The following is a 55,984-nucleotide window of genomic DNA, read 5'->3' as shown; positions in this document are numbered from 1 at the left end:
CCCGCCCAGACCCACCGCGACAGCCGTGGGCACGACGATCAACGCCACGAGGCGCGATCGTACGTGCCAATTGCCCAATCCGAACCTGTTAGAAGCAGGTTTGGGCAGCCGTCGCTTCTGGTGCCCGTGCGGCTCGCGGTCAGCGGAAGCTTCAGCGCTCTGCGTTCTCACTTGCCTCGCAACCTCTCGCCCCGGAGGGGAATTCTCGAAGACCATGCAGGTAAATGCACGTGGGGCAATATGTACAATCGAGATGAGGGCCATTTGAGCACAGGTGCCGGTCTGGACCAACCACCTATAGTGCTCCTCTGAGGCATATATCCCGGATTGTCCAAAAATTGTGACAAAATTGGTAGACCGCCGTTTACCTGCAAAAACGGGCAGCCGAAACGTGTTCCGCAAGCCCCCTTCCGCCCGCGGAACGATCCAGGTCAGCTAGTCCCACCAGTAACAGATGCCCCGGTCGCCACCCTCTTTCCCAAAACGGACAAAGACATCTCACGCCTCTATTTACGATAGAGCGGCAAACGGACATTGCAACCACAAGAGTCATTTTCTTGATAATGACTGCCAATGTGGTGCTACGGTCGTTTCCTGCTTGTTCGTCAGGCACTCAGCCCCGGGGGCAGTTCAGCCACCCGGTCCCCCCGGCTCCACGTCTTGAAGGGAGTCCCTGACATGAGGCTTGGCCGCTCCGCCAAGGCCGCCATCATCGGGTTCGCTGTGACTTTAGGCGCCGTAGCGTGCAGCACCGGCGGCTCAACCACCGCCAGCGCACCACCCTCCGCCTCCGCGAACGGCGGCGGCGGCGCCTTGGAGAAGACGAAGCTCAAGATCGCCACCCTGCCCGCCATCGACAGTGCCGCCATCTACGTCGCCATCGACCAGAAGCTCTTCGAGCAGGAAGGGCTGGACGTCACCCCGCAGGTCGTCCAGGCCGCCCCCGAGGCGATCCCCATGCTGGTCAACGGCGAGATCGACGCCATGTTCGGCAACTACGTGTCGATGTTCCAGGCGCACGACAAGGGGGCGATCAAGATCCACGTGCTCGCCGAGGGCTCGCGGGCCGCCCCCGACTCGCTCAGCATCATGGCGCTGCCCAACTCCCCCATCAAGACGCCGAAGGACCTCGCGGGCAAGACGATCAACGTCAACGTCCTGCACAACTTCCAGGAGCTCGCGCTCACCCAGGTGCTCAAGGCCAACAACATCGACCCCGGCACGATCAAGTACGTCCCCGTGACGTTCCAGAACATCATGGCCTCGTGGAAGAGCGGCCAGATCGACGCCGCCTACCTGGGCGAGCCGCAGGTCACCGCGGCGACCTCGTCGATGGGCGCGCGCAAGATCCTCGACCCGGCCTCCGGGCCGGCGGCGGAGTTCCCGATCTCGGGATACATCAGCACCCAGGACTGGTACGACAAGAACCCGAAGACGGCGGCGGCCTTCCAGCGGGCCATCCACAACGCGGCCAAGCTGATGGAGAACAACCGTGAGGTGGTGGCCAAGGTGCTGCCGAACTTCACGCAGATCGACGCGTCCACGGCGGCGACGGTCACCTTCCCCTACTTCTCCAGCTCCGACAACCCGGTGCGGCTGCAGCGGGTGGCCGACTGGATGTGGGAGGCCAAGTGGCTGGGCAAGGAGATCGACGTCAAGACGTTGATGTCGCCGACGACGTCGGGGTGAGCAGCACTGCGACGGGCGTCGTCCGCCGTCCGACCGGCGCCGCAACGCGGTGGTCGCGCCGGGCGGCGGGGGCGGCCGGCTTCGCCGTCCTCGTCGAGCTGCTGAGCCGGTCGGGGCTGGTGGACGCCGAGGTGCTGCCGCCGGCCACGCGGATCGTCGGGCGCGGCGTGGCGCTGCTCGCCGATCCCGCCTTCCTGACCCACGCCCGCACCAGCCTGCTGGCCTGGGCCCTCGGGCTCGGCCTCGCGGTGCTGGTGGCGGTGCCGCTCGGCCTGCTGCTCGGCAGCGTGCCGGTGATCGACGCCGCCACCCGCTCGGTGGTGGAGTTCCTCCGGCCGATCCCGTCGGTGGCGCTGATCCCGCTGGTCGCCCTCGTGATCGGCACCGGCCTGCAGCTCCGCGTCACGCTCGTGCTCTACGCCGCCATGTGGCCCATCCTCTACAACACCATGTACGGCCTGCGCGGCGTCGACCCCGTCGCCAAGGAGACCCTGCGCTCCTACGGCTTCGGCCCGCTGTCGGTGCTGCTGCGCGTCAGCCTGCCGTCGGCGGCGCCGTTCATCACCACGGGCGTGCGGCTGGCGGCGTCCGTGGCGCTCATCCTGACCGTCAGCACCGAGATCGTGGCCGGGCGCGGGGAGGGCATCGGCGTGTTCATCTTCTTCGCCGGGATCGCGGTGCCGGCCAGGATGACCGACATCCTGGCCGGGGTGTTCTGGGTGGGGCTGTTCGGCGTGCTGGTCAACGCGCTGCTGGTGGCGGCCGAGCAGCGTGCCTTCCGCTGGCACCACGCCCGGCTGACGGAGGGGTCGTGACCGGGGCCGGGCGCGGGCCGTCGGCGCGCGACCGCACGCGTGGCACGGCGTTCCGGGTGGCCGTGCTGGTCGTGCTGGTCATGGCCTGGGAGGCGGGCACGCGACTGGCGGCCAGCTCGTTCTTCCCGCCGCCGACGGCGATCGTGGCCCGGATGCACCAGATGTGGTTCTCCGGCCCGCCCGGCAGCCTGTTCCTGACCGGCGCGGCGGTGGACGACGTCCTGCCGAGCCTGGGCCGGATGGCGGCCGGGTTCGCGGGCGGGGCGGTGGCCGGGGTGGTGCTCGGGCTGGCGTTCGGGCTGTCGGCGCGGGTCTACGACTATCTCGACGGCGTGCTGCAGTTCCTGCGCGCGATCCCGCCGCCCGCCCTGGTCACCGTGTTCCTGGTGGTGTTCGGCTTCGGGCTGCGCATGCAGCTGGCGTTCATCATGTTCAGCGTCGTGTGGCCGGTGCTGCTCAACACCGCCGACGGCGCGCGGGCCGTCGATCCGCTGCACCTGGACACCGGGCGGGTGTTCCGGCTGTCGAGGACCGAACGCCTGCTGTGGGTCGTCCTGCCGTCGGCGCTGCCGAAGATGTTCGCCGGGCTGCGGCTGTCGCTGTCGTTGTCGCTGATCGTCATGGTCTTCGCCGAGCTGCTGCCGGGGGCCTCCAACGGCATCGGGTTCCAGCTCACCACCGCGTACTCCACGTTCGACCTGCCCGCGATGTGGGCCGGGATCGTGCTGCTGGGCGTGCTGGGCTACCTGCTCAACGAGCTGTTCCTGGTGGCCGAGCGGCGGGTGCTGGCCTGGCACCTCGGCGCGCAGCGGCTCACGGAGCAGTGAACGTGCCGGCGGCGACCGGACGGCTGCGCGGCGGCTCGTAGGCGCCCGAGTCGATGCCCCACGACGCGACGGCCAGCGGCATGATCTCCACCCACACGGGCTCGTACCCGGGTTTCAGCCGTTCGCCGCCCTTGGCATGGACCCGCCCGATCCCCTGGACGAGGACGCCGCGCGGCCCGTCCTCGGTGAAGTCGTCCACGACGAGCGACACCTCGGGGTTGTCCCTGACGTCACGGCGGTACCGCCGCGGACGCACACCGCCGGGCAGCAGGCGGGAGCCGACCGCGATCATGCCGCGGTCCGGCTGGAGATGGATGCGCACGGGCACGACGTGCGGCGTTCCCCCGGCTCCCGCCGTGGCGAGCCGCGCCAGGTCGTGCTCTAGCAGGTAGGCGAACTCCCCGTCACTGAATCCGCGCATCACACACCTCACACCCAGATAGGAACGAGGTTAGTGGGATAAGTCTGGTCTTCGGCCTGCAAAGGACGAGAAACTTATCGTCATGTTCCCCGTCAGGGACACGTGGGACCGGATCGAGACCACTGGGGGCGACGTGAGGACGATGGTCGTGGGCGCCGGGATCGGCGGGCTCACCACCGCGCTCAGCCTGGCGGCGGCCGGGCTGGAGTGCGTGGTCGTGGAGGCGGCCGCCACGCTGAGGCCGCTCGGCGTCGGGATCAACCTGCAACCGCACGCCGTACGGGAGCTGACCGAGCTGGGGCTGGCCGGCGAGCTGGCCGCGCTGGGCGTGGAGACGACCTTCATGACCTTCGCCGACCGGCACGGCAACGTGATCCTGGCGCTGCCGCGCGGGCGCTCGGCCGGCTACCGCTGGCCGCAGTACAGCATCCACCGGGGCGAGCTGCAGATGGCGTTGCTGGCCGCGGTCGAGGAACGGGCCGGCCCGGTGCGGACGGGCGTCCGCCTGGAGGGCTTCGAGCAGGACGGCGAGGAGGTCCTCGTCCGGCTCCGGCAGGGCGGCGAGCTCGTGGAGGAACGCGTGGACGTGCTCGTCGGCGCGGACGGCGTGCAGTCCACGGTACGGGCGCTGCTGCACCCGTCGGGCGACCCGCTGCTGTGGGCGGGCATCAGGATGTGGCGCGGGGTGGCCGAGGCCGACCCCGTCCTGGACGGCGCCACCGTGCTGGTGGGCGGCTCCAACCGGGCCGGGAAGTTCGTCACCTACCACGTCTCGGCCAGGAACCCCCGGCTGGTCAACTGGGTGGCCGAGGTCAAGGTGGCCGAGCCGGGCGTCGCCGCGGAGGCCGACTGGTCGCGCGCGGGCCGGCTGGAGGAGGTGGCCGCGCACTTCGCGGACTGGCGGTACCGGCCGGCCGACGTCCAGGGGTTGCTCGCGGCCTCCCCGCGCATCCTGGAGTACCCGATGGTGGACCGGGACCCGCTGCCCGTCTGGGGAGAGGGCCGGGTGACGTTGCTGGGCGACGCCGCGCACCCGATGTACCCGATCGGCTCGAACGGCGGCTCGCAGGCGGTGCTCGACGCGCGGGTGCTGGCCCGGTGCCTGGCGACCTCCGGCGACCCGGTCACGGCGCTCAAGGCGTACGAGGAGGAACGGCGTCCGCCCACGTCGGCGCTGGTGGTGGCGCATCGGGCGCTGCCCATCGAGGATACGATCGGGCTGGTGACCGAGCGCGCGCCCGACGGGTTCGCCGACATCGCCGACGTGCTGACGGAGGCCGAGCTGGCCGCCATGGCCGGGGCGCAGCGGCGCATCTCCGACGCCGACGTCCGGGCGCTGAACGAGCGGGAGTCATGGAGCGTACGCATCCCATGACAGCCGTGAAGACTCAAGGGTAAGATCCGACACCGTAGAGCCATACCGACATTTCCGGCTTCCCGAGTCGGTCCTCCGCTCGCGGCCTCGCCCCCTAGGACATCCATGCTCGAGATAGAGAACCTCTCCCACGTGTACGGCGGCGGTGGCCCCAACGCTCACCACGCCATCGAAGGGCTGAACCTGAGCGTCGCCGCGGGCGAGCTGCTGTGCATCGTCGGGCCGTCGGGGGCCGGGAAGTCGACCCTGCTGCGATCCATCGCCGGGCTGATCAGGCCGACGGGCGGGGAGGTCAGGGTCGAGGGCGAGCTGGTGCGGCAGACCCCCGACAACCTGGCGGTGGTCTTCCAGGACTACAGCCGGTCGCTGTTCCCGTGGATGTCGGTGGCCGACAACGTGGCCCTGCCGCTGCGCCGCAGGGGCATGGACAAGCAGCAGCGCCGCGAGGCCGCCCAGGAGGCGCTGGAGTCGGTCGGGCTCCAGGGCGCCGAGAAGAAGTACCCGTTCCAGCTCTCGGGCGGCATGCAGCAGCGGGTGGCGATCGCGCGGGCGCTGGCCTACCGGCCCTCGCTCATGCTCATGGACGAGCCGTTCGGCTCGGTCGACGCCCAGACCCGCGAAGACCTGGAAGACCTCGTGCTGAAGGTGCGCGGCCACCACCAGATGACGATCGTGCTCATCACCCACGACATCGACGAGAGCGTCTACGTCGGCGACCGCGTCGTGGTGTTGTCGAAGGCGCCCGCGCACGTGGTCGGCGACCTCAAGGTCGACCTGCCCGAGCCGCGCGACCAGATCACCACCCGCGAGCACCCCGACTTCGTGCACCTTCGCGCCGAGGTCGGCCGTCTGGTGCGCGGCCACGCCGCCACCGTCTGACGCGCGGGCGGGCGCCCGGCCTCAGCCACGGGTGCGGCGGACGCGGCCGCCGTCACGTCGACGGGCGCGCGCGGATCGGGATGCGCGCGCCCGGTGCGCGTCCGGCTATACCGGTGTGTGGGAGTGGCGGGTGAGCGCGTGCTCCACCAGCGTGATCAGGGTGGATTTCACCATGTCGCGCTGGCGGGCGTCGAGGCGGACGATCGGGATGTGACCGCCGACGGACAGGGCCTCGCGGATCTCGTCCTCCGCGTGGGCGAACTGGCCGTCCCAGCCGTTGATGCCGATGACGAAGGGCAGCTTGGCCTCTTCGAAGTAGTCGATGGCGGGGAAGCTGTCCGCGAGACGGCGCGTGTCCACCAGGACGACGGCGCCGATCGCGCCGCGCACGAGGTCGTCCCACATGAACCAGAACCGGTGCTGTCCGGGGGTGCCGAACAGGTAGAGGATCAGGTCGCGATCCAGCGACACACGTCCGAAGTCCATCGCCACGGTGGTGGTCGTCTTGTTCGGCGTGAGCGAGACGTCGTCGACGTGGGCCGAGGCGTCCGTCATGACCGCTTCCGTGGTGAGCGGCAGGATCTCCGAGACCGCTCCTACGAACGTCGTCTTCCCCACGCCGAAGCCACCGGCCACGACGATCTTCGTCGAGGTCAGACCGGGGCTAGAGCCTGCGAAGTCCACTGAGCACCCTTTCGAGCAAGTTGAGGTCCGGCTTTCCCGCGTCCAGCGCAGGCTGGTGCACGCGGATCAGGCCCTCCGACGCCATGTCGGCGATCAGCACCCGGACCACACCAAGGGGCTGGCGTAAAAGGGCGGAGATCTCGGCAACCGACCGGACGTTCCGGGTCAGCTGAATGATCGCCTGATACTCCGGACTCAGTAGGGAAATGTCTTGGTATTCCGACGTCACGGAGGACACCAAAGCCTCCATGGCGAACTTCATCCGCGGCGCGGTGCGCCCCCCGGTCACGGCATAAGGCCGTACCAGGGAGCTCGGCTTCTGCGGACGAGGGGCCGCCGGATGCGGCGGAGTGCTATCACCAGCCCAACCCTGACCTGACACCATGATCTCCTGTCACCGCCCGCTAGCGGGGGCGGGCCGCTTGCAGCTCAGCGCGTACGGCCGGGGTGAGCACCTGACCGGCCCGCTCGACCAGCAGCGTCATCTGGTACGCCACGAGGCCCATGTCACAGTCGGGAGCCGCCAGGACGGCCAGACAGGACCCGTCGCTGATGGACATGATCATCAACAGCCCGCGCTGCATCTCGATGACGGTCTGGGTGACCATGCCGCCCTCGAAGACCCGCGCGGCGCCCTGCGTCAAACTGATCACGCCCGAGGCGACCGCGGCGAGCTGGTCGGCCCGGTCCTTGGGGAAACCCTCCGAGAAGGCCAGCGGCAGGCCGTCGGACGACACCACGACGGTGTGCGCGACGCCCGGCACGTTGTTCACGAAGTCGGTGATCAGCCAGCTGATGCCACGCGCTCCCTGGCTCATCTCTCTCATTTGTCCTCCTCATTCTCTTCGCCGCGGGTGAACGCGCGGCCTTGCCGCACTCCCTGCTGGAAGCTGGAGAGCCTGCTGCGCAACCGCTCGGGCGAGATCTGCGGCGGTGGTGACGTGGGCTGCGGCTCGGCGAGACTGGCCGTACCGGGCACGAGGTTGGCCTTCGGCACCCGGCGCGGCAGGCCCGAGGACGTCGTGCCGGCCTGGGCAGGCTGCGCGGCGGCCTGGGCCGCCTGGAAACCGGAGTCGGCGGGCGAGGACCACGTCGCGCCGGCGCCCGACTGGCCGGGCTTGCGCTGCGGCAGCCCGGAGCGGCCCACCGCCGGGGCGGCGGGCGGCGCGGCGGGCGGCGCGGCCGCCGGAGGGTCGGCGGGCACGGCCGGGTGCACGGCGGTGATCTCGTGCTCCTGCTCCTGCTGGCGCAGCTGCTCGGGGTCGGGCCTGCGGAACCAGTCCGAGCCGACGGACGAGAAGATCGGCAGGAACTCCTCGCTCTGCTCCTCCAGGGGCGAGGTGCGCACCACGGGGAGCGGGCCGGTCAGGTCCTGGGAGGAGTAGTCACCCTGGCCGAACGGGCCGTAGGCGCCCGGACGGCTCTGCTCGAACTGGTCGGCGGGCTTGGGCTCCTCCGCGCCGAACCCCGGAAGGTCGCCGAACGCCGCCCGGTAGGGCTCCTCGCCGAACGCCGAGGGGGCCGGCCGGTCGACCGACTCGAACAGGGACCGTCGCGGCGGCTCGTCGCCGAAGGCCGACTGGCCGAGCGAGGTGTCGCCGAAGGACGGCGAGCCGAAGGAGGACCAGCGGGGCTCCTCCGTCCCGCTCTGCGGCGGCTCGGTGGCGAAGGACGGCCAGCGGGGCTCGTCGTCCTGCAGCGGCGGCGGCTGCTCGGCGAAGGAGGGCCAGCGCTGCTCGCCCCACGGGGACTGGGCCTGCGGCTGCGGCTCGGGCGGGGCCGCGGGCGGCTCGTCGGCGAAGAACGGCTTGGGCGCGTCGCCGTAGGACGGCTTCGGCTCCTCGCCGAAGAACGGCTTGGGCTCGTCGACGAAGGACGGCTTGGGCTCCTCGGCGAACGACGGCCAGCGCGGCTCGTCCCGGGCCGGCTCCTCGCCGAAGGATCCCCAGCGGGTCTCCTCCTGGGCCGACTCGTCGGCGAAGGACGGCCAGTTGCCGGTGCCCGGCGCGGGCAGCGAGCCCGGCCACTGCGTGTCCAGCACCCGGTCGGCCGCGTCCGGCGCGGAGACGTGGCCGCCGTTCTGGGCGGCTTCGGCGGGCGGAGGGGCGACGCCGAACTGGCTCGGGTCGAACGTGGTGAACGCCTCGTACTGGCTGCCGGCCTGCTGCGGCATGCCGGCGCCGCTGCTGATGAGCATGTCGGGCATCATCACCAGCGCGCTCAGGCCGCCGGTCTCCCGCATGCTGAGCTGGACGCGGATGCCGTGGCGCAGCGCCAGGCGGCCGACCACGAACAGGCCCATGCGCCGGGAGACGCCGACGTCCACGACGGGCGGGTTGGCCAGGCGCCAGTTGGCCTCGGCGAGCTCCTCGGGGCTCATGCCGATGCCCAGGTCGTTGATGGAGATCATGACGCCGCCGTCGGCGGCCACGCTGGAGACCTCGACCTTGCTCTCGCGCGGCGAGAAGGAGATCGCGTTCTCGATCAGCTCGGCGAGCAGGTGGACGGCGTCGGTGACGGCCGGGCCCACGATCAGCGTGCCGGACGGGATCTTAATCTGGACCCGCTCGTAGTTCTCGACCTCGGACAGCGAGGCGCGGGCGATGTCGACCAGCGGCACCGGCTCGCTCCACTTGCGCGCGGCCTCCTGGCCGGCGAGGACCAGGAGGTTCTCGCTGTTGCGGCGCATGCGGGTGGCCAGGTGGTCGAGGCGGAACAGGTTCGCGAGCCGCTGCTCGTCCTCCTCGCCCTGCTCCAGGCCCTCGATGAGCTGGAGCTGCCGTTCGACCAGCGTCTGGCTGCGGCGGGAGAGGTTGACGAACATGGCGTTGACGTTGGCGCGCAGCTTGGCCTCGTCGCCGGCCAGCCGGAGCGCCTCGCGGTGGACCTCGTCGAAGGCCCGCGCCACTTCACCGATCTCGTCACGGGTGTTGACGCCGACCGACGGCACTTCGGGCACCTGCGCGCCCTCGCCCGACTCGCGCAGGATGCGGACGGTCTCCGGCAGCCGGGTGGTGGCCACCTGGAGCGCCTCGGCGCGCAGCCGGCGCAGCGGGCGGACCAGCGAACCGGCCACCCGGGTGGTGATGATCAGGACGAGCAGCAGCAGGACGAGGATGGTCGCGCCGCTGATGATGGCGTTGCGCTGCTCGGTGTCGCTCAGCTCGCGGGCCCTGGTCACGATCTTGGTGGCCAGCGCGTCCTCGACCTTGCGCATGGTGTTGCCGGCCAGGGTGGTGCTGTCGTACCAGCGGCTCAGGTCGCGGGCGGAGGTGACGTCGAGGTCCCGGATCCGGTTGTACTCGCGGACCTGGGCCAGGGCGCGCTGCCGCATGGCGTCGGCGCGGTCGATGTCCGGGCCGCGCATGCCCTTCTGGTACGCCCTCAGGTCCGCCGGGTCGGCCTCCCGCTCGAAGGCGGTCAGCTCGGCCTGCTGGCGGCTCCACGAGCCGAGGAACTCCGACAGGTCGTCGTAGTCCAGCTCACGCTCAATGAGCGCGATCATGAGAATGGCCTGCTGCCTGGAGACTTCTTCCTTGACCCGCTCCAGCGAGCCGAGGGCGGCCACGTCACCCTGGAGGTCGTCGTCGTTCACGCCGTCGCCCAGGTCGCCCTGGATCGCGGAGAAGACGCCGATCATCGTGGTGTACGTGGTGATCGCGGCTCGCGGGGGCACGCCCTCGGCCACCATCGACGTGCGGAGGCTGTCGAGGCCGGTGAGCCACCGGCGCATGTTGTCCACACCGTCGCGGATACGGGTCGAGTGCGCGGCGTCGATGGCGTTCGCCGAGGCCAGCACCTTCTTCTTGGCCGCGTCGACGGCCGCGCGCTGGGTCTTGAGCTGGACGAAGCGCCCCGCCTTCGACTGGTCGGTGACGTACCACGCGGTGAGCGTGCGCTCCTTGGCCAGCTCGTGGTTGAGCCCGCCGATGCGCTGCACCAGCTCGGCGACCTGGGTCAGCCGGCGGTACTCGGAGCTCGTCCCGATGGCGTTGGCGAGCTGCACGCCCGCGAGGAGCACACCCACGATGGTGGGGATGAGGATCAGCGCGATCAACCTCGAGCGCACACGCCAGTTCCCCAGCCGGAACCTTCCGCCTGTGTACTCCCCTGACCTCGTGTGCCTGGGGTTTTCCGTCCTCACTGACTCTCGCTACCTCTCGCCGGTACGTGCTCGAAAGAAATCAGACACGCGTGTGGCGCATGGGATTCTGTCCGGCTGGGTAATTGGAACACAGTCCGTACCAGACGGCCAACCGTACATTTCCCACTAAATGCACCCAAAGCGGCACTTTGGGCGTCATATCGCCGTACACGTTTTCAGGCGGGCCGGAACGAATCCCGCTCCACGGGTGCCGCGTGCTTGACCATCAGGTGACGCGTCACCGAATACTCCTGCACCGCCTCCTGGCTCATGTCCTTGCCGAACCCGCTGCCCTTCACGCCGCCGTGCGGCGCCTCGCTGGCGATCGGCAGATGATCGTTCACCCAGGTCACGCCCACGTCGAGCCGGTGGGACACACGCATCGCCCGCGCGACGTCGCGCGACCACACCGACGAGGCGAGCCCGTAGGGGGTGTCGTTGGCCAGCCGGACGGCCTCGTCCTCGCCGTCGAACGGCAGCGCCACAAGGACCGGTCCGAAAAGTTCACCTTGGACGATCTCGCTGTCCTGTGCGACATCGGTCACAAGCGTCGGCGGGTAGAAGAACCCGGGCCCCTCGACGGGCGCGCCGCCGTGCACGATCCGTCCGCCCGAGCGCGACACGAAGCCGTGCACGCGCTCGCGGTGGGCGGCCGAGATCAGCGGGCCGATGTCCGTCGCCGGGTCCCAGGGGTCGCCCACGGTGATCTCGGCGAGCGTCGCCCGGATGGCCTCCACGGCGTCGTCGTAGATCTCGCGCGCGACGTAGACGCGGGTGGCCGCGGTGCAGTCCTGGCCGGTGTTGTACGTGGCGCCCATGGCCACGCCGCGGGCCATCTCAGCCAGGTCGGCGTCCTGGAAGACCAGGGCGGGCGCCTTGCCGCCGAGTTCGAGGTGCACCCGCTTGAGCGTGGCCGCCGCGCCGGTCATGACCGCCCGGCCGGTGCCGGTCGAGCCGGTGACGCTGACCATGTCCACGCCCGGGTCGGTGACCAGCGCCTGGCCGACCTCGGCGTCGCCGGTGACCGCCTGGACGAGCCCTTCCGGCGCGCCCGCCTTGGCGAACAGCTCGGCCAGTCGCAGCGTCGTGCGCGGCGTCTGCGGCGCCGGCTTGATGACCACGGCGTTCCCGGCGGCCACGGCCGGGCCGACCTTCCACACCGCCATGACGAACGGGAAGTTCCACGGCGCGATCGACCCCACCACCCCGACCGGACGGCGCAGCAGCACCGAGGTGTAACCGGCGCTGAACACCCCGGCGCCCGACCCTTCGAGCGAACGGGCGGCGCCGGCGAAGAAGCGCAGGTTGTCGACGGCGAAGGGCAGCTCGCCGTCCCTGAACACGGCCGCCGGCTTGCCGGTCTCCTCCACCTCCAGCCGGGTCAGCTCCTCGGCGTCGGCCTCCACCAGGTCGGCCAGGCGCAGCAGCAGCCGCTGACGCTCGGCGGGGGTGGTCTGCGCCCACTCCTCGAACGCGCCCCGGGCGGTCCGGACGGCCGCCGCCACGTCGGCCACCGGTGTGTCCGGGATCTCGGCGCACGGGAGGCCGGTGGCGGGGTTGATCAGTTCACGCATGGAAAGTCCTCGAAATCCCTACTGGCCGAGCTGTTCGATCAGGTCGGCGGCCTTGCGCAGGCCGTCGCGGCGGCGGATCTCCTCGCCCGCCGCGGCGAGCCTCGCGCGCATCTCGGTGTCGCCGAGCAGGCGCTCCACGGCGCCGGTCAGCTCCTCGTCGGTGAAGGTGTAGGTCGAGAGCCTGACACCGTAGCCCAGCTCGTCCACCCGCTGGGCGTTGTCGTACTGGTCCCAGAACAGCGGCAGCACGATCATCGGCTTGCCGAAGTGCGCCGCCTCGGTGGTGGTGTTGTTGCCGCCGTGCGTGATGACCAGGTCGCACAGCGGGATGATCTTCGTCTGCGGCAGGAACTCGGCGCCGTACATGTTGTCGGCGAGCTTGATCTCCTCGTGCAGCGGGCCCTTGGAGACGATGTACTGGTGCCGCGTGCCGGCCAGGATGTCGATCACACGCTGCATCAGCTCCACGTCGGAGGAGCCGAGCGAGCCGAGCGAGAAGTAGATCAGCGAGCCGTCGTTGCGCTGGAAGGGCAGCGTGAAGTCCTCGTCGGTCTCGCGCACCGAGGAGTCGAGCCGGTGCCAGCTCGGGCCGAGCGGGCGGGCGTCGGTGTAGTCGAGGATCTCGGGGAAGACGTAGAGGTTCAGGTCGCCCTCGTGAATGAAGTCCAGGTCGGGCAGCGGGGCGGTGCCCTGCTCGACGCACCACTCGTTGAAGGCCGTCCAGATCTCGCGGTGGGTGCGGTCGTACTCGGCGCGGAAGGCGCCCCAGTCGGAGCGGTCGCCCGCGGGCAGGCCGGAGAAGACCGGCGCGACGTTCTCGCCGCGCACCTCCAGCGGGTTGCAGGAGACGATCCGGACGAACTTCTTGCCCGCCGTGAGCAGCGCCGGGAACGTGATCACGTTGTCCTCGACGATCACGTCCGGGTTCACGCGCTCGATGATGGCCTTGAGCTGCGGCTCGCAGTACTTGGCGCCGTCGATGAGGGAGTCCCAGATGGGCTTGGTGACGGTGTCGAGCTGCTCCAGCGTGCTCTTGCGGTACTCCGGCGCGGTCTCGCGGATGAAGTCCTTCCAGAACTGGCCGGCGTCCTGCTCCTCGGCGTTCTCGGGCGGCGGGGCCAGGTCGACGAGGTCCTCCTCGAAACCGAGCGCTTCGAGCTTGCCCTTCCAGGACGACTCCGCGGCGAAGACGACGCGGTGCCCGCGACGGCGGAGAATGTCGCCGACGCCGATGCAGTTGTTCGTGGGGCCGTACGCGCTCTCTGGCATGAACAGGATGGTGAGGGACATCGTGAACTCCGGGGGAACTCGTCAAATTGAAGAGGAATTCAAATACTCATCTAGCGTGAAGCGCAAGTTAAGTGCACTATGGTCACGGCCGATCTGAATGGTGACCAAACGCACGGGGGGTGGTGGTCGTGGCCCAGCGCAAAAGCCGTAGTGACCGGCGCATCGACTTGATCGAGGCCGCGCGCCGAGCCATCATCCGCCACGGGATCGACGGTGTACAGCTCTCGCACGTCGCCGAGGAGGCCGGTCTGACCTCCGGAGCCGTGCTCTACCACTACCCCGACCTGGGCGAACTGCTGGTCGAGTCGCAGCACGCGGGCATGGAGCGGTTCTACGAGCTGCGCATGCGCCGCCTGGCCGACTTCACCGACCCGGTCGAGAAGCTGGTCGTCACGATCCGGTCGGGGTTGCCGACCGGGCCGCTCGACCCCGACGTCCGCCTGCTCAACGAGCTGGGCGGCGCCGCGGGCCGCAACCGGGTCTACGGCGTGCTGCTCACCTCGCTGTACGACCGCCAGGTGTCGATGTACCAGGCGATCCTGGACACCGGGGCAGCGCTCGGGGTCTTCCGGCTGACGGCCGACTCCGTGACCATCGCGCGCAACCTGGTGGCCCTGGAGGACGCCTACGGCTACCGCATCACCGCCAGGCACCCGCTGATCGGCCCCGACGAGGCGGCCGAGCTGATCCTGTCGTACGCGCGGGCGGCGACGGGCAACGACCTGGCTCATTGATCGACCGCCATGATGACGGCGTCCTGGGCCTCCCAGCGCACCTTCACCTTGGCGCCCGGCTGCACCGTGCTCGCCCCCTGCACCGCGGCGAGCACGGGCTTGGCCCGTCCCGGCACGTCCACCGAGATGTGCGAGACACCGCCGTAGAAGCTCACGTCCAGGACGCTGCCCTTCAGGCCCCTCGCCGCGCTCTCGTCGGCCAGCTCGATCTTCTCGGGCCGCACCGCGAGCAGCGCCTTGCTGTCGGCGGCCAGGTCTTCGAGCGGCGTGCCGGCCAGCATGCCGAACTCCTCGCTCTTGATCCCGTCCAGGCCGGTGCAGACGCCCTCGAAGAGGTTGTTCGCCCCGACGAAGTCGGCCACGAACGGCGAGCGCGGGCGCTCGTACAGGGCCACGGGGGCGTCCACCTGGCGCACGCTGCCGCTGTCGAAGACCGCGATGCGGTCGGCCAGCGACATGGCCTCCTCCTGGTCGTGCGTGACGACCACGAAGGTGATGCCGACCTCGCTCTGCAGCCGCTTGAGCTCCAGCTGCATGTCCGCGCGGACCTTCTTGTCCAGGGCCGACAGCGGCTCGTCGAGCAGCAGCAGCCGCGGCCGCTTGACGATGGAACGGGCCAGCGCGACCCGCTGCCGCTGGCCGCCGGACAGCTGCGCGGGCTTGCGCGAGGCGTGCGCCGACAGGCCCACCGTCTCCAGCACCTCGCCGACCCGCTGCTTGACCTCCTGCCGGGGCAGCTTCTCCCGCTCCAGGCCGTAGGCCACGTTCTTGGCCACGGTCATGTGCGGGAACAGCGCGTACGACTGGAACATGAGGCTGATCGGCCGCCGGTTGGGCTGCTTGGACAGCAGGTCCTCGCCGTCGAGCGTGACCGTGCCGGCGTCCGGCGACTCGAACCCGGCGATGATGCGCAGCAGCGTGGTCTTGCCGCAGCCGGAGGGCCCGAGCAGGGCGAAGAACTCGCCCTGCTCGATCTCCAGCGAGACGCCGTCGAGCGCGGTGACGTCACCGAACCTGCGGGTGACCCCGTCAATCCTGAGCACGTGATTTCCCGATCTTGGTCATCCGCTGCCCGGCAATCACCGCCGTGAAGCTCACGAGGAGCAGGATCGCGGCCAGCGCGTTGATCTTCGGGGTCACCCCGAAACGAACCATTGAGTAGATGACGATCGGCAGCGTCGGCTCGGCGTTGCCGATCGTGAAGAAGGCGATCACGAACTCGTCCAGCGACAGCGTGAACGCCAGCAGCGCCCCGGCGACGATCCCGGGCACCAGCTGTGGCAGCGTGACCTTCATGAACGTGACCACCGGCCCGGCCCCCAGGTCGCGCGAGGCCTCCTCCAGCGAGGTGTCGGCGTTGGTGAGCCGGGTGCGCACCACCGCCGCGACGAACGCCATCGAGAACACGGCGTGCGCGATGGTCACCGTGGGCAGGCCGAGCGCGAACTGGGCGTCCCACTGGGCCAGGAAGGTGTTGATCAGGGCGTACAGGACCAGCAGCCCGATCCCGAGCACCAGGTCGGGCAGCACGGCCGGCATGAGCGAGATCGCGTCGAGGAGCTTCGACTTGGTGTACCGGGCCAGGCCGACGGCCAGCAGCGTGCCGAGCACGGTGGCGATCGCCGTCGAGCCGAGGGCCACGATCAGCGTGTTGACCAGGCCCTCCCGGATCTTCTCGTCGGCGGCCAGCTCGCCGTACCACTTGAGGCTGAAGCCCTCGTAGGTGTAGGCCGACTTGCCGGAGTTGAAGGACATGACGACCAGGACGATGATCGGCACGTACAGGAAGGCGTAGGTCGCCCAGAAGGGCACGTACAGCAGCTTGGGTCTACGCACGGCGGGCCGCCCACGCCTGCACCAGCAGCAGCAGGATCAGCACCGCGATCAGCGCGAGCACCAGCGCCGAGCCGAACGGCCAGTCGCGCGCGACCAGGAACTGGTTGCGGATCAGGTTCCCCACCATGATGGACTTGTTGCCGCCGAGCATCTCGGGGATGACGAAGTTGCCGAAGCTCGGCACGAACACGAACATCGCCCCGGTCAGCGCGCCGGGCAGGGTGAGCGGCAGCGTCACCTTCCGGAACGTGGTGAACGCCGAGGCCCCGAGGTTCGCCGACGCCTCGCGCAGCTGCGGGTCGAGCTTCTCGATCGAGGAGTACAACGGCAGCACCATGAGCGGCAGGTACGAGTAGAGCAGCCCGGTGACGATCGCGCCCTGGGTGTACAGCAGCTCCATCTCCTTGCCCAGCAGGTTGCTGAGCAGTCCCTGGCTGCTGAGCATGATGATCCACGCGTAGACGCGGATGATGAAGTTCGTCCAGAAGGGCAGCACGACCGCCACCAGGGCGATCGTCTTCCACTTCGACGGGAGCTGGGCGATCAGGTACGCCGTCGGGTAGCCGAGCAGCAACGCGATCACCGTGGCGATCGTCGCCATCTTCAGCGAGTCGCCGACGACGTTCAGGTAGAGGGAGTCGAACAGACGCTGGAAGTTCTCCAGCGTGAACTCGTAGACGATGCCCCCGAAGCGCCCCCGCTGGAAGACGGTGTAGCTGAGCACCAGCGCCAGCGGCACGAGAAGGAGCACGACCAGGTACGTCAGACCTGGCGAAAGGAAAACGAACGCGCCCAGCCGGCGACCCCGCGTGCGGGACACCGGCCGGGCCTTGACCTCGGATCTCACTGCACCAACGACTATCCGGCCGTGACTTCCTGCGACAGGCGGCTGAACTTGGTCGACGCCTGTCCCAGGTCGATGATCGACTCACCGTTGAGCAGTTCCGCCGGCTTGATGTCCAGCAGCGAGCCCTTGGGGATGGTCACCTTGTCCATGGCGGCCTTGTTGGGGACCTTGTAGTTGATGTTCTCGGCCGCCCAGCGGTGGATCTCCGGGTCGAGGATCATGTTGATGAAGGCGTGGGCCGCCTCCTTGTTCTTGGAGGACTTCATGATCACCATGGTGTCCACCCAGAGGTCGCTGCCCTCCTTCGGCACCACGAACTTGATGTTCTGCTTCTCGTCCGTGGTCGGGCACCAGCCGTCCCACGCCTCGACCATGATGGCCTCGCCGGACTTCAGCCGGTCGCCGAAGGTGGTGTCGTCGTAGCGCAGCAGGTGCGGCTTCTGCGAGACCAGGAGCTCCTTGGCCTTGGCGATCTCCTCGTCCTTCTCGGTGTTGACCGAGTAGCCGAGCGCCTTGAGCGCGGGCAGGACCAGCCAGCGCTCGGTGGTCATCATGGTGACCTTCTTCTCGGCCCAGGAGGCGGGCTTGAGGATGTCGTTCCAGCTCGTCGGCGGCGTCTTCACCAGGTCGCTGCGGTAGCAGATGCCGGTGGTGCCCCAGGTGTAGGGCACCGAGTACTTGTTGCCCTTGTCGTAGGAGAGCTGGGTGGCCTCGGGGTAGAGATTGGCCAGGTTGGGGATCAGCTCGGCGTGGATGGGCTCCAGCAGGCCCTGGGCGTTGAGCGCCTGGGCGTACTGGCCGGACACGAAGGCCACGTCGATGCCGCTGTCGCCGGAGGCGGTCAGCTTGGCCATCGCCAGCTCGTTCGTGTCGTGGTTGGTGATCCCCATCTCCTTGACCTTGAGCTGCTGCTTGACCTTCTCGGGCAGCTCCTCCGGGGTGTAGCCCGGCCAGACGGTCACCTGGAGCGACTGCTTGGTCAGGTCGGCGTTGGGCTGGAGCTGTTCGGCCTTTGCCGCGGTCGTGCCGTCTGAGCTGCTCGACGACCCACCGCCGCACGCCGCGACGGCTAGCGCGAGGCCGGCCACCGCCACGGCGGCCGGAAGACGACGGGTGAACCGGTTACGGGACACGGCCGCTACTCCTTCTGGTGCTGAGGATTGAGGGGTCGCGCGACCTTACTGGACACGGCAGACCAGAGCAGGAGTGTTGCAGCAGAAATCAACATGAGCAAGACTTTTCCCGACATTGCTACCAGGAAGTTTGATCAGAGTGTTGAATCGAGATTCAATAACGGAGTCGCCTCATCCCGGTCCGTGAGGGACCTCTCACCTCGCGTACGGACCGCCTTTGGGCCGCGCTCTTCGCGCCATCTCTCCCAGCCGTAATCTATCGGCTCGGGAGCGCGCGAACCCTGGCGGGTGCTCAGGAAACGGGTGAAGGATCAGGATCCGCTCAGAGCGGGATGCCGGTCGTCGCCACACCGTGCGGACCCCGCCGGAAGAGGGCTCGCCCGGGGGGTCAGGGGCCGCCGGAGGCAGCACCGGGAGCAGGGCCGTACGCTCCTGGGCGGCGCAGATGCTTTTCCCCTAATGCGATGACGGGCCCCGAAGAGGGCGAAGTTGCAGCGGTAATCAACATGAGCGAGACTTCCTTCCACACGTCGATCGGGAACCATGGTCAATCTGTTGAACTGGGATTCAATTGCGCCCCGGCTCGCCGCCCTCGCGGCGGAGCCCGTCTCCGACCGGGATCACGGCCTGTCCACGAGCCTGCTGCGGGCGCTGGCGCACGACCCGCCGCACCCGTTCGCCGTCCGCCGGTTCCTTGACCTTCCCGCCCTCGCGGCGACAGCCGACGAGCGCGGGTTCGGGCCGCACGTCGACCAGACCAACCACTCGGTCGTGGTGGACGAGCGGATGGTGGTGAAGTGGCTGGCCCCGCCGGTCCCGCTCCCCCACCCGACGCCCGAGATCTTCGCCCACCTCGTCGAGGTCGGCTTCACCGGCACCGCGCCCCCGTACCTGGCCCTGACCCGCGCGTCGGACGCCGGCGAGGAGCTGCTCGCGCTGGTGACGGGCTACCTGCCCGAGGCGCGCGACGGCTGGGAGTGGTGCGTGGACGAGGCCGAGTCGGGCGGCACGGAGTTCGCCCCCGAGCTCGGCCGGCTGGCCGCCGACCTGCACGTCGCGCTGTCCACCCTGCCCGGCGGCTCGTCCGCGCGGCAGGCGGACCCGGCGGCGCGGGCCGCGGACGCGCTGGCCGAGGCGCTCGCCCTCACCGGCGGCGCCGACGGCGAGTGGCTGGCCGCGCGGGCCGGCGCCCTGGCCGGCGAGCTGGAGCCGCTGCGCGCGGGCTTCGCGGGCCCGGTGATCAGGATCCACGGCGACCTGCACGTGGGCCAGGTCCTGCGGTGGCGCGACGGCTACGCCGTGATCGACTTCGACGGCAACCCGACCGTGGCCGACACCGTCGTGCGCCAGCCGGCCGCCAGGGACGTCGCCCAGCTCACCACGAGCCTGGAGCACGTGGCCCAGGTCGCCGTCAAGCGCCGGGGCGCCCCGCCCGCCCACGCCGCGGCCTGGGCGGCGCGGGCCCGCGCCGGCCTGCTGGCCGCCTACCGTGACCGCCTGTCCGGCCTGGGCCGGTCCGACCTCCTGGACGAGACCCTGATCCGCCCGTTCGAGGTCGAGCAGGAGTGCCGCGAGCTGATCTACGCCGCCCGCCACCTGCCCCGCTGGCGCTACGCCCCCATGGGCGTGCTGCGCACCTGGTACCCCGAGGAGAACCTGCCGTGAATCCCGAGCTCTACCTGGCCGACCTGGAGGCCAAGCCCGCCGCCCTGGCCGCCCTCGCCGACGGGCTGCGAGCGGCCGACCCCTTCGCCGGGCTGCCCGAGGGCGTGCGCCGGGTGCTGTTCCTCGGCATGGGCAGCTCCCGGTACGCCGCCGGGGTGGCGGCCCTGCGCCTGCGCGCGGCCGGCGTGGACGCCTACGCCGACTACGCCTCGGCCGCGGCGACCTACCCGGCCGGGCCGGACACGCTGGTCGTGCCGATCTCGGCCACCGGCGGCAGCCGCGAGACCCTCGACGCCCTCGCCCGCTACGCCGGGGGCCCGTCGTACGTGGCCGCGATCACCAACGTGCCCGGCTCGCCCGTCACCGAGGCGGCCGACCTGGTCGTCCCCATGGGCGCGGGCGAGGAGCGCGGCGGCGTGGCCTGCCGGACGTTCCAGCACACGCTGGCCCTGCTGCTGGCGCTCGAAGCCCGGCTCACCGGGGCGGGAGGCGACCTGCCCGCGCTGCTCACCCGGGCCGCCGAGGCCACCCGCGACCTCCTGGACCGCCGGGACGAATGGCTCCCGCTGACCATGGAGCTCCTGGACGGACCCGACGGCGTCCACACGATCGCCCCCGTCGAGCGGCTCTCGTCGGCCGAGCAGTCGGCGCTGATGTTCCGCGAGGGCCCGCGCCGCGCGGCCGACGCCTGCGAGGCGGGCGACTGGTCGCACGTGGACGTCTACCTCACCAAGACCCTCGACTACCGGGCGCTGCTCTTCCCCGGCTCCCGCTACGACGAGCAGGCCATGGACTGGGTGCGCCGGCGCGGCTCCACGGTGATCTCCGTGGGCGGCGAGGTGAAGGACGCCGCGGCGGCGATCCGCTACGCGCACGACGACGACCCCGACGTGGCGCTGCTCACCGAGACGCTGGTGGCCGAGCTGGTGGCCGCGTACTGGTGGAACGCTCAGTAGGGGCGGGCGCCGATCACGTGCTCGACCAGGGTGATCAGGGTGTTCTTGACCGACTGGCGGGCACGCGCGTCCGTGCGCACGATCGGCACCTGCGGTGAGAGCGTGAGCGCCTCGCGCACCTCGCTCTCCACGTGCGGGAACCGCCCGTCCCAGCCGTTCAGGCCGACGACGAACGGCAGCCCGGCCTCCTCGAAGTAGTCGACGGCGGGGAAGCTGTCGGCCAGGCGGCGGGTGTCCACCAGCACGACGGCGCCGATGGCGCCGCGGACCAGGTCGTCCCACATGAACCAGAACCGGTGCTGGCCGGGCGTGCCGAACAGGTAGAGGATCAGGTCGCGTTCGAGCGAGACGCGGCCGAAGTCCATCGCGACCGTGGTGGTGGACTTGCCCGGTGTGTGCGCGAGGTCGTCGATGCCGGCCGAGGCGTCCGTCAGCACGGCCTCGGTCGTCAGCGGCACGATCTCCGACACCGCGCCGACGAAGGTGGTCTTCCCCACGCCGAACCCGCCCGCCACGACGATCTTCGTCGAGGTGAGCGCTGGGCTAGAGCCGGCGTAGTCCACTCAGGACCCTTTCGAGCAGCCTGCGGTCCGGCAGCCCGGCCTCCAGCTGCGGCTGGTAGACCTTGACCAGCCCGTCGGCCTCCATGTCGGCGACCAGCACCCGCGCGACGCCGAGCGGCACGGCCAGCAGCGCGGAGATCTCGGCCATCGAGCGCACCTGGCGGCACAGCTCGCTGATCGCGCGGTACTCGCGGGTATAGGTCATGCCGAGCCGGGCCGAGGTCGCCGACGAGACCAGCGCCTCCATGGCCAGGCCGGTGCGCGGCGCCGTCCTGCCGCCGGTGACGGCGTACATGCGCACCAGCGAACTGCGCTGGGGCTCCGGTTCCCCGTCATGCCATGATGCCAACGTCCACTCCCATCACCAGGGGCGCGCGGATGACAACTCCGCCCGTACGGCAGGGGTCAGCACCTGCCCCGTGCGTTCCACCAGAATCGTCATCTGGTACGCCACCAGGCCCATGTCACAGTCCGGCGCGGCCAGCACCGCCAGGCACGAACCGTCGCTGATCGACATCACCAGCATCAGCCCGCGTTCCATCTCCACCAGGGTCTGGGTGACGCCGCCGCCCTCGAAGACCCGCGCCGACCCCTGCGTGAGGCTGACCAGCCCGGCCGCGATGGCGGCGAGCTGGTCGGCGCGGTCCTTGGGGAAGCCGCGGGAGAAGGCCATCGGCAGGCCGTCGGCGGAGACGACCACGGCGTGGGCCACGCCGGGCACCTCCTCGACGAACGCGCTCACCAGCCAGTTGATGTCCCTGGCCCCCTGGCTCAGTTCCTTCATCAGTCCTCCTCTAGCTCGGCTCGGCCCTTGCGCACGCCCTGCTGGTAGCTGGCCAGCCGGCTGCGCAGCCGGTCGGGGGACGGCGGCGGAACCGGCGCGGGCGGCGGCTGGGGAACCGCGGTACCCGGTACCAGATTCGCTCGCGGCGTGCGCTTGGGCAGGCCGGAGTTCGTGGTGCCGCCTCTGGCGGGCTCGGCGGTCGTGTTCGCCGCCTGCCAGCCCTGGTCGGCGGGCGATGACCAGGCCGGGTCCCGCCGGTCGGCGGTCGGCGCGGCCTTGCTGAACCAGCCGCTCTCCTCGACCGAGGCGAAGATCGGCAGGAACTCGTTCCCGGCCGCCGGCTCGGCCCCGGCCGGCTCGGGCCCCGTGGCGAACGACGGGTACGACGCGCCGGACGCGGACGGCTCCGGCTGCGGCGGCTCGACCGACTGCGAGGAGGACGAGGTGAACCACGACGAATCGGACGCGGACGGCATGGGGTCGAACGACGGGTGCCCGTAGGCGGGCATCGGGGCCGTGGGCGGCGCGTACGGCTCGGCGTTCGGGAAGGGCTCGGCACTGTGGAAGGGCTCGGCGCTCTGGAAGGGCTCAGCACTTCGGAAAGGCTCGGCGCTTCGGAAAGGCTCGGCGTTCTGGAAGGGCTCGGCGCGTGCCTGGTCCGGGCGGCCCATGGCGGTCATGGCCGGGGCGTGCGCGGCCGCGGCCATCGAGCCGTGCAGGTGCCCGGCCACCGAGCCGGGGACGGCGGCGAGCAGCATCTCCGGGATCAGCACCATCGCGGTCAGCCCTCCGATGTCCTGGCGGCGGAGCTGCACCTTGATGCTGTGCCGCAGCGCGAGCCGCCCGACCACGAACAGGCCCATCCGCCGCGACACGGACACGTCCACGACCGGCGGGTTGGCCAGCCGCCAGTTGGCCTCGGCCAGCTCCTCGGGGGTCATGCCGATGCCGTTGTCGGTCACCGAGACCATCAGCCCGCCGCCGTCGATGCGGCTGCTGGAGATGATCACCTTGGTGTCCTTGGAGGAGAACGAGACCGAGTTCTCGACCAGCTCGGCCAGCAGGTGCACCACGTCGGTGACGGCCTGCCCGGCGATGGCGACGTCCGACTGCGCCTGGACGCTGACCCGGTCGTAGCTCTCGACCTCGCCGAGCGCCGCGCGCACGATGTCCATGAGCTCGACCGGCTCGCTCCACTTGCGGGCGGCCTCCTGACCGGCCAGGACCAGCAGGTTCTCGCTGTTGCGGCGCATGCGGGTGGCCAAGTGGTCGAGCTTGAACAGGTCACCGAGGCGCTCGTCGTCGCGCTCGCCGCGCTCCAGGCGCTCGATCAGGGTGAGCTGCCGTTCGACCAGGGTCTGGCTGCGCCGCGACAGGTTGACGAACATGGCGTTGACGTTGGAGCGCAGCCGCGCCTCGTCGCCGGCCAGCCGGACGGCCTCGCGGTGCACCTCGTCGAAGGCGCGGGCGACCTCGCCGACCTCGTCCTTGGAGAAGATGCCGATGGGCGGCACCTCGGCGTCGACCGCGCCGTCGCGCGACTCGCGCAGGTGCTGGACGAAGTCCGGCAGGCGGCGCCCGGCGATCTCCAGCGCCTCGCCGCGCAGCCTGCGCAGCGGCCGGACCAGCGACCGGGCCACGCCGGTGGTGATCAGCAGGACGGCGACCAGCAGCGCGAGCACCGCGCCCGCGATGACCAGCGCCCGCCGCTGCTCCTCGGCGCTGAGCGTGCCGCTGCGCGCCACGATCCCGGCGGCCTGGCGCTGCTCGACCTTGCGCATGGAGTCCACGACGACGTTGGAGGCGTCGAACCACTCCTTGGCGTCGTCGCGCTTGGCCAGGTCCAGCCCGCGCAGCGGCAGCGAGGCCGAGGCCCTGATGAGCACCAGCTCGCGCAGGAACAACATGCGGTCGGCGCTGCGGCCGTTGACGGTCTCGTCGAAGAAGCGGCGCTCGTCGGCGGTGGCCTCGGAAGCGAAGCCCCTGCGGTCGGCGGTCTCGGCGGACAGCTCGCCGAGGAAGCGTTTGAGCTGGTCCTGGCCGAAGGCGCCCTCGACGAGGACGGTGGTGAGCAGCGCCTGCTGGTAGGAGACGCTCTCCTTCGCCCTGGCCAGGCCGTCCAGCATGCGGGTCTGGCGGAACAGCTCGTCGTCGGAGCTGCCCTTGATCAGTTCGGTGTGGATGGAGAGAAGTTCGCCGATCACCGTCGTGTAGAGGTCGACCGCGGGGCCGGGCAGCAGGTCGGCGTCCATCGCCTGTTCGCGCAGCGAGGTCAGGTCGTCCAGGCGGCTGAGCATGTTCTCGATCTGGTCGGCGGTACGGCCCTCGACGTCGGCCAGGATCTGCTGGGCGGTGCCGCGTACCTCCCTGATGGCGACGTCCACCTGGTCCATCTGGGACCGGACGCCGCCGAGCCCGTTCACGGGCCGGTTCCTGGCGATGTACCAGGCGGTCTTGGCCCGCTCACCGGCGAGCTGGTGGGTCAGGTCGCCCACCTGCTCCGACAGCACGGCTAATCGGTTCGTCCGGTCGTAGTCGGCGGCGGCGCCCGTCGAGGACAGCACCTGGACGCCGCCCAGCAGCACGGCGGCGGCGGTCGGCACCAGGATGAGGGCGACCAGGCGCGCACGTACGCGCCAATTGCGCAGGCGCCAGTTGCCTTCGACGGCCTGTCGCTCGCCCAGCTGTGTTGTCACCGAACGCACCTCGCCCGAATCGGCGTATTTGTCAGGGCTGTGGCCCTTGAGAGAAATCAGCAAGTGCGGGTAATTGGAACACATCCTAAGCGGAGGTGGCCAGCCGCACATATCGGTGCGAAATTCAACTTCTGTGCCCAGTGGGACGAAAGCTGGAGCCCCATCTCGCCGTCTGTCCAACCAGAAATAACCCTCTATACATTCATATGTCCGGGTATGGGCGTTTAGCGCGTTCCAGGCGCATAACACGGGAGGAGCAGCCAGGTCTCTCCCAGGTCACAGCGTTGAGATTTGCGTTATTCACCGCATATGTTGAGCCCCGGCAATCGAGGAGGCGAGGGTGCGGGATTCTCCCGACAGCGCGGCTATCAGCGTCGAAGGGCTTTGGAAGATCTTCGGATCCAGGGCGCAAAAGGTGCTGGACAGCGAGGACAGACACCTCGACCCCGCCGCTCTGCGAGAGAAGACCGGTTGCACCGCCGCCGTCCGTGACGTGAGCTTCGAGGTGCGCCCCGGCGAGGTCTTCGTCGTCATGGGCCTGTCGGGAAGCGGCAAGTCCACCCTCGTACGCTGCCTGACCAGGCTCGTCGAGCCCACCGCCGGCCGCGTCAGCATCGGCGGCGAGGACGTCGGCCGCGCCTCCCCCGCCAAGCTGCGCGAGCTGCGCCGCCACCGGGTCAGCATGGTCTTCCAGCACTTCGGCCTGCTGCCGCACCGCAAGGTCATCGACAACGTCGCCTACGGCCTGGAGATCCAGGGCACCCCCAAGGCCGCCAGGCACGCGCGGGCCGCCGAGATCCTCACCCTCGTCGGCCTCGACGGGTACGCCGGCGCCTACCCCGACCAGCTCTCCGGCGGCATGCAGCAACGCGTCGGCCTGGCCCGCGCGCTGGCCGTCGATCCCCAGGTCATGCTGTTCGACGAGCCGTTCAGTGCGCTCGACCCGCTGATCCGGCGTGACATGCAGACCGAGGTGATCCGGCTCCACCGCGAGGTCGGCAAGACGATGGTGTTCATCACCCACGACCTGTCCGAGGCGCTCAAGCTGGGCGAGCGCATCGCCATCATGCGGGCCGGCTCGATCGTGCAGCTCGGCACGGCCGAGGAGCTGGTGGGCGCGCCGGCCGACGACTACGTGGCCGACTTCGTCCGCGACGTGCCACGCAGCCATGTGCTGACGCTGCGCTGGATCCGCCGCGCGCCCGAGCCCGGCGAGCCGCTGGACGGCCCCCAGCTCCCCGCCACCACCCTGGTCAAGGACGCCATCGCCGCGGCCTCGGCCTCCTCCCGCCCGATCCGGGTGATGGACGGCGACGAGCTGACCGGCGTCGTGGACCGCGTGGACCTGCTGTCCTTCCTCGCCGGCGCGGACGCCGCGGTGAGGGCAGGCGCGTGAGCACCACCGCGGTCAGCGCCCCCACCAGGCTCAAGATCCCCAGATGGGCCGGTCCCGCCGGGGTCGCGGTCCTGTTCGCCGTGGCGTACCTGGTCTTCCGCGGCACCGGCACGTTGCCGCACGACAAGGAGGCGCCGCAGTTCCTGGCGGTCACCGAGCTGCGCGAATGGATCGACGACCACCGGAACGAGAGCCCGCTCTTCCTGTACTTCCTCAACTACATCCGGCTGTTCGTCGACGGCGTCTACACCTTCTTCCAGACCGTGCTCACCGCCCTGAACTGGCCCGGTCTCATCGGCGTCCTGGCCGCGCTGGCCTGGCTGGCCGGCGGCCGGCGCATCGCGCTGCTCGCGGCGGCGGGTGTGGGCGCGTTCGGGGTGCTCGGCCTGTGGCAGTCGAGCGTGGACACGCTGGCGCTGGTCGCGGCCTCGGTGCTGCTGTCGCTGGCGGTCGGCGTGCCGCTCGGCGTCTGGGCCGGGCTGTCGGCACGGGTGCGCCGGGTGCTGACGCCGGTGCTCGACGTCATGCAGATCATGCCGACGTTCGCCTACCTGGCGCCGCTCGTGCTGTTCTTCCACATCGGCGCGCCGGCCGGGGCGATCGCGACCATGATCTACTCGATCCCGCCCGCCATCCGGATCACGGCGCTGGCCGTCGAGGGGGTCTCCGCCACGGCGGTCGAGGCGTCGGCGTCGCTCGGCGCGACCCGCCGTCAGACGCTGTTCAAGGTGCACCTGCCGCTGGCCCGCCCGACGATGGCGCTGGCGGTGAACCAGACCATCATGATGGCGCTGTCCATGGTCGTGATCGCCAACCTGATCTCGGCCCCCGGCCTCGGCGGCGACATCATCCGCGGCCTGTCGCGGGCCCAGGTCGGCATCATGCTCCCGGCGGGCCTGGCCATCGTGGTCATGGCCGTCGTGCTCGACCGCATGCTCATGTCGGTGGCCCGCCGCGAGGCACACGCGGCGCTCGGCCGGCCGGACCTGGTGGTCGCGGCGGCGCTGGCGGGCGTGGGAGTGGCGGCCGGGCTCGCGCTGCCGGCGGGCTGGCCCGACGGCCTGACGGTCACCTTCGCCGGCGCGGTGAACGACGCCGTCCGCTGGGCGGAGACGACCTGGTACCCGGTCACGACGTTCGTCAAGGATCTGACCTCGGCCTTCCTGCTCAACCCGCTGGAGGGCCTGCTCACCTCCGCCCCGTGGTGGCTGGTCGCCCTCGCGGTGCTGGCCCTGGCCTGGCGGGTGAGCGGGGTACGCCCGGCGCTGACCGCGCTCGGCTGCCTGCTGGCGATCGCGCTGCTCGGCGTGTGGGAGCACGCCATGCAGACGATGACCACGGTCGCGGTGGCGGTGTTCGTCACCCTGGTCGTCGGCCTGCTGCTGGGGGTGGCCGCGGCCCGCTCGCCACGCTACTCGGCCGTTCAGCGCCCGCTGCTGGACGCCGCCCAGACCATGCCCGCGTTCGTCTACCTGCTGCCGGCGCTGGCCCTGTTCGAGACGACCCGGTTCACCGCGATCTTCGCCTCGGTCATCTACGCGGTGCCGCCCGTGGTGCGCCTGGTCGAGGACGGCATCAGAGGGGTGCCCGGCACGGTCGTCGAGGCGGCCGCGTCGGCCGGCTCGACCCCGGGCCAGCTCCTGTGGAAGGTGCAGCTCCCGATGGCGCGGCGGGCCATCCTGCTCGCCGCCAACCAGGGCATCGTGATGACGCTGGCCATGGTCGTCGTCGGCGGCCTGGTCGGGGCGGGCGCGCTCGGCTACGACGTGGTCGTCGGCTTCTCCCAGCGCACGGATTTCGGCATGGGCTTCGTGGCGGGCATCGCGACCGTCCTGCTCGGAGTCATGCTCGACCGCATCACGCAGGGCGCCGACAGGCGCCCTTCCCCCCGAAAGAGGAAGCGCACATGAAGATTCGCCTGCTCGCAGGCCTGCTCGTTGTCGGCCTCACCGCCGTGGGTTGCGGCGGTGGCGCCAAGGTGGAGACCTCCCCCAGCTCCGCCGCCCCGTCGGCCGGCGCCGCCTCCGGCGCGGCGACGACGGGCACCGTCAAGATCGCGATCAACCCGTGGGTCGGCTACGAGGCCAGCGCGAACGTCGTCGCCTACCTGCTCAAGAACGAGCTCAAGTACGACGTGCAGCTGCCCGAGATCAAGGAGCAGGTCGCCTGGGAGGGCTTCGAGACGGGCGACGTGGACGTCATCATCGAGAACTGGGGTCATCCGGACCTGAAGAAGAAGTTCATCGACGAGAAGAAGGTCGCGCTCTCGGCGGGCTCCACCGGCAACAAGGGCGTCATCGGCTGGTACGTGCCCAAGTGGATGGCCGACAAGTACCCGGACATCACCGACTACAAGAACCTGAACAAGTACGCCGACCTGTTCAAGACGTCGGAGTCCGGCGGCAAGGGCCAGCTCCTCGACGGCGACCCGAGCTACGTCACCAATGACGAGGCCCTGGTCAAGAACCTGAAGCTGAACTTCAAGGTGGTGACCGGCGGCAGCGAGGCGGCCCTGCTCAAGGCGGCCGAGCAGGCGCAGGCGCAGAAGAAGGCGCTGCTGTTCTACTTCTGGACGCCCCACTGGCTGTTCGACAAGGTCGAGCTGACCCGGGTGAACCTGCCCCCGTACACCGAGGGCTGCGACGCCGACGCCAAGAAGGTCGCCTGCGACTACGCCGAGCTCGACCTCGACAAGATCGTCAGCAAGAAGTTCGCCGACACCGGCGGCAAGGCGTACGAGCTGGTCAAGAACTTCAGCTGGACCAACGAGGACCAGAACGCGGTCGCCAACGACATGACCAACAACGGCCTGACCGGCGAGCAGGCCGCCAAGAAGTGGGTCGAGGCCAACACCGCCAAGTGGCAGGCCTGGCTCCCCAAGTGACCCCTCTTGACCGCGTCTTCTCCGGCCGCCCGCCGGCGGGGCCGGCGAAGACGCGGTCGCGGAGACCTCTCATGCGAACCAAGAAGCTGGCCGGGCCGCTGCTCGCGGCCCTGCTCCTGACGTCCTGCTCCGGCGGCGCCCCCGAGACCGGGGTCGCGGCCAAGGGCACGGTCAACATCGACGTGCACGCCTGGGTCGGGTACGAGGCCCAGGCCGCCGTCCTGGCCTACCTGCTGGAGCACGAGCTGGGCTACAAGGTCAACACGCGCAAGAACAACGAGAGCGATTCCTGGCGCGATTTCGAATCCGGCAAGGTCGACGTGATCGTCGAGAACTGGGGACACAACGACCTGAAGAAGGAGTACATCGAGCAGAAGAAGGTGGCGCTGTCGGCGGGCCTCACCGGCAACAAAGGCGTGATCGGTTGGTACGTCCCCGAGTGGATGACCAAGAAATATCCCGACATAACCGACTACCGGAACCTGAACAAGTACGCACACCTATTCCGGACCTCCAAAACCGGAAATTTGGGTCAGGTACTCGACGGGGACCCGACATTCGTCACCAACGACGAGGTTCTCATCAAGAACCTCGGCCTCGATTACAAGGTCGTCTACTCCGGCAGCGAGGACGCGCTGATCAAGGCCGCGCAGTCGGCGGCCCGCACTCGCACGCCCCTGCTCATGTATTTCTACGAGCCGCAATGGCTGTTCACCAAGGTCAAACTGGTCAAGGTCAACCTGCCCCCGTACGCGGTCGGGTGCGACGACGTGCCCGCCAAGGTCGCCTGCGACTACCCGCCGTACCTGCTGGACAAGATCGTCAGCAGGCGGTTCGCCGAGCGCGGCGGGAAGGCGTACGAGCTGGTGCGCAACTTCACCTGGACCAACGACCACCAGAACGCCGTGGCCGCCGAGATGATCAACGGGAAGAAGTCCGCCGAGCAGGCCGCCCGGCAGTGGGTGGAGGAGAACAAGATCGTGTGGAAGGACTGGATCCCGCGTTGAGCTTCGACTTCGTCATCGTGGGCGGCGGCTCGGCCGGCTGCGCCCTGGCCAACCGGCTGAGCGCCGACCCGTCGGTGTCCGTGCTGGTGCTGGAGGCGGGCCGGCCGGACTACCTCTGGGACGTCTTCATCCACATGCCGGCCGCGCTGATGTTCCCCATCGGCAGCCGGTTCTACGACTGGAAGTACGAGTCCGAGCCAGAGCCGCACATGAACGGCCGGCGCATCTACCACGCGCGCGGCAAGGTCCTGGGCGGCTCCAGCAGCATCAACGGGATGATCTTCCAGCGTGGCAACCCGCTCGACTACGAGCGCTGGGCCGCCGATCCCGGCATGGAGAACTGGGACTACGCCCACTGCCTGCCCTACTTCAGGCGCATGGAGAACTGCCTGGCCGACCCCGGCTCGCCCTTCCGGGGCGGCGACGGCCCGCTGAAGCTGGAGCGCGGCCCGGCCCGCGGCCCGCTGTTCGAGGCGTTCTTCGAGGCCGTCCAGCAGGCCGGCCATCCGCTCACCGACGACGTGAACGGCTACCGCCAGGAGGGCTTCGCCGCCTTCGACCGCAACGTCCACCGGGGCCGCCGGCTCAGCGCGGCCCGCGCCTACCTGCATCCGGTGCGCCGCCGTCCCAACCTCACGGTCAGGACGCGGGCCCACGTGGAGAAGGTGCTCTTCGAGGGGACGCGGGCGGTGGGCGTCCAGTGCGGCGGCGAGCGCATCGAGGCGCGCGAGGTCGTGCTGTGCGGCGGCGCGATCAACACCCCGCAGCTCCTCCAGCTCTCCGGGGTCGGGCCGAAGGCGCTCCTGGAGTCCGTGGGCGTCCAGGTGGTCCACGACCTGCCGGGCGTCGGCGAGAACCTCCAGGACCACCTGGAGGTCTACGTCCAGCACGCCTGCACGCAACCGGTCTCGCAGCAGCCGTCGCTGGCGATGTGGCGGCGGCCGTTCATCGGCGCCGACTGGCTGTTCCTGCGGCGCGGCCCCGGCGCCACGAACCACTTCGAGGCGGGCGGGTTCATCCGCTCGAACGACGACGTCGCGTACCCGAACCTGATGTTCCACTTCCTGCCGATCGCCGTGCGCTACGACGGCTCGGCCCCGGCCGGCGGCCACGGCTACCAGGTGCACATCGGCCCGATGTACTCCGACGCCCGCGGCTCGGTGCGGATCCGGTCGGCCGACCCCCGCGACAAGCCCGCGCTGCGCTTCAACTACCTCTCGACCGAGCAGGACCGCCGCGAGTGGGTGGAGGCCGTCAGGCACGCCCGCGCCATCCTGTCCCAGCCCGCCTGGGCCGGCCTGGACGGCGGCGAGCTCTCCCCCGGCCCGGACGTACGGACCGACGAGGAGATCCTGGCCTGGGTGGCCAAGGACGGCGAGACCGCCCTCCACCCGTCGTGCACCTGCAAGATGGGCGTGGACGACCTGGCCGTGGTCGACCCCGGGTCCATGCGCGTGCACGGCCTGGACGGCCTGCGCGTCGTGGACGCCTCCGCCATGCCGTACGTCACCAACGGCAACATCTACGCCCCGGTCATGATGCTCGCCGAGAAGTCCGCCGACCTGATCCTCGGCAACACCCCCCTCGCCCCCGACACGACGGCCTTCCACCGCCACGCCTGAGCCGGTCTCACCGGTCCAGGCGCTGGTACAGGCGGACGGACAGCACGAAGAAGACGACGGTGATCGCCACCGGCCACAGCACCGCCATCGGCACGGCGTGCTGGGCCACCCACGAGCCGCCGCCCCAGCCCGGGTTGCCGAACAGCTGCCTGGCGGCGGCGACCGTGGAGGAGAGCGGGTTCCACTCCGAGATCGCGCCCAGCCAGCCGGGCATGGTGCCGGGCGCGACGAAGGCGTTGGACAGGAACCCGATCGGGAACTCCAGCGTCTGGATCGCGACCACCGCGCCCGGCTCGCGGGTGAGCAGGCCGAGGTACATGCCCGCCCACAGCAGGGCGAAGCGCAGGAGCAGCAGCAGGCCGATCGCGCCCAGCGCGCCCCCGGCCGACGCGGGCCGCCAGCCCACCGCCAGGCCGCACAGCAGCAGCCCGCCCAGGATCAGGACCGAGTTGAGCAGGTCGGCCACGGCCCGCCCGATCAGCACGGCCGAGGGCGCCATGGGCATCGACCGGAAACGGTCGGTGACGCCCTTGGAGACGTCCGAGGACACGGCCATCATGGTGGAGCTCAGGCCGAAGAGCATCGTCATGCCGTACATGCCGGGCATGAGGAAGGCGAAGTAGTCGGCCCCCGCGGGCACCTCGACCGCGCCGCCGAACAGGTAGCCGAAGGCCAGGGTGATCACCACGGGGAAGATCACCCCGAAGACCACCGTCATGGGCTGGTTGGCCCAGTGGATCAGGTCGCGGCGGGCGACGGTCCAGCCGTCGGCCAGCGCCCATCTGAGTGCGGTCATCGATCGCCTCCCGCGGTCGTCAGGTTCAGGAAGACCTCGTCGAGGGTCGGACGGCGCAGTGCGACGTCGGCGGCCTCGATGCCGGCCGCCGCCAGCGCGGGCAGGATCCGGGTGAGCGCGCTCACGCGGTCGGCCACGGGGGCGCTGACGTGCCGGGTGTCCCGGTCGATCTCGACGGGGCCCGCGGACGCCCCCGAGAGGATCGCTGCCGCCTCGTCGAGCCGCGCCGGGTCGTTGATCATCACGTCGAGCCGGTCGCCGCCGAGCTTGGACTTCAGCTCCTCCGGCGTGCCCTCGGCCACCAGCCGGCCGGAGTCGATCACCGCGACGCGGTCGGCGAGCTGGTCGGCCTCCTCCAGGTACTGGGTGGTCAGCAGCACGGTCGTGCCGCCCGCGACCAGCTCGCGCACCGCGTTCCAGATCCCGGCGCGGCTGCGCGGGTCGAGACCGGTGGTGGGCTCGTCGAGGAAGAGCACGGGCGGCGCCAGGATCATGCTCGCGGCCAGGTCGAGCCGGCGGCGCAGGCCGCCGGACAGCTCCTTGGCCGGGCCGTCGTGCCCGGTCAGGCCGAAGCGCTCCAGCAGCTCGGCGGCCCGGGCGCGGGCGGCCGACGCGCTCAGGTGGTAGAGGCGGCCGAACAGCTCCAGGTTCTGCCTGCCGGTCAGGATCTCGTCCACGGCCGTCTGCTGGCCGACCAGGCCGATGGCGGCGCGGACCCGGCGGGGCTCGGCCGTCACGTCGAACCCGGCCACCTCCGCCCGGCCGGCCGAGGGGCGAAGGAGCGTGGTGAGGATGCGGACGGCGGTGGTCTTCCCGGCGCCGTTGGGCCCGAGCAGGCCGTAGACGGTGCCCGCGGGCACGTCGAGATCGATGCCGTCCAGCGCCGTCTTCGAGCCGTACGTCTTGCGCAGGCCCTGGGCGAGCACTGCGGACATGGCCACCTCCCGGATCGAATCGTACGGCGTACCGTACAACATACGATCAACGCCCGCAACCGTACGGTGTACCGTACGAGGGTGACTGTTGAGTACCCGGGCAAAGGCGACCCGGCCCGCAGCCTCGCGCTGCTGTGGCGGACGAGCGAACGGGCCAGCCGCAAGGGCAAGCCGGAGCTGAGCGTCGAGCGCGTCGTCCGCGCCGCCATCGACGTGGCCGACGCCGAGGGGCTGGCCGCGCTGTCCATGCGCCGGGTGGCGGAGAAGCTGGGCGTGGGCACGATGTCGCTCTACACCTACGTGCCGGGCAAGCCCGAGCTGCTCGACGTCATGCTCGACACCGTCTACGGCGAGACCGCCCGCCCCGAGGACGTGCCGGGCGGCTGGCGGGCCCGGCTGGAGCTGATCGCCCGCGAGAACTTCGCCCTCTACCTGCGCCACCCATGGCTGCTCCAGGTGGCGGCGAGCCGCCCGGTCCTCGGCCCCAACGTCACCGCCAAGTACGACTACGAGCTGCGCGCCGTCGACGGCATCGGCCTGACCGACCTGGAGATGGACTCGGTGATCACGCTGGTCACCGGTTTCGTGCACGGCACCGCCAGGGGCGCGGTGGAGGCGGCCCAGGCCGAGAGCCGGACCGGCATGACGGACATGCAGTGGTGGGCCGCGCACGCGCCCTTCCTCAGCCGGATCTCCGACCCCGCCATGTTCCCCACGGCCTCGCGCGTCGGCCAGGCCGCCGGGGAGGCGCTGCAGGCCGCCTACAGCCCGGAGCACGCCTTCGAGTTCGGCCTCCAGCGCGTGCTCGACGGCGTCGAGGTGCTGGTCAACAGCCGGTCAGCGGGCTGACAACGCCTGCTCGTAGGCCAGCAGGGTGCGCACGAACGTCTGCCGCTCCTGCGGGGTCAGCGGATCGAGCGCGGCCCGCCAGGCCGTGGCGCCGTAGCCGAGCCATTCGGTGATCGCCTCCTGGTGGGCCGCGGCGATGCTGACGATCGTGCGGCGCCGGTCGGCGTCGTCCTCGCGGCGTTCCAGCACGCCCTTCCTGCTCAGCTCGCCCACCATCAGGCTCACCGTGGCCGGCGCCACCTCCAGGCGTCCGGCCAGCTCGTTGACCGTCGTAGGGCCGTCGAACAGCAGGTAGGCCAGCAACGACAGGTGCCGGGGGGCCAGCGACAACGACTGCAGCGCCTCGGGCACCTTGAGCCGCTTGACCCGGCCCACCATGCGCGGCATCAGGAGCAGCAGCGTCCTGATGCCTTCGTCCACGCTCAAGCCGTCGGTTGACATCGCCAATACCTTGCTGTCTAAATTAGCTTTGTTCGCAAAGCTAATTGGTCGTCGTCTGGGCAAAGGATAGTGACATGGACGAGCGGGTGCGGGCCTTCGGGGACGAGCTGGTCAAGGTGCACGACTGGTTCAGGGGCGAGCTGGCGGCACTGCGCGCTGGCGAGGCGGTCACCGACGACCTGCGGGCACACTGCCTGACCTTCTGCGACGCGCTGAGCTTCCACCACTCCGGCGAGGACCGGGTGGCGTTCCCGCATCTGGAGGGCACGCGCCCGGAGCTGAAGGAGGCACTCGACCGGCTGCGCCGCGAGCACGAGGTGATCGCTGCGCTGGTCGAGGAGCTGCGCGCGGCGAGCGACCCGGCGGCGATCGAACGCGTCGCCGCCGAGCTGGAGAGCCACTTCGACTATGAGGAGCGGGCGCTGGTGCCCGTGCTCAACTCGCTGGAGAGCGCCCCGTGGGCGGTCGGCGGCTAGCGGACGGGGGCCGCGCGCAGCCGTACGACGTGCTCGACCAGCGAGATCAGCGTCGTCTTGACCGACTCGCGGTTGCGCGCGTCGGTGCGCACGATCGGCACGTGCGAGCCCAGCGCGAGCGCCTCGCGCACCTCGTCGTCGGTGTGCGGGAACTGCCCGTCCCAGCCGTTGATGCCCACCACGAACGGCAGCTTGGCCTCTTCGAAGTAGTCGATGGCGGGGAAGCTGTCGGCCAGGCGGCGGGTGTCGAGCAGCACGACCGCGCCGATGGCGCCGCGGACCAGGTCGTCCCACATGAACCAGAACCGGTGCTGGCCGGGCGTGCCGAACAGGTACAGGATCAGGTCGCGGTCGAGCGAGAGCCGGCCGAAGTCCATGGCGACGGTCGTGGTCTGCTTGTTCGGCGTCAACCCGAGGTCGTCGATGCCCGCGGACGCGTCGGTCATCACCGCTTCCGTGGTGAGCGGGAGGATCTCGGACACCGCCCCCACGAACGTCGTCTTGCCGACGCCGAACCCACCAGCGACGACGATCTTCGTCGAAGTGAGCCCGGGGCTAGAGCCTGCGAAGTCCACTGAGCACCCTTTCGAGCATGTTGAGGTCTGGCTGTCCCTGGCTGAGGCGTGGCTGGTGCAGGCGGACGAGACCTTCGTCTGACATGTCCGCCACAAGCACCCTCGCCACGCCCAGCGGGACGCGGAGCAGGGCCGAGATCTCGGCGACCGACCGGAACGTCCTGCAGAGCTGCATGATGGCCTCCTGCTCGGGGGTGAGCATGGCCATCTCGTCGTCCGGGATCGACATCGACGAGATCAGCGTCTCCATCGCGAGGTGATACCGCGGCTCGGAACGGCCGCCGGTCACCGCGTAAGGACGGAACAGGGGCTCGTCGTCCCCGGTCCCGTCACTGCCGTACACGGCCCTCTCCCATCAGTTCCATCACATCACCGGGTCCTGGAGGCCTGGAGCTCGGCGCGCAGGGCCGGCGTGAGCGCCTGTCCCGCCCTGTCTACCAGCAGCGTCATCTGGTACGCCACCAGCCCCATGTCACAATCAGGACCCGCCAGCACCGTGAGCACGGAGCCGTCGCTGATCGCCATGACCAGGAGCAGCCCGCGCTGCATCTCGACGACGGTCTGCGACACCGCGCCGCCCTCGAACACCCTGGACGCGCCCACCGTCAGGCTCAGCAGACCGGCGGAGACCGCTGCGAGCTGGTCGGCCCGGTCCGGCGGGAAACCCTCGGAGGCGGCCAGGCACAGGCCGTCCGCCGAGACGACCACGGCGTGCGCGACCCCCGGAGTGTTGCGCACGAAGTCGGTGATCAGCCAGTCGAAGCGGTTGGCTTCATGGCTCAGCGTTGTCACGCATCCTCCCCAGCGGGACGCTTACTCACTCTGTTCCTCCTGTCCACGTACTTCCTGGCGGCCCCGTTGCACACCCTTCTGGTAGCTGGCCATGCGGCTGCGCATCCGGTCGGCTGAGACCGGTGGCGCCGGCGGCGGCGACTGCTGAGCCTGCTGCTGAGCGGGCTGGCTGGCCGTGCCGGGGACCAGATTGGCCTTGGGGGTGCGCTTGGGGAGCCCCGCGGCGGTCACGCCGCCGAGGCTGGGCTCGCTGGCTTTGGCCGCCGCACGCCAACCGGCGTCCGCGGCCGTCTGCCACGCTTCCTCCCCAGAGGGTACGGCTTGCGCGGGCCTCGCCTCACCGCCGTTCTCGCCGGACGAGGGCGCCTCGGGCGCCGACTCCCCCGGCGGCCTGCGGAACCACGCGGACTCCACCGACGCGAAGATCGGCAGAAACTCCTCCTGCTCCGGCTCCATCGGCGAGACGTCCACCGAGGGCGCCGGATCGGGACGGCGTACGTCGTTCGTCCCGTAGTTCGTCGCGTACGGCGGCGGTGTCGGGAACGTCCCGCCGCTCGCCGGGTACGACGGGAACGAGCCGGTGCCCGACGACAACGACGGGTAGGCCCCGGAGTCGAACGAGGACGGCTGCCGCCGGTAGGAACCGCCGTCGGTGTCGGCCGTGAAGCCGTTGACCGGGCGGCCCGGGTCGGAGTTGAACGCCCCGAGCCCGTGCCTGGGCGCCGGCGGCGGCGGGTTGTCGAAGGACGGCGGCCCGGCGGGGGCGCTGTCGAAGGCCCCCGAGGGCGCCGAGGGGCCGGTGCCGAACCTGGCCGGGTCACCCGGAGCCGGCCTGGCCCCGTTCGCCTCGACCGAGTCGAAGCTGCCGAACGACCGGAACGAGCCGTTCGGCGTGGGCGGCGGCACGGTCCCGCCGCCGAACGCCGGGCGCTGCGGCAGCGGCTGCTGCATGTTGTCGGCGATCAGCGTGGGCGGCAGCAGCACCATGGCGATCAGGCCGGCGCCCTCGCCCTTGCGCAGCTGCACCCGGATGCCGTGGCGCAGCGCCAGCCGGCCGACCACGAATAGGCCCATGCGGCGGGAGACCGACACGTCCACGACCGGCGGCTCGGCCAGGCGGCGGTTGGCCTCGGCCAGCTCCTCCTCGGTCATGCTGATGCCGGAGTCGCTCACCGACAGCAGCGCGCCGCCGCCCTCGATGAGGCTGCTGGAGACCAGGACGTGGGAGTTGCTCGGGGAGAACTGGATGGCGTTCTCGACCAGCTCGGCCACCAGGTGGACGAGGTCGTTGGCGGCGCTGCCCTGCACGGACGTGGCCCGGTGGACCTTCACCTGGACGCGCTCGTAACCCTCGACCTCCGACAGCGCGGCGCGCACGACGTCGACCAGCTTGGCCGGCTGGCTGCGCCGGCGGGTGGCCTCGTGGCCGGCGAGGACCAGCAGGTTCTCGGAGTTGCGGCGCATGCGGGTGGCCAGGTGGTCGAGCTTGAACAGGTCGGCCAGCCGGCCGCCGTCCTGCTCGCCCTTCTCCAGGCCGTCGATCAGCGAGATCTGCCGCTCGACCAGCGTCTGGGTGCGGCGCGAGAGGTTGACGAACATCGAGCTGATGTTGCTGCGGAGGTCGGCCTCCTCGCCGGCCAGGCGCACGGCCTGGCGGTGGACCTGGTCGAAGGCCCGCGCGACCTCGCCGATCTCGTCCTGGCCCTCGACCTCGATCGGGCGCACCTCGGTGCTGGCCTCGCCCGAGACGCGGAGCTGGCGGACCACGTCGGGGAGCCGGAAGCCGGCGATCTCCAGGGCCTCCGTGCGCAGCCGGCGCAGCGGGCCCACCATCGAACGGGCGATGGCCACGGTGAGCAGCAGCACGATCAGCAGCAGCGCCAGGATCAGCACGCCGGCGATGATGGCGTTGCGGATCTCGGACTCGCGCAGCTCCTGGCTGCGCAGGTTCACCTTGTCGGCGAGGTCCTTCTCGATCTCGTGCAGGACGCCGATCGCGACCTTGTTGTCGTTGAACCACTGCTCGCGGGCGTTGGACCGGGAGGAGATCAGGTTGTCGGCGATCCGCACGCCCGGGGCCCGGCCGCTGGCCAGGGTGACCGCGCGGGCCTTGGTGAGCTGGACGTTGACGTACTCGTTCTTGCCGGTCAGCAGCTTGGACAGCTGCAGGCCGATCTCGACGCCGGCCTCGGCGCCCACGGTGGTGATGTCGCTCTGCTCGCGGGCGTTGGAGGCGATGAACCGCTCGACCTCCTTGGCGTCGACGCGCTCGACGTTGTAGGAGTTCTTCAGCAGCTGCACGCGCTGGCGGGACATCTCCTCCTTGGCCTGCGCGAGCGCGCTCAGGGCGCGGAAGTGGCCGATGATCTGGGAGTCGTCCGACAGCAGCGAGAGCTCGTCGTGCAGCTTGAGCAGGGTGTCGGTCAGGAAGTCGTACCGGATGGTGTCGGCCTGGCCCTCGGCGCGGATCTTGGCCAGCCGGTTGAGGTCGTACTTGGCCTGGCCGGCGGCCTTGACGACGCGTTCGCCGTAGGACTCGTCCATGGTGTCGAGGTCCGCGCGGACGCTGGTGACCAGCTTGTCCACCGCGGCCTTGTACTCGCCGAGCTCGCCGGCCTTCGACTTGCGCAACTTGGGATAGGCGCCGATCCAGCCCCCCGTGTCACGCTCCAGGCCGAGTGCCTGGACCAGGTCCCGGATCCGGCCGGCCTGCTCGGCCGCGGTGGCCGTGCGGTCGTAGTCGCCGATGCTCTGGACCGAGCCGACCACACGTGCTCCCCCGAGCACGACGCCGGCGATGGTGGGCACGAGGATGAGCGCCGTAAGACGCCATCTCACGCGCCAGTTCCGCAGGCCGATGCGAGGCAGCGACCGCTTCCCGCGGTCCCGCCTCGCGGCATGGCCGCTGTCGGAGTTCCCCGTGATCACTGCTCTTGCTACCCCTCAATCGTCCCGTTCAACGACGGGTGTTCAAGCCGTCCACAAGGTATCCGCAGCATCCGACTTAACAGGCATTTCGGACACAATCGTTACATATGTGACCGACAGTTGTTCACTGTTGGTTATCGCAGTGCGGCCAGCACCTGATCGTGGACTTGAACTCGCTGCGCGCTGTCGCTGAGGGGGCGACCGGCGCGGTCCACGACATAGAAGACGTCCACCGCCTCCGCGCCGAGAGTCTCCACGCGGGCGGCTCTCACGTCAAGACCGCACTCCCCGAACGCCCGTCCTATGCGCCACAGGAGCCCCGGCCTGTCATGGGCCCTGACTTCCACCACGGTGGCCGTCGCGGAGGCGTCGTCGACCAGTGTCACCCGAGGTGGAGCCACAGGTACCCGCGGCGGCCGCACGGACCGGCTCCGGCGGGCCAGCCGCTGCTCGATGTCAAGACGGCCGGCAAGGACGAGACGGAGGTCGGCCTCCAGGGTGGCGGGGTCGGGCGGCGAGCCGTACTCGGGCACGACGGCGAACTCGATGACCGCCGTGCCGCCCGCCGAGGCGGCCGACGCCGAGCGCACGACCATCCGGTGGGCGGCCAGCACCCCGGCGGCGCTCCACAACAGCCCGGCCCGGTCGGGCGCGACGACGGTGACCGCCCCGCCGTTGACGCGGACCGCGCCGCCGCCGTGCCGGGCCAGCGCCGCCTGCTCGGGCGGGATCGAGGGCGCCCTGGGCGGCGGCGAGCCCGACAACACGGACCTGACGCGGCGGACGAGGTCGGCGACCAGCCCGGCCTTCCAGGCGTTCCAGGCGGCCGGCCCGGTCGCGTTGCCGTCGGCGACGGCCAGCGCGGCCAGCAGGTCGAGCACCTCGCGGGAGCCGACCGTGGCGGCGACCTTCTCGATCGTGACCGGGTCGTCGAGGTCCCTGCGGGTGGCGGTCTCGGGCAGCAGCAGGTGGTGGCGTACGACGGTGGCCAGCGTCTCGACGTCACGGGCGGGCAGCCCCATGCGCCGGGCGATGTCGCGGACCACGACCTCGCCCGTCGCCGAGTGGTCGCCCGGCCAGCCCTTGCCGATGTCGTGCAGGAGCGCGCCGATCAGCAGCAGGTCCGGACGGGAGACCTCGCGGGCGTGGCCGGCGGCGTTCGCGGCGGCCTCGATCAGGTGCCGGTCGACGGTGAAGCGGTGGATGGGGTTGCGCTGCGGACGGTGCCGTACGCGTTCCCAGTCAGGAAGCAGCTTGACAAGGACGCCCGCCTGGTCGAGCTCCTCCCACACCGGCACGGCGGCCCGTCCCGCGCCGAGGATCGACACCAGCGCGTCGCGCGCCTCCTCGGGCCAGGGCACCGGCATCGAAGCCGACTGAGCAGCCAGGACGGACACCGTGGCGGGCGCCAGCGGCAGCCCCGAGTCGGCCGCCGCGGCGGCGGCCCGCAGCACCAGGACGGGGTCCTTGCGCGGGTCGGCGCCCCTGGCCAGCACCACCTCGCCGCCGTGCTCGACCACGCCGTCGGCCAGCGGGCGGCGCCCTCGCGGGACCGGCCCTGACAGCAGCCTGTCAACCGTGCGCCAGGTGGCGTCGAAGGCGTGGGAGACGGTCCGGCCCGCCTCGGCGAGCCGGCGCATGAGGGCCTCGGCGTCCAGCAGGCCGAGCAGCCCGGCCACCGCGTCCTGCTCCTGGAGCACCAGCCGGTCGGCGCCGCGCGCGGTGACGACGTGCAGCGCGTGCCGCACGTCGAGGATGAACTCGTGGGCCTCGCGGGCCCGCGGTCCCGGCGCCGAGGCGACCCACGCCGCCGCCACGGCCTGCATCGCCTGGACGTCGCGCAGCCCGCCACGGCCGTCCTTGAGGTCGGGTTCGAGGAGGAAGGCCAGCTCGCCGCTGACCTGCGCCCGCTGGTCGGCCGACGCGCGCAGCTCGCCCAGCCTGCGCCGCGAGTCGGCCCGCCACTCGGCCAGCACGGCCTCCCTGGCCCTCCTGGTCAGCTCGGGGTCGCCGGCGACGTGCCTGGCCTGGATGAGGCCGAGCACGGCCTTGAGGTCCTGCCTGGCCACGGCCACGGCCTCCGTCACGGTCCGCACGGAGTGGTCGAGGCCGACGGCGGAGTCCCAGATCGGATACCAGATGCGGTCGGCGATCCGCGCCACGTCGGCCCGCCCGTCGTGCAGCAGGACCAGGTCCAGGTCGCTGCCGGGGGCCGGCTCGCCGCGGCCGAGGCTCCCGACGGCGACCAGGGAGACCTGGTCGCCGTCGCTCGCCGTCCTGAAGAGGTCCTTGAGCCAGCGGTCGGTGTCCGCGGTCCGCTCCTTGCGGGCCGCGGCGTACGAGCGCGCCTCTCCTCTCACAGGGCCTCCGGCCCTCGCTCTCCGGTGCGTACGCGCACGGCCGTGTCGACGGGCACGGACCAGACCTTGCCGTCGCCGATCTTGCCGGTGTGCGCCGCCTTGACGATGACGTCGATGACGTCCTCGGCGTCGTCCTCCTCGGTCAGCACCTCCAGGCGCACCTTCGGCACCAGGTCCACCTGGTACTCGGCGCCGCGGTAGACCTCTGTGTGGCCGCGCTGGCGGCCGTAGCCGCTGGCCTCGCTGACCGTCATGCCCTTGATGCCGAACTGCTCCAGCGCCGCCTTGACGTCGTCGAGCTTGAACGGCTTGATGATCGCGGTGATGAGCCTCATGCCTCCACCTTCTTGGGAGCCGGAGCCGGGGTGAGCGGACCGTTCGGGGTGGTCACGCCGGAGGCGTAGACCGTGCCGAGGTCGTACCCGGTCTCGGCGTGCGTGGTGACGTCGATGCCGGTGAGCTCGTCCTCGGCGGAGATGCGGAAGCCCATGGTCCTGTCGATGAGCTTGCCGACGATCCAGGTGGCGGCGAAGGAGTAGCCGCCGACGGCGACCGGGCCGAGCACCTGCAGCCCGAGCTGACCGAGGCCGCCGCCGTAGAACAGGCCCTTGCTCTGCTGGTCGAGGAAGGGGTAGGCGGCCAGGAAGCCGAGCGAGACGGCGCCGATGACGCCGCCGACCAGGTGCACGCCGACCACGTCGAGCGAGTCGTCGAAGCCCAGCCGGTACTTCAGGCCCACGGCGTAGGCGCAGACGGCCCCGGCGGCCAGGCCGATGACCATCGCGGCCCACGGGTCCACGAAGCCGCAGGCCGGCGTGATGGCGACCAGGCCGGCGACCGCGCCGGAGGCGACGCCGAGGCTGGTGGCGTGGCCGTCGCGCATCTTCTCCACGACGAGCCAGGCCCCCGCGGCGACCGCAGTGGCGATCTGGGTGTTCATGAACGCCAGCCCGGCGGTGCCGTCCACGGCCAGCTCCGAGCCGGCGTTGAAGCCGAACCAGCCGAACCACAGCAGGCCCGCGCCGAGCAGGACCAGCGTGAGGTTGTGCGGCCGCATCGGCTCCTTGCGCCAGCCCTGGCGCTTGCCGAGCACGAGGGCCAGGGCCAGCGCCGCGGCGCCGGCGTTGATGTGGACGACGGTGCCGCCGGCGAAGTCCTCGATGCCCATGGTGTTGAGCCAGCCGGTGCCCCACACCCAGTGGGCGACCGGGAAGTAGACGACGGTGGCCCAGACCACGCTGAACAGGATCCACGCACCGAACTTCGCCCGGTCGGCGATCGCGCCGCTGATCAGCGCGACGGTGATGATGGCGAACGTCAGCTGGAAGGCCGAGAAGACCAGGCTCGGCATGCCGGTGCCGTCGTCCTTGGTGGCCGTCTCCACCAGGCTCTGCAGGCCCAGGGCGTCGAAGCCGCCGACGACGTTGTTCAGCAGCGAGCTGCCGTTGTCGGTGAAGGCGAGCGAGTGCCCGAACAGCACCCAGGCCACGGTGACCGTGATGATGGCGCCGAAGGACATCATCATCATGTTCAGGACGCTCTTGGCCCTGGTCATGCCCCCGTAGAAGAACGCGAGACCCGGAGTCATCAGCAACACCAGCGCGGTGGCCGCGAGCATCCAGGCTGTGGTGCCGCTATCGATCTTCACGACGCGACCCTCCTTACATGTGACGTGTTGCCACAGCGTGTTCGGCCGGGGTTTCGTGGCTCGACCTGCAGTGTTTCGCGCCGGTGAATCTCGCCGGCACGGTGTTTCGGGTAGGTTTCGGCCCCTTCACACGCGCCGATCCGGCCATGAGATACTTAGGGTTGCCTAACCTAATAGATCAAGGAATCCCTCATGCGTCTCCGGCTTCTGGCCCTGCTCCCCGTCCTCGCCCTGGCCGCCTGCGGCACCTCCACCGGCACGGAGGACGCCGGCCCCACCCGGACCGTCGAGCACGCCATGGGCGAGACCAAGGTGCCGATGACCCCCAAGCGGGTCGTCGTGCTCGACACCGACAAGCTGGACACGATGGTCTCCCTCGGGCTGGCCCCCGTCGGCGCGGCCCAGGCGGGCGAGAACCAGACCTGGCCGGAGTACCTCGGCTCGGCGTTGTCGGCCACCAAGCCGGTCGGCACGCTCCAGCAGCCCAACATCGAGGCGATCATGGCGCTCAAGCCGGACCTCATCCTCGGCTCGAAGTTCCGCCAGGCCGCCTTCTACGACAAGCTCAGCAAGATCGCGCCGACCGTGTTCACCGAGAAGGTGGGCATCACCTGGAAGGAGAACTTCCTGCTGGACGCCGAGGCCCTGGGCAAGAAGGAGCAGGCGTCCGGGCTGCTGTCGGCGTACGAGCAGCGGGCCAAGGCGCTGGGCGGGAAGTTCTCGAAGCTCTCGGTGAGCATCGTGCGCTTCATGCCCACCGAGATCCGCATGTACGGCCCCGAGTCGTTCAGCGGCATCGTGGTCGGCGACGCCGGCGTCCAGCGGCCCGAGGCCCAGCGCCTGGCCGACCAGGACGACAAGCGCTTCGGCAAGCTGAGCCAGGAGAACATCGCCAAGGCCGACGGCGACGCCGTCTTCTACAGCGCCTACGGCGAGGCCGCCGCCAAGTCGCAGGCCACGGTGACCGGCGGCCCGCTGTGGAAGAACCTGGCCGCGGTGAAGGCCGGCCACGCCCACGACGTGGACGACGAGATCTGGATGACCGGCATCGGCGTCACCGCCGCCGGCAAGATCCTCGACGACCTGGAGAAGTACCTCAGCCCGCTGGCCTGACCCGGTCGCCCCGGGCGATCCGGCCGGGGCGCAACACCCGCGCGTAAACGCCCGCGCACGCCTGGAGCCCGGCCTCCAGCACCTGGACCCGGTTGTGCCGGGCCACCACGCGCAGCGCCTCGGTGTCGCGGCCGAGCGTGCCGTGGGCGAGCGTCGGCACCGCGCAGCGCGGGCTGGCCACGATGACCTGGAGCACGACCTCGTCCCCGACGTGCAGCTCGCGCCCCACCCAGTCGTTCTCTGCGAAGCCCGCCGCCTCCGTCCTGATGATCAGGTTGGGGCGGTAGCGGAGGGCTTCGACGTGCCCCCGCGGGCTGAGCTCGCCGATGCGGTCGATCGTCGAGGTGGAGATCAGGTGCAGCGGCGCGAAGTCGAAGAAGGTGCCCTCCGGCGAGGCCCCGCCGAGCGTGCCCACCGTGTACGGCACCTCCGCCTCGATGCCCTCGGCCAGCACCCGCTCGGGCACCGACCGCTCCAGCTCGGCCCCTTCCGGCGGCACGTCGATCAGCCGCACCTCGCGGCCGAGCAGCTTCGACAGCTCCTCGTCGCCCGGCACGCGGGCGCCTTCGAGGGTCAGCAGGTCGCGCCAGAGCCGCGGGTTCTTGGCGCTGGCGATCTTCCCCGTGGCGACGTCGAGCACCGCCCGGGCCCGGTCGCCGGCCAGGCCGCGCTCGGTCACCTCGCACTCGGCGATCTCCTCGCCCAGCATCGACTTCACCGGATAGCGGCGCAACGTCTCGACATGCATGATCGAGAGCTTAGGCCCGGCCCCAGAAGCGGCGCAGGTGGGGGACCAGCTCGGCGGCCCGCTCGTCGGGGAAGAACAGCCGCCCGCCCTCGATCTCGACGACCTCCTTCACGCCGGGGATCGTGTCGCGCAGCCAGCGGGCCCAGCTCACGTCGAAGAACACGTCGCCGGTGCCCCACACGACCAGCGTCGGCACGGTGAGCACGGTGAGCCGCGGCTCGATGGCGACCATGTCCGCGGCGTCGATCGAGGCCAGCAGGCGTTCGAAGGCGCGGCCGCCGCCCGGCTTGGCCAGGATCGGGCGCAGGTAGGCATCCACCAGCTCGGCGGGGTCGTCGATGCGCTCGTAGCCGGCCCCCAGGGCGGTCCCGGCCAGCAGCTCGGGGTGGTCCAGCACGGCGGCCACCAGCCCGGCCAGCTCGCCCCTCGCGGCCAGCTCCACGGTGTCCTTGAACGCCTCCGGCGGGGTGTTGGTGTGCACGTCGCAGTTGGTGAGGGTGAGCGAGCGCAGCCGTCCGGGGTGGCGTACCGCGAGGACCTGGGCGACGGCGCCGCCGGTGTCGTTGGCCACGAGGTCCACCTCGGCCAGGCCGAGCCCGGCGCACAGCTCCTCCACGACCTCGGCCAGCGCGGGGATGGACAGGTCTTCGCGCGGCTCGCTGCCGCCGTGCGCGGGCAGGTCCAGGGCCACGCAGCGGCGCTCGTCGCGCAGCTCGGCGATGACGTTGCGCCACAGGTACGAGCTGGTGCCCACGCCGTGCACGAACAGGGTCACCGGGCCCTGGCCCACGTCCACGTAGTTGATGCCGTCCATGCCGACTCCCTCTCGATTGCAGACCGACTGTCGGTCTAGAAAATTACCGACCGTTGGTCGGTTTGTCTAGAGTGAGGGCATGAACCTCAAGGCGGAGCGCGGCGCGGCCACCCGCGACAAGGTCCTGGCCATCGCCACGCGGCTGTTCGCCGAGCGGGGCTACGACGACACGTCGATCGAGACCGTGCTCCAGGAGTCAGGGCTGAGCCGCGGGGCCCTCTACCACCACTACGCGGGCAAGGACGCACTGTTCGAGGCGGTGCTGGAGGCCACGGAGTCGGCCATCGGCGTCAAGATCGCCAAGGCGGTGCGCGGCATCGCCGACCCGGCGGCGGCGCTGCTGGCGGGCGCGCTGGCCTGGGTCAGGCTGGCGGGCGATCCGGTGATCCGGCGCATCGTGCTCATCGACGCGCCCGCGGTGCTGGGCTGGGAGAGCTGGCGGGCGATGGAGGAGCGGTACTCGTTCGGCATGCTGAAGGCGGCCCTGCAGGCGACCGGCGCGGTCCCCGACGACTACGTCGACCTGCACGCCCACATGCTGCTGGCCGCCGTCAACGAGAGCGCCCTGCTGGTCGCCAGGGGCGGCGACACGGCGACGGCGGAGGCCGCCGTGGAGGAGTTCCTGCGCCGCGTCCTCAGGCCGTAGAAGGCGCTCGGAGCCCGGAAACGGCCCCGGAAACGGCCCCGGAAACGGCCCCGGAAACGGCGCCGCCGCCCGGAAGGCCGGGCGGCGGGGCCGAGACGTGGAGAAAGGTCAGGCGGCGGCGTTGGCCATGCGGCGCAGCCGGGCCAGGGCGTCCCGCTCGATGCGGCGGGCGCGGTCGCGGCCGATGCCGTAGCGCTCCCCCACCTCGGTCAGCGTGTGCTCGCGCCCGTCGACCAGCCCGTAGCGCCAGCGCAGCATCTCGCTGGTGTCGCCCTCCAGGCCGGTGAGCCACTGGTCGAGCCGCTCGCGCTCGAGGATGTCGATGGCCTGCTGCTCGGGGTCGGCCCACGTCTCGTCGGCGATCATGTCACCGAGCTCGGTCTCGTCCTCGTCACCCACGCCGAGCTGCAACGACACCGGGTCGGAGGCCCAGCGGCGCAGCTCGCGCACCCGCTCGATCGGCAGGTCGAGAATCTCGGCGAGGTCGCCGTCGGTCGGCTCGGTGTCGTACTCGGCCAGCATGTCGCGGCGCACCCGCATCAGCCGGGTCATCTGCTCGCCGGCGTGCGTCGGCAGCCGGACCGGACGGGCCTGCTCGTGGATGGCCCGTCCGACCGACTGCCTGATCCACCATGTCGCGTAGGTGGAGAACTTGTACCCCCGGCGGTAGTCGAACTTCTCGACCGCTCGAACCAGGCCCAGGTTCCCCTCCTGGACCAGGTCGATGAGCGGCATCCCCCGGCCCGAGTACTTCCGGGCCACTGCCACCACCAGGCGCAGGTTGGCCTGGATGAACTCGTCCTTCGCGCGCTGGCCGGAGACGGCCAGGCGCTCCAGCTCCTCGTCGGCCGCGTCCCCGATGCGCGGCTCGGAGCCTCCGCCGTCAAGGAGCTGCTCGGCGAACAGGCCCGCCTCGATCCGCTTGGCGAGCTCCACCTCTTCCTCCGCCGTGAGCAGCGGGACCCGGCCGATCTCGGCCAGATACGTCCCCAGCAGGTCGCGATCAGCGACGTGCTGCTCCTGCGTGCGACTCCCCGTAGGCCTTGCCATCCCCTGGCACCTCGTTCCGCAGCTGCGTCCTATATCCGGCCAACGTCCGGCCGGAAGCAAAGATTCCCTAAACAGCTACGTCAGAGGGAGGGTCTTGGACGTCCTCCTAAAGGAGGAGACCGGCCTGAAACACCTGGTGGACAAGGGGAACACCGGGCCGGTACGCCAGGTGGACGTAGGAGGGGGCGTCGAGCACGACCAGGTCCGCCCTGGCCCCTTGCCGCAGCCACCCTACGTCCGTGCGGCGCAGCGCGCGGGCCCCGCCGTACGTGGCCGCGCGCACCGCCTCCAGCGGCGTCATCCCCATCTCGCGCACCGCCAGCGCCACGCAGAACGGCATGGACGAGGTGAACGACGAGCCCGGGTTGCAGTCGGTGGCCAGCGCGACCGTGACGCCCGCGTCGAGGAGCCGCCGGGCGTCGGGATAGGGCGAGCGCGTGGAGAACTCGGCCCCCGGCAGCAGCGTCGCCACCGTCCCGCTCGCGGCGAGGGCGTCGACGTCGGCCGCCGACAGGTGGGTGCAGTGGTCGGCCGAGGCCGCGCCCAGCTCGCAGGCGATGCGCACGCCGGGCCCCTCGGTGAGCTGGTTGGCGTGCACCCGGGGCTGGAGCCCGGCCTTGATCCCGGCGTTCAGGATCTCCCTGGTCTGGTCGCCGTCGAACGCGCCGCGCTCGCAGAAGACGTCGACCCATTTGGCGTAGGGGGCGCAGGCGTCGAGCATCTCGCCCGTCACCAGCCGGACGTAGTCGTCGGCGTCGGCGCCCTCGGGGACGACGTGCGCGCCCAGGTAGGTCGTTTCGTCGGTGAGGGTGGTGGCGATCTCCAGGGAGCGGCGCTCGTGCTCGGCGGAGAGCCCGTAGCCGCTCTTGATCTCCACGGTGGTGGTGCCCTGCGCGAGCATCTCCGCCACCAGGGCGCGGGCGTGCGTGGCCAGGTCGGCGTCGCTCGCCGCGCGGGTGGCGGCGACGGTCGTCCTGATGCCCCCGCCGGTGTACGGCTGCCCCGACATGCGGGCCTGGAACTCGGCCGTACGGTCGCCGGCGAACACCAGGTGGGCGTGGCTGTCCACGAACCCCGGCAGCACGGCCCGGCCGCCGGCGGGCACGCGCTCGTCGGCGTCGGGCGCCTGGGCGGCGGGACCGACCCAGGCCACCAGGCCGTCCTCGACGACCAGCGCCGCGTCGGTGATCTCCTCGCGCTCGGGGTCGCCGGTGTAGAGCAGCCCGATCCCGTCGATCAGCGTGGTGGTCATCGCACCTTTCCTATCGCCTCGGAGAGCATGTGCCCGACGTCGCCCAGCTCGTGGCGGCCCTGCGCGACCACCCGGCGGCCGCCGGAGACCACCGAGTGCACGTCGGAGGCCGTGGCCGCGAACACCACGGCCTCCAGGCCGCCGATGCCCGCCGTGCGCACCGAGTCGAGGCGGACCGACACCAGGTCGGCCCACGCCCCGGGGATGAGCCGGCCGGCGTCGGCGAAGCCGAGCGAGGTGTGCCCGGCGCCGGTGGCGGCGGTGAGCAGGTCGGCGGCGCTCCAGTGGCCGCGCCGCTCGCTGGTCAGCCGCTCGTCGAGCTCGACCGCGCGGGCCTCCTCGAACAGGTCGATCACGGCGTGGCCGTCGGAGCCCAGCGTGATCGGGGTGCCGCGGTCGGCCGCCGCCCTGGCCGGGCCGACGCCGTCGGCGAGGTCGCGCTCGGTGGTGGGGCACATGCAGATGTACGTGCCCGACTGGCCGAGCAGCTCCACGTCGGAGTCGGTCAGATGGGTGGCGTGCACCGCGGTCGAGCGCGGGCCCAGCACGCCGCGCTCGTGCAGGATCTGGACCGGCGTGGCGGCGTACGTCTCGGCGCAGGCGGCGTTCTCGGCGCGCTGCTCGGAGACGTGCGCGTGCAGCGGGGCGGCGTGCCGGTGGGAGAACTCGGCCACCACCGGCATCTGGTCCGGCGGCACCGCGCGCACGGAGTGGACGGCGGCCCCGATCTCCACGTCGTGCTGCCCCTCGTAGGCGGCGGCCAGCTCGTCGGCCCTGGCCGCCCAGCCGTCGACGCTGCCGTCGCTGAAGCGCAGCTGGGTGCCCGACAGCGGCACGCCGATGCCGCCGGACAGGTAGCAGGTGTCGAGCAGCGTGATGCGCAGCCCGGCCTCGCGCGCGGCCTGGACGAGCGCGTGGCTCATCACGTTCCGGTCCTCGTACGGGCGGCCGCCGGGGCCGTGGTGCAGGTAGTGGAACTCGCCCACGCAGGTCACCCCGGCCAGCGCCATCTCGGCGTAGACGGCCCTGGCGAGCTGGAAGTAGGTGTCGGGGTCGAGCTTGCCCGCCACCTCGTACATCTGGTCGCGCCAGGTCCAGAAGTCGCCCTTGCCGCGCTGGGTGGCGCCGCGCAGGGCCCGGTGGAAGGCGTGGGAATGGGCGTTGGCCAGGCCGGGGATGGTCAGGCCGGGCAGCCGCTCGGCCGAGCCGGGCTCGCCCCGCCCGATCCGGGCGATCCGGGCGCCCTCGACCTCGATGAGGACGCCGTGGGCGACCCCGTCGGGCAACCAGGCCTGCTCGCACCAGTAGGTCAGCGACACAGATCCTCCAGCACGTCCGCGAGCGCCACCACTCCCGCATGGCAGTCTGCCTGGTCGGCGTGCTCCTCGGGGGAATGGGACACGCCGGTGGGGTTGCGTACGAACAACATCGCGCTCGGGACGCCCGCCGTGGCCAGGATTCCGGCGTCGTGGCCCGCTCCGGTCGGCAGGATCGGCGCGGGCGTGTCGCCGCCCGCCACGCGGGCCAGCCGGTCCCTCAGCACCGCGCCGAAGGCGACCTCGGGCGTCCACGACTCCTCGCGCACGTCCGCGCCGGCCGCCGCGGACAGCTCCTCGACCAGGGCGCGGACCGCGGGCTCCGCCGGGCCTCGGGCGTCCAGCCAGGCCGTGACCAGGCCGGGGACGGCGTTGGCGTTGCCGGGCGAGACGCGGGTCTTGCCGACCGTGGCCACCACGTCGTGCCGCTCGGCGGCCTCGCGGGCGGCCAGCACCAGGCGGGCGAAGGGCAGCATCGGGTCGTCGCGGTCGGCCAGCCGGGTGGTGCCCGCGTGGTCGGCCCTGCCGTGGAAGTCGAACCGCCACCGGCCGTGCGGCCAGATCGCGCTGGCCACGCCCACCGGGCGGCCCTCGTGCACCAGGCCGCGGCCCTGCTCGACGTGGAGCTCGACGAACGTGCCGACGGTGGCCAGGGTCTCGGCGTCGCGGCCCACGGTCTCCGGCTTGCGGCCGGCCCGCGCCATGACGTCGGCGAGCGTGTCGCCCTCGTCGTCGGTGAGCGCGAGCGCGCGTTCCGGCGTGAGCGCGCCGGTGAGCAGCCGGGAGCCCATGCACGGCACGCCGAACCTGGCCCCCTCCTCGTCGGTGAAGCAGGCGACGCCGATCGGCCGGCCCGGCGTGACCTGCCGTTCGCGCAGCAGGTCGAGGGCGGCGAAGGCGGACACCACGCCGAGCGGGCCGTCGTAGGCGCCGCCGTGGCGCACGGAGTCGAGGTGGCTGCCGGTGACCACGCCGGGCCGGCGCGACGGGTCGCCCCACCAGGCCCAGAGGTTGCCGTTGCGGTCTTCCCGCAGGTCGAGCCCGCGGCGCGCGGCCTCGCCCGCGAACCACCCGCGTAGCTCCATGTCGGCGGCCGACCAGGCGTCTCTCACGTATCCGCCGGAGCGGGGATCTCGTCCTATGTGCGCGAGTGGTTCAAGCATGGGTCCACTGTAGTGAATGGATCCATTCAATTGTCAGCTGGCCGGGCCCGCGCTCGGCCTGATGGTCAGTTCGGTGAGGTGGGCGTCGGGCCCTGCGTTGATCGTGGCGAGCACGGCTCGCGCGACGCTCTCCGGGGTGAGGTACTTGTCCGGTTCGTACGCGCCGCCCTCCTGCTCGCGTACGCCGCGCTGCATGTCGGTTGCCACCCGGCCCGGATAGACGGTGGTGACCCGCAGCTCGGGCTCCTCCAGGCGCAGCGCGTCGGCGAAGGCGCGCAGGGCGAACTTGCTGGCCGCGTACGAGGCCCACTCGGGATTGGCCCGCTGCCCCGCGCCGGAGTTCACGCAGACGACGTGCCCCCGGGCGCGGCGCAGCGCGGGCAGCAGCAGCCGGGTCAGCTCGGCGACCGCGACGACATTGAGCTCCATGGTCGTGCGCCAGTTGCCGACGGGCTGGTCGGCGATCCGGCCGAGCAGCGCGATCCCGGCGCTGTGCACGAGCACGTCCAGCCGCTCGACGCCGCTGACGTCGGCCTCGGTGAGCCGGGTCAGCTCGACGGGCCAGGGCCGGGCGTCGGGCAGCTCGCCCGCCAACTTGGCGAGCGCGGACTCGTCCCTGCCGCCGAGGATGACGTGATGGGTGGGGCCCAGCGCCCGCGCCACGGCCTCGCCCACACCGCGGGAAGCGCCGGTGACCAGCGCAGTCGGTCGTTCAGTCATGGGGCCGAGTTTATGACCTTGACGGGCATTCAAATTTGAGTACAAACTTGAGCACATGTCGGCGTCCACGCGCATCCTGATCCTCGGTTCCCTGCTCGACGGCCCCATGAACGGCTACGGCGTACGCCGCCGGCTGGAGATGATGGGCGCCGACACCTGGGCCAACGTCGCCTTCGGGTCGATCTACCACGGCCTGGGCAAGATGGCCGACGAGGGGCTGCTCGTGGTCGTCGAGGCCGGCAAGGGCGGCAAGGTCGTCTACGAGCTGACCGAGGCCGGCCGCTACGAGTTCCACCGGCTGCTCATGCACGGCTGGTCCGAGGTGAGACCCGTCGTCGACCCCTTCCAGGTCGCGCTGACGTTCATGAACCGGCTGGAAAAACAGGAGATTCTCGACGCCCTGCATGGCAGGATTCGGCAACTGCGACTGAACATCGAGACCATCGACCACGCCTACGGCACCAAGCAGCGCTACGGCGAGCCCCGGCACCTCGACGAGAACCTCCGCCTGACCCAGGCCATGCTCCAGGCCCAGCTCGACTGGGTCGAGGGCGCGATCGGCCGGGTCGAGAAGGACGAACTGCCCTGAGGAGAAAAATGATCATTGAGGCACGTGAGTTACGCAAGACGTTCACCACCAGGAGCCGCAAGGGCTCGCAGACCGTCGAGGCCGTGCGCGGCATCGACCTCGACGTGGAGAAGGGCGAGATCTTCGGCGTGCTCGGGCCCAACGGCGCGGGCAAGACCACGACGATCCGCATGCTGGCCACGCTGATCACGCCCGACTCCGGCACCGCCGTCGTCGCCGGCCACGACCTGCGCAAGGAGCCCGAGGCCGTGCGCCGCCGGCTCGGCTACGTCAGCCAGGCGGGCGGCGTGGAGGACACCACGAGCGCCCGCGCCCAGATCATGATGGCCGCGAAGATCCACGGCGTGGCCGACCCGAAGCAGGCGACGGCCGACGTGCTCGACCGCTTCGACCTCGCCGACATGGCCGACCGGCCCGGCCGTACGCTCTCCGGCGGCCAGAAGCGGCGGGTGGCCATCGCGCTGGGGCTGGTGCACGCCCCGCCGCTGCTCTTCCTCGACGAGCCCACCACCGGCCTCGACCCGCAGAACCGCGCGAACCTCTGGGACCGCATCAGGCAACTCCGCGAGGCCGGCACGAGCGTGCTGCTCAGCACCCACTACCTCGACGAGGCCGACGCGCTCTGCGACCGGCTGGTGATCGTCGACCACGGACGCATCGTGGCCGAGGGCACGCCCGGCGAGCTCAAGCGCGAGGTCTCCGGCGATGTCGTCACGCTGCGGCTGGCCGACCCCGAGCGGGCCGCCGAGGTGCTCAGGCCCCTGGCCCGCGAGGTCCGCCTGGACGAGGACGCCCTGCGCGTCTACGTCGACGACGGCGAGCACACGCTGCCCGCGCTGCTGCGCGTCCTCGAGGAGCAGGGCATCGGCCTGCGCTCGATCGCGCTCGACCGCTCCACCCTCGACGACGTCTTCCTGGCCAAGACCGGCCGGTCCCTGCGCGACACCGGAGCCGCCGCATGATCCGCCACATCGCCCTGTTCACCGGCTACGAGCTGAAGAAGTCCTTCAGCAACCCGGTCTGGCCGCTGTTCGGCATCCTGCAGCCGGTGCTCTACCTGCTGATGTTCGCGCCGCTGCTCAAGGACCTGACGCCGGGCCGCAGCACGGTCGACGCCCTGCGCATGTTCACGCCCGCGTCGATGATGATGATCGCCGTGTTCGGCTCGTTGTTCTCCGGGTTCGGCCTGATCGCCGAGCTGCGCAACGGCTCGCTCGAACGGTACGCCGTCAGCCCCGCCTGGCGGCCGGCCATCGTGCTCGGGCGGGTGGCCAAGGACATGGTCGTGCTGGTGTGCCAGGCGGTCCTGGTGCTGGTCGTGGCCGTGGCCATGGGCGTGCGCATCGGCGGCGTCGAGCTGGTGCTGGTGCTGGCGCTCATGGCGGCCACCGGGCTGTTCGCCTCCGGGCTGTCGCAGGGGCTGGCGCTGACCGTGCGCGACGAGAACGGCATGTCGCAGACGCTCAACCTGTTCATGCTGCCGATCATGCTGCTGGCCGGGCTGTTCATCCCGATCGCGTTCGCGCCCGACTGGATGCGGGCGATCGCGCCGATCAACCCGCTCTACCACGCGGTCGAGGCCGGGCGGGCGCTGTTCGCCGGGCGGCTCGGCGACTCGTCGATCCCGATCGCGTTCGCGCTGTTCATCGTGCTCGCGGTGCTCACGACGCTCTGGTCGATGCGGTCGCTACGCAGGATCGCCGGGTAGGAACGTGCCGGCCTCGTCGGTCATCCGCTCGTACTCCTCCAGCCTGGCCCTGGTACGCAGCGGCGCGGCGTCGGCCATGGCCTCGACCAGGGCCATGGCGAGGGCCAGGGGGGCGGCGTGGGAGTCGAACACCAGGCGGTCCCCGACCGGGCCGTCGAGCACGACCTCGGCCGGGAAGTCCGGTCTGTCGGTGATGGCGGCGACGCGCAGGCCGAGCTTCTCGGCGTACTCCAGCGCCTGCACGGCCTCGGCCGGATAACGCGGGAGCACCACCGCCACCATCCACTCCGCGCCCGCCCGCCGCGCCGCGTGCAGCCCCTCGACCAGCTCGGAGCCGCCGTGGGTGAGCAGGCGCACGTCGGGGTGGATGCGCCTGGCGTAGTAGGCGAAGGTGGTGGCCAGGCCGCAGGAGACCCGCAGGCCCAGCACCGGCAGCGGCTCGGTGGCGGCGAGCTGCTCGCCCAGCTCCTTGAGCGGGAGGGCGGCCAGCCGCTCGCGGACGACGGCGAGGTTGCGGATCTCGCTGTCGATCGCGTTGCGCAGCAGGCTCTCCTGGGGCGCGACCACGCCGCCGCCGAGCACCAGCGGGCGCAGCGCCTGGCGCAGCTCGGGATAGCCGGCGAAGCCGAGCACCATGGCGAACCTGGTCACCGACGGCTGGCTGACCCCGGCCCGCTCGGCCAGCTCGACGCTGGACAGGAAGATCGCCTCGTCGAGGTGCTCGCCCAGGTAATGGGCGATCCTGCGCTGCACCGGCGACAACCGCCGGCCGTCGAGCAGCATGCCGAGCCCACCGTGATATCCGTCAGCCACGCCACCTCCAACACTCCTCCACCGGCATTCTCATCCCCCGCGCCGCGCGGGGGACGGCGACGGCGGGGTCAGGACTCGCGCATGGGGATGCGCACGCCACGGGCCTCGGCCACCTCGGCGGCCTCCTCGTAACCCGCGTCGACGTGCCGCATCACGCCCGTGCCGGGGTCGTTGGTGAGGACGCGGTTGAGCTTCTCCCCGGCCAGCGCGGTGCCGTCGGCGACCGTGACCTGCCCGGCGTGGATGGACCGGCCGATCCCCACGCCGCCGCCGTGGTGGATGGACACCCAGGCCGCGCCGGAGGCGGTGTTGAGCATGGCGTTGAGCAGCGGCCAGTCGGCGATGGCGTCCGAGCCGTCGGCCATGGCCTCGGTCTCCCGGTACGGCGAGGCCACCGACCCGCTGTCCAGGTGGTCGCGGCCGATCACGAT

55 protein-coding genes (2 of these 55 cut by a window edge) are annotated in these 55,984 nt (G+C 70.9%); 20 read left to right on the top strand and 35 right to left on the bottom strand.

The window, feature by feature from the left end; translation table 11 throughout:
• Positions 1–48: the 5' portion of a nitrate- and nitrite sensing domain-containing protein gene (locus tag ABZ444_RS13690; RefSeq protein WP_357995424.1), read on the bottom strand. Its footprint begins 2,772 nt before the window's first position; only the first 48 of its 2,820 coding nucleotides appear in the window; its start codon is at positions 46–48; its stop codon lies off the left edge, out of view.
• A 765-nt stretch (positions 49–813) separates the two neighbouring features.
• On the opposite strand from ABZ444_RS13690, the gene ABZ444_RS13685 reads away from it, so the two are divergent.
• Genes ABZ444_RS13685 through ABZ444_RS13675 form a run of 3 tightly spaced genes read left to right on the top strand, consistent with a single transcriptional unit; the run spans position 814 to position 3,331 of the window.
• A complete protein-coding gene (locus tag ABZ444_RS13685; protein ID WP_357971196.1) occupies positions 814–1,689 on the top strand; it encodes an ABC transporter substrate-binding protein in 876 nt (291 codons plus the stop codon).
• Positions 1,686–2,504, top strand: coding sequence for an ABC transporter permease subunit (locus ABZ444_RS13680; RefSeq protein WP_357995422.1), 819 nt, complete (start codon positions 1,686–1,688; stop codon positions 2,502–2,504). The genes ABZ444_RS13685 and ABZ444_RS13680 overlap by 4 nt, the downstream gene beginning before the upstream one ends.
• Complete coding sequence (locus ABZ444_RS13675) at positions 2,501–3,331, top strand: ABC transporter permease subunit (RefSeq protein ID WP_357995420.1); 831 nt, start codon at positions 2,501–2,503, stop codon at positions 3,329–3,331. Before ABZ444_RS13680 ends, ABZ444_RS13675 begins: the two co-directional genes overlap by 4 nt.
• Here the strand turns inward: ABZ444_RS13675 and ABZ444_RS13670 are convergent.
• Positions 3,318–3,752, bottom strand: coding sequence for a pyridoxamine 5'-phosphate oxidase family protein (locus ABZ444_RS13670; protein ID WP_357995418.1), 435 nt, complete (start codon positions 3,750–3,752; stop codon positions 3,318–3,320). The two genes, ABZ444_RS13675 and ABZ444_RS13670, sit on opposite strands and share 14 nt — an antisense overlap.
• Positions 3,753–3,834: 82 nt before the next feature.
• Between ABZ444_RS13670 and ABZ444_RS13665 the strand changes: the two genes are divergently transcribed.
• Together ABZ444_RS13665 and ABZ444_RS13660 are read left to right on the top strand one after the other, a co-directional pair.
• Positions 3,835–5,127: a flavin-dependent oxidoreductase gene (locus ABZ444_RS13665; RefSeq protein WP_357995416.1), complete on the top strand. Its 1,293-nt coding sequence runs from the start codon at positions 3,835–3,837 to the stop codon at positions 5,125–5,127.
• 105 nt (positions 5,128–5,232) lie between these two features.
• Positions 5,233–6,006 carry an ABC transporter ATP-binding protein gene (locus ABZ444_RS13660; RefSeq protein ID WP_357971191.1) on the top strand — a complete coding sequence of 258 codons (774 nt, stop codon included), beginning with the start codon at positions 5,233–5,235 and terminating at the stop codon, positions 6,004–6,006.
• Positions 6,007–6,111: 105 nt separating this feature from the next.
• Here ABZ444_RS13660 and ABZ444_RS13655 read toward each other — a convergent pair whose 3' ends face one another.
• The 6 genes from ABZ444_RS13655 to ABZ444_RS13630 all read right to left on the bottom strand — a co-directional run bounded on the left by ABZ444_RS13655 (position 6,112) and on the right by ABZ444_RS13630 (position 13,698).
• Positions 6,112–6,663, bottom strand: coding sequence for an ATP/GTP-binding protein (locus ABZ444_RS13655; RefSeq protein ID WP_357971218.1), 552 nt, complete (start codon positions 6,661–6,663; stop codon positions 6,112–6,114).
• Between the two features lie 7 nt (positions 6,664–6,670).
• Complete coding sequence (locus ABZ444_RS13650) at positions 6,671–7,075, bottom strand: DUF742 domain-containing protein (protein ID WP_055507219.1); 405 nt, start codon at positions 7,073–7,075, stop codon at positions 6,671–6,673.
• Between the two features lie 19 nt (positions 7,076–7,094).
• Entirely contained in the window at positions 7,095–7,508 is a 414-nt protein-coding gene (locus ABZ444_RS13645; protein ID WP_201760494.1) for a roadblock/LC7 domain-containing protein, read from the bottom strand.
• Positions 7,509–7,513: 5 nt separating this feature from the next.
• The gene (locus tag ABZ444_RS13640) at positions 7,514–10,759 is read right to left on the bottom strand and encodes a nitrate- and nitrite sensing domain-containing protein (RefSeq protein WP_357995414.1); all 3,246 of its coding nucleotides are present in this window, start codon (positions 10,757–10,759) and stop codon (positions 7,514–7,516) included.
• A gap of 251 nt (positions 10,760–11,010) precedes the next feature.
• Positions 11,011–12,408: an aminobutyraldehyde dehydrogenase gene (locus ABZ444_RS13635; protein ID WP_357995412.1), complete on the bottom strand. Its 1,398-nt coding sequence runs from the start codon at positions 12,406–12,408 to the stop codon at positions 11,011–11,013.
• Between the two features lie 18 nt (positions 12,409–12,426).
• Positions 12,427–13,698 carry a glycosyltransferase gene (locus tag ABZ444_RS13630; protein WP_357995410.1) on the bottom strand — a complete coding sequence of 424 codons (1,272 nt, stop codon included), beginning with the start codon at positions 13,696–13,698 and terminating at the stop codon, positions 12,427–12,429.
• A 128-nt stretch (positions 13,699–13,826) separates the two neighbouring features.
• Here ABZ444_RS13630 and ABZ444_RS13625 point away from each other — a divergent pair, with 128 nt between their 5' ends.
• Positions 13,827–14,432: a TetR family transcriptional regulator gene (locus tag ABZ444_RS13625; RefSeq protein WP_357995408.1), complete on the top strand. Its 606-nt coding sequence runs from the start codon at positions 13,827–13,829 to the stop codon at positions 14,430–14,432.
• On the opposite strand, the gene ABZ444_RS13620 is transcribed toward ABZ444_RS13625, so the two are convergent.
• The 4 genes from ABZ444_RS13620 to ABZ444_RS13605 form a co-directional block, all read right to left on the bottom strand.
• Positions 14,426–15,475, bottom strand: coding sequence for an ABC transporter ATP-binding protein (locus ABZ444_RS13620; RefSeq protein WP_357995406.1), 1,050 nt, complete (start codon positions 15,473–15,475; stop codon positions 14,426–14,428). The genes ABZ444_RS13625 and ABZ444_RS13620 overlap by 7 nt on opposite strands.
• Complete coding sequence (locus tag ABZ444_RS13615) at positions 15,462–16,268, bottom strand: ABC transporter permease (protein WP_357971186.1); 807 nt, start codon at positions 16,266–16,268, stop codon at positions 15,462–15,464. The genes ABZ444_RS13620 and ABZ444_RS13615 overlap by 14 nt, the downstream gene beginning before the upstream one ends.
• Positions 16,261–17,019 (bottom strand): ABC transporter permease, encoded by a 759-nt coding sequence (locus ABZ444_RS13610; RefSeq protein WP_357995404.1) that lies wholly within the window; start codon positions 17,017–17,019, stop codon positions 16,261–16,263. The genes ABZ444_RS13615 and ABZ444_RS13610 overlap by 8 nt, the downstream gene beginning before the upstream one ends.
• Before the next feature lie 107 nt (positions 17,020–17,126).
• The gene (locus tag ABZ444_RS13605) at positions 17,127–18,248 is read right to left on the bottom strand and encodes a spermidine/putrescine ABC transporter substrate-binding protein (protein WP_357971184.1); all 1,122 of its coding nucleotides are present in this window, start codon (positions 18,246–18,248) and stop codon (positions 17,127–17,129) included.
• A gap of 555 nt (positions 18,249–18,803) precedes the next feature.
• Between ABZ444_RS13605 and ABZ444_RS13600 the strand changes: the two genes are divergently transcribed.
• The gene (locus ABZ444_RS13600; RefSeq protein ID WP_357995402.1) at positions 18,804–19,913 is read left to right on the top strand and encodes a hypothetical protein; all 1,110 of its coding nucleotides are present in this window, start codon (positions 18,804–18,806) and stop codon (positions 19,911–19,913) included.
• Positions 19,910–20,869 carry an SIS domain-containing protein gene (locus ABZ444_RS13595; RefSeq protein ID WP_357995400.1) on the top strand — a complete coding sequence of 320 codons (960 nt, stop codon included), beginning with the start codon at positions 19,910–19,912 and terminating at the stop codon, positions 20,867–20,869. The genes ABZ444_RS13600 and ABZ444_RS13595 overlap by 4 nt, the downstream gene beginning before the upstream one ends.
• Here the strand turns inward: ABZ444_RS13595 and ABZ444_RS13590 are convergent.
• From ABZ444_RS13590 to ABZ444_RS13575, 4 genes are all read right to left on the bottom strand, one after another.
• Positions 20,863–21,432, bottom strand: a complete 570-nt coding sequence (locus tag ABZ444_RS13590) for an ATP/GTP-binding protein (protein WP_357995398.1) — start codon at positions 21,430–21,432, stop codon at positions 20,863–20,865. The two genes, ABZ444_RS13595 and ABZ444_RS13590, sit on opposite strands and share 7 nt — an antisense overlap.
• A complete protein-coding gene (locus tag ABZ444_RS13585) occupies positions 21,413–21,727 on the bottom strand; it encodes a DUF742 domain-containing protein (protein WP_357995599.1) in 315 nt (104 codons plus the stop codon). Before ABZ444_RS13585 ends, ABZ444_RS13590 begins: the two co-directional genes overlap by 20 nt.
• A 66-nt stretch (positions 21,728–21,793) precedes the next feature.
• Entirely contained in the window at positions 21,794–22,216 is a 423-nt protein-coding gene (locus ABZ444_RS13580) for a roadblock/LC7 domain-containing protein (RefSeq protein ID WP_357971180.1), read from the bottom strand.
• A complete protein-coding gene (locus ABZ444_RS13575) occupies positions 22,216–24,912 on the bottom strand; it encodes a nitrate- and nitrite sensing domain-containing protein (protein WP_357995396.1) in 2,697 nt (898 codons plus the stop codon). The genes ABZ444_RS13580 and ABZ444_RS13575 overlap by 1 nt, the downstream gene beginning before the upstream one ends.
• A 415-nt stretch (positions 24,913–25,327) precedes the next feature.
• Here ABZ444_RS13575 and ABZ444_RS13570 point away from each other — a divergent pair, with 415 nt between their 5' ends.
• The 5 genes from ABZ444_RS13570 to betA all read left to right on the top strand — a co-directional run bounded on the left by ABZ444_RS13570 (position 25,328) and on the right by betA (position 31,821).
• The gene (locus tag ABZ444_RS13570) at positions 25,328–26,308 is read left to right on the top strand and encodes a glycine betaine/L-proline ABC transporter ATP-binding protein (RefSeq protein WP_357995394.1); all 981 of its coding nucleotides are present in this window, start codon (positions 25,328–25,330) and stop codon (positions 26,306–26,308) included.
• Positions 26,305–28,218 carry an ABC transporter permease subunit gene (locus tag ABZ444_RS13565; RefSeq protein WP_357995392.1) on the top strand — a complete coding sequence of 638 codons (1,914 nt, stop codon included), beginning with the start codon at positions 26,305–26,307 and terminating at the stop codon, positions 28,216–28,218. Before ABZ444_RS13570 ends, ABZ444_RS13565 begins: the two co-directional genes overlap by 4 nt.
• On the top strand, positions 28,215–29,192 hold the full coding sequence (locus ABZ444_RS13560) for an ABC transporter substrate-binding protein (RefSeq protein WP_357995390.1): 978 nt from the start codon (positions 28,215–28,217) through the stop codon (positions 29,190–29,192). The genes ABZ444_RS13565 and ABZ444_RS13560 overlap by 4 nt, the downstream gene beginning before the upstream one ends.
• A 71-nt stretch (positions 29,193–29,263) precedes the next feature.
• Positions 29,264–30,199, top strand: coding sequence for an ABC transporter substrate-binding protein (locus ABZ444_RS13555; protein ID WP_357995388.1), 936 nt, complete (start codon positions 29,264–29,266; stop codon positions 30,197–30,199).
• A complete protein-coding gene (gene betA, locus ABZ444_RS13550; RefSeq protein WP_357995386.1) occupies positions 30,175–31,821 on the top strand; it encodes a choline dehydrogenase in 1,647 nt (548 codons plus the stop codon). Before ABZ444_RS13555 ends, betA begins: the two co-directional genes overlap by 25 nt.
• A 7-nt stretch (positions 31,822–31,828) precedes the next feature.
• Here the strand turns inward: betA and ABZ444_RS13545 are convergent, their stop codons facing one another.
• Together ABZ444_RS13545 and ABZ444_RS13540 are read right to left on the bottom strand one after the other, a co-directional pair.
• Positions 31,829–32,617: an ABC transporter permease gene (locus ABZ444_RS13545; protein WP_357995384.1), complete on the bottom strand. Its 789-nt coding sequence runs from the start codon at positions 32,615–32,617 to the stop codon at positions 31,829–31,831.
• Positions 32,614–33,552 (bottom strand): ATP-binding cassette domain-containing protein, encoded by a 939-nt coding sequence (locus ABZ444_RS13540; RefSeq protein ID WP_357995382.1) that lies wholly within the window; start codon positions 33,550–33,552, stop codon positions 32,614–32,616. The genes ABZ444_RS13545 and ABZ444_RS13540 overlap by 4 nt, the downstream gene beginning before the upstream one ends.
• 81 nt (positions 33,553–33,633) lie before the next feature.
• Here ABZ444_RS13540 and ABZ444_RS13535 point away from each other — a divergent pair, with 81 nt between their 5' ends.
• On the top strand, positions 33,634–34,401 hold the full coding sequence (locus ABZ444_RS13535; protein WP_357995380.1) for a TetR/AcrR family transcriptional regulator C-terminal domain-containing protein: 768 nt from the start codon (positions 33,634–33,636) through the stop codon (positions 34,399–34,401).
• Here ABZ444_RS13535 and ABZ444_RS13530 read toward each other — a convergent pair.
• A complete protein-coding gene (locus ABZ444_RS13530) occupies positions 34,390–34,842 on the bottom strand; it encodes a MarR family winged helix-turn-helix transcriptional regulator (protein WP_357995378.1) in 453 nt (150 codons plus the stop codon). The genes ABZ444_RS13535 and ABZ444_RS13530 overlap by 12 nt on opposite strands.
• Before the next feature lie 74 nt (positions 34,843–34,916).
• Here ABZ444_RS13530 and ABZ444_RS13525 point away from each other — a divergent pair, with 74 nt between their 5' ends.
• A complete protein-coding gene (locus tag ABZ444_RS13525) occupies positions 34,917–35,318 on the top strand; it encodes a hemerythrin domain-containing protein (protein WP_357995376.1) in 402 nt (133 codons plus the stop codon).
• Here ABZ444_RS13525 and ABZ444_RS13520 read toward each other — a convergent pair.
• The 7 genes from ABZ444_RS13520 to ABZ444_RS13490 form a co-directional block, all read right to left on the bottom strand.
• On the bottom strand, positions 35,315–35,893 hold the full coding sequence (locus ABZ444_RS13520) for an ATP/GTP-binding protein (protein ID WP_352321413.1): 579 nt from the start codon (positions 35,891–35,893) through the stop codon (positions 35,315–35,317). The genes ABZ444_RS13525 and ABZ444_RS13520 overlap by 4 nt on opposite strands.
• Positions 35,874–36,236 carry a DUF742 domain-containing protein gene (locus ABZ444_RS13515; RefSeq protein WP_125631446.1) on the bottom strand — a complete coding sequence of 121 codons (363 nt, stop codon included), beginning with the start codon at positions 36,234–36,236 and terminating at the stop codon, positions 35,874–35,876. The genes ABZ444_RS13520 and ABZ444_RS13515 overlap by 20 nt, the downstream gene beginning before the upstream one ends.
• Before the next feature lie 26 nt (positions 36,237–36,262).
• Complete coding sequence (locus ABZ444_RS13510) at positions 36,263–36,685, bottom strand: roadblock/LC7 domain-containing protein (protein WP_357995374.1); 423 nt, start codon at positions 36,683–36,685, stop codon at positions 36,263–36,265.
• Between the two features lie 21 nt (positions 36,686–36,706).
• Complete coding sequence (locus tag ABZ444_RS13505) at positions 36,707–39,523, bottom strand: nitrate- and nitrite sensing domain-containing protein (protein ID WP_357995372.1); 2,817 nt, start codon at positions 39,521–39,523, stop codon at positions 36,707–36,709.
• 224 nt (positions 39,524–39,747) lie between these two features.
• Positions 39,748–41,973: a [protein-PII] uridylyltransferase gene (locus tag ABZ444_RS13500; protein WP_357995370.1), complete on the bottom strand. Its 2,226-nt coding sequence runs from the start codon at positions 41,971–41,973 to the stop codon at positions 39,748–39,750.
• Positions 41,970–42,308: a P-II family nitrogen regulator gene (locus ABZ444_RS13495; RefSeq protein ID WP_352321406.1), complete on the bottom strand. Its 339-nt coding sequence runs from the start codon at positions 42,306–42,308 to the stop codon at positions 41,970–41,972. Before ABZ444_RS13495 ends, ABZ444_RS13500 begins: the two co-directional genes overlap by 4 nt.
• Positions 42,305–43,621, bottom strand: coding sequence for an ammonium transporter (locus tag ABZ444_RS13490; RefSeq protein WP_357971165.1), 1,317 nt, complete (start codon positions 43,619–43,621; stop codon positions 42,305–42,307). The genes ABZ444_RS13495 and ABZ444_RS13490 overlap by 4 nt, the downstream gene beginning before the upstream one ends.
• Before the next feature lie 192 nt (positions 43,622–43,813).
• On the opposite strand from ABZ444_RS13490, the gene ABZ444_RS13485 reads away from it, so the two are divergent.
• Complete coding sequence (locus tag ABZ444_RS13485; protein WP_357995368.1) at positions 43,814–44,734, top strand: iron-siderophore ABC transporter substrate-binding protein; 921 nt, start codon at positions 43,814–43,816, stop codon at positions 44,732–44,734.
• Here ABZ444_RS13485 and ABZ444_RS13480 read toward each other — a convergent pair.
• Together ABZ444_RS13480 and ABZ444_RS13475 are read right to left on the bottom strand one after the other, a co-directional pair.
• Positions 44,718–45,482, bottom strand: coding sequence for an MOSC domain-containing protein (locus tag ABZ444_RS13480; RefSeq protein WP_357995366.1), 765 nt, complete (start codon positions 45,480–45,482; stop codon positions 44,718–44,720). The genes ABZ444_RS13485 and ABZ444_RS13480 overlap by 17 nt on opposite strands.
• Before the next feature lie 10 nt (positions 45,483–45,492).
• Complete coding sequence (locus ABZ444_RS13475) at positions 45,493–46,296, bottom strand: alpha/beta hydrolase (RefSeq protein ID WP_357995364.1); 804 nt, start codon at positions 46,294–46,296, stop codon at positions 45,493–45,495.
• A 79-nt stretch (positions 46,297–46,375) separates the two neighbouring features.
• Here ABZ444_RS13475 and ABZ444_RS13470 point away from each other — a divergent pair, with 79 nt between their 5' ends.
• Positions 46,376–46,942 carry a TetR/AcrR family transcriptional regulator gene (locus ABZ444_RS13470; RefSeq protein WP_357995362.1) on the top strand — a complete coding sequence of 189 codons (567 nt, stop codon included), beginning with the start codon at positions 46,376–46,378 and terminating at the stop codon, positions 46,940–46,942.
• A gap of 108 nt (positions 46,943–47,050) precedes the next feature.
• Here ABZ444_RS13470 and ABZ444_RS13465 read toward each other — a convergent pair whose 3' ends face one another.
• The 5 genes from ABZ444_RS13465 to ABZ444_RS13445 all read right to left on the bottom strand — a co-directional run bounded on the left by ABZ444_RS13465 (position 47,051) and on the right by ABZ444_RS13445 (position 52,443).
• Entirely contained in the window at positions 47,051–47,992 is a 942-nt protein-coding gene (locus tag ABZ444_RS13465; protein WP_357995360.1) for a sigma-70 family RNA polymerase sigma factor, read from the bottom strand.
• Positions 47,993–48,098: 106 nt separating this feature from the next.
• Complete coding sequence (gene hutI / locus ABZ444_RS13460; protein ID WP_357995358.1) at positions 48,099–49,244, bottom strand: imidazolonepropionase; 1,146 nt, start codon at positions 49,242–49,244, stop codon at positions 48,099–48,101.
• Positions 49,241–50,563 (bottom strand): formimidoylglutamate deiminase, encoded by a 1,323-nt coding sequence (locus ABZ444_RS13455; RefSeq protein WP_357995356.1) that lies wholly within the window; start codon positions 50,561–50,563, stop codon positions 49,241–49,243. Before ABZ444_RS13455 ends, hutI begins: the two co-directional genes overlap by 4 nt.
• Complete coding sequence (locus tag ABZ444_RS13450) at positions 50,554–51,723, bottom strand: allantoate amidohydrolase (RefSeq protein ID WP_357995354.1); 1,170 nt, start codon at positions 51,721–51,723, stop codon at positions 50,554–50,556. The genes ABZ444_RS13455 and ABZ444_RS13450 overlap by 10 nt, the downstream gene beginning before the upstream one ends.
• 33 nt (positions 51,724–51,756) lie before the next feature.
• Positions 51,757–52,443, bottom strand: a complete 687-nt coding sequence (locus ABZ444_RS13445; protein WP_357995352.1) for an SDR family oxidoreductase — start codon at positions 52,441–52,443, stop codon at positions 51,757–51,759.
• A 55-nt stretch (positions 52,444–52,498) separates the two neighbouring features.
• Here ABZ444_RS13445 and ABZ444_RS13440 point away from each other — a divergent pair, with 55 nt between their 5' ends.
• Genes ABZ444_RS13440 through ABZ444_RS13430 form a run of 3 tightly spaced genes read left to right on the top strand, consistent with a single transcriptional unit; the run spans position 52,499 to position 54,740 of the window.
• Entirely contained in the window at positions 52,499–53,032 is a 534-nt protein-coding gene (locus ABZ444_RS13440) for a PadR family transcriptional regulator (RefSeq protein ID WP_357995350.1), read from the top strand.
• 8 nt (positions 53,033–53,040) lie between these two features.
• Entirely contained in the window at positions 53,041–53,994 is a 954-nt protein-coding gene (locus tag ABZ444_RS13435; RefSeq protein WP_357995348.1) for an ATP-binding cassette domain-containing protein, read from the top strand.
• Positions 53,991–54,740 carry an ABC transporter permease gene (locus ABZ444_RS13430; protein WP_357995346.1) on the top strand — a complete coding sequence of 250 codons (750 nt, stop codon included), beginning with the start codon at positions 53,991–53,993 and terminating at the stop codon, positions 54,738–54,740. The genes ABZ444_RS13435 and ABZ444_RS13430 overlap by 4 nt, the downstream gene beginning before the upstream one ends.
• Here ABZ444_RS13430 and ABZ444_RS13425 read toward each other — a convergent pair.
• Together ABZ444_RS13425 and hutU are read right to left on the bottom strand one after the other, a co-directional pair.
• On the bottom strand, positions 54,720–55,553 hold the full coding sequence (locus ABZ444_RS13425) for a MurR/RpiR family transcriptional regulator (RefSeq protein ID WP_357995344.1): 834 nt from the start codon (positions 55,551–55,553) through the stop codon (positions 54,720–54,722). The genes ABZ444_RS13430 and ABZ444_RS13425 overlap by 21 nt on opposite strands.
• A 68-nt stretch (positions 55,554–55,621) precedes the next feature.
• A protein-coding gene (gene hutU / locus ABZ444_RS13420) for a urocanate hydratase (RefSeq protein WP_357995342.1) crosses the window boundary here: on the bottom strand, positions 55,622–55,984 show its final stretch. Its footprint extends 1,287 nt past the window's final position; 363 of the gene's 1,650 nt are visible here — the last part of the coding sequence; its start codon lies off the right edge, out of view — the gene reads right to left on this strand; the stop codon is at positions 55,622–55,624.

This window comes from Nonomuraea sp. NPDC005730 (genome assembly GCF_040630865.1).
Classification (GTDB): Bacteria; Actinomycetota; Actinomycetes; order Streptosporangiales; family Streptosporangiaceae; genus Nonomuraea.
Note: the sequence above shows the minus strand (reverse complement) of the source record. Positions and strands in the feature narration are given on the sequence as shown.

Excerpts from the sequence above, each read along its gene's own strand:
- ABZ444_RS13470 (WP_357995362.1), top strand. The coding sequence starts at position 46,376 with ATGAACCTCAAGGCGGAGCGCGGCGCGGCCACCCGCGACAAGGTCCTG.
- ABZ444_RS13475 (WP_357995364.1), bottom strand. The coding sequence starts at position 46,296 with ATGGACGGCATCAACTACGTGGACGTGGGCCAGGGCCCGGTGACCCTG.
- ABZ444_RS13480 (WP_357995366.1), bottom strand. The coding sequence starts at position 45,482 with ATGCATGTCGAGACGTTGCGCCGCTATCCGGTGAAGTCGATGCTGGGC.
- ABZ444_RS13645 (WP_201760494.1), bottom strand. The coding sequence starts at position 7,508 with ATGAGCCAGGGAGCGCGTGGCATCAGCTGGCTGATCACCGACTTCGTG.
- ABZ444_RS13465 (WP_357995360.1), bottom strand. The coding sequence starts at position 47,992 with ATGGCAAGGCCTACGGGGAGTCGCACGCAGGAGCAGCACGTCGCTGAT.
- ABZ444_RS13585 (WP_357995599.1), bottom strand. The coding sequence starts at position 21,727 with ATGTACGCCGTCACCGGCGGCAGGACGGCGCCGCGCACCGGCCTGGCC.
- ABZ444_RS13560 (WP_357995390.1), top strand. The coding sequence starts at position 28,215 with ATGAAGATTCGCCTGCTCGCAGGCCTGCTCGTTGTCGGCCTCACCGCC.
- ABZ444_RS13435 (WP_357995348.1), top strand. The coding sequence starts at position 53,041 with ATGATCATTGAGGCACGTGAGTTACGCAAGACGTTCACCACCAGGAGC.
- ABZ444_RS13650 (WP_055507219.1), bottom strand. The coding sequence starts at position 7,075 with ATGGTGTCAGGTCAGGGTTGGGCTGGTGATAGCACTCCGCCGCATCCG.
- hutI (WP_357995358.1), bottom strand. The coding sequence starts at position 49,244 with ATGACCACCACGCTGATCGACGGGATCGGGCTGCTCTACACCGGCGAC.
- ABZ444_RS13540 (WP_357995382.1), bottom strand. The coding sequence starts at position 33,552 with ATGTCCGCAGTGCTCGCCCAGGGCCTGCGCAAGACGTACGGCTCGAAG.
- ABZ444_RS13525 (WP_357995376.1), top strand. The coding sequence starts at position 34,917 with ATGGACGAGCGGGTGCGGGCCTTCGGGGACGAGCTGGTCAAGGTGCAC.
- ABZ444_RS13485 (WP_357995368.1), top strand. The coding sequence starts at position 43,814 with ATGCGTCTCCGGCTTCTGGCCCTGCTCCCCGTCCTCGCCCTGGCCGCC.
- ABZ444_RS13665 (WP_357995416.1), top strand. The coding sequence starts at position 3,835 with ATGTTCCCCGTCAGGGACACGTGGGACCGGATCGAGACCACTGGGGGC.
- ABZ444_RS13635 (WP_357995412.1), bottom strand. The coding sequence starts at position 12,408 with ATGCGTGAACTGATCAACCCCGCCACCGGCCTCCCGTGCGCCGAGATC.
- ABZ444_RS13660 (WP_357971191.1), top strand. The coding sequence starts at position 5,233 with ATGCTCGAGATAGAGAACCTCTCCCACGTGTACGGCGGCGGTGGCCCC.
- ABZ444_RS13440 (WP_357995350.1), top strand. The coding sequence starts at position 52,499 with ATGTCGGCGTCCACGCGCATCCTGATCCTCGGTTCCCTGCTCGACGGC.
- ABZ444_RS13545 (WP_357995384.1), bottom strand. The coding sequence starts at position 32,617 with ATGACCGCACTCAGATGGGCGCTGGCCGACGGCTGGACCGTCGCCCGC.
- ABZ444_RS13580 (WP_357971180.1), bottom strand. The coding sequence starts at position 22,216 with ATGAAGGAACTGAGCCAGGGGGCCAGGGACATCAACTGGCTGGTGAGC.
- ABZ444_RS13630 (WP_357995410.1), bottom strand. The coding sequence starts at position 13,698 with ATGTCCCTCACCATCCTGTTCATGCCAGAGAGCGCGTACGGCCCCACG.
- ABZ444_RS13670 (WP_357995418.1), bottom strand. The coding sequence starts at position 3,752 with ATGCGCGGATTCAGTGACGGGGAGTTCGCCTACCTGCTAGAGCACGAC.
- ABZ444_RS13450 (WP_357995354.1), bottom strand. The coding sequence starts at position 51,723 with ATGCTTGAACCACTCGCGCACATAGGACGAGATCCCCGCTCCGGCGGA.
- ABZ444_RS13530 (WP_357995378.1), bottom strand. The coding sequence starts at position 34,842 with ATGTCAACCGACGGCTTGAGCGTGGACGAAGGCATCAGGACGCTGCTG.
- ABZ444_RS13495 (WP_352321406.1), bottom strand. The coding sequence starts at position 42,308 with ATGAGGCTCATCACCGCGATCATCAAGCCGTTCAAGCTCGACGACGTC.
- ABZ444_RS13430 (WP_357995346.1), top strand. The coding sequence starts at position 53,991 with ATGATCCGCCACATCGCCCTGTTCACCGGCTACGAGCTGAAGAAGTCC.
- ABZ444_RS13445 (WP_357995352.1), bottom strand. The coding sequence starts at position 52,443 with ATGACTGAACGACCGACTGCGCTGGTCACCGGCGCTTCCCGCGGTGTG.
- ABZ444_RS13555 (WP_357995388.1), top strand. The coding sequence starts at position 29,264 with ATGCGAACCAAGAAGCTGGCCGGGCCGCTGCTCGCGGCCCTGCTCCTG.